The following is a 57671-nucleotide window of genomic DNA, read 5'->3' as shown; positions in this document are numbered from 1 at the left end:
TCCACGCCGCGCGTGTAGCTCTCGAGCGATTCCTCGAGCTCCATGTCACCCGATTCGAGGTTGCGGATGATGAGCTCGAGCTCGGTCGACGCCTCTTTGTAGGTGAGGTCCTCGACGGGTTTGCGATCGGCCATGGCATTCTCCTTACCGTAGAGCATCTTGACTGACGAATGTCGAAACGAAGGTCCTAGGAATCATCGACCGCGACGCCCGTGACCTCGGCGCTCACCGTGCCGTCGGCGAAACGCACGCGCACGTCGTCACCGACGGCAAAGCGCGCGGCGCTCGTCTCCACGCCGTCTGCGCCATAGGCGATGGAATAGCCGCGCGAGAGCACCTTGAGGGGCGACAGGGCGTCGAGCGACGCCGCGCGCGCGGCGAGCTCGCCCTTCCTGCTTGCCACGAGCGCTCTCCCCTGCTGGGAGATGCGCGCGCCGGCCATCTCGAGCCGATGGCGCTTCGCGGCGAACCCGGAGGTGCTCGCGGCGAGGCGCTCTGCCGTCTGCTCGAGGTCCGCCATCCTGCGCTCGACCATCCATGAGGGGTCGGCCAGGCAGGGGCGGGCCGCGGCGGCGGCAAGCGAGAGCTCGAACCGCTCGATCAGCGTGCGCCATGCCCGCGCCGAGCGCTCCTGCGCGCCGTCCAGCGCATCGACGCGGGAACGCAGCGAACCGGACAGCGCGGTGGCCATACGGCGCTCGCGCGCGTCGAGCACATCCACAAGATCGCCCATGGCGGGCGCCACGGACTCGGCGGCGGCGGTCGGCGTCGAGCAGCGCCGATCGCTCACCATGTCGCAGATCGAGTTGTCGGGCTCGTGTCCGATACCCGTGACGACCGGCACGGGACAGGCCGCGACAGCGCGGGCGAGCGCCTCGTCGTTGAAGGTCATGAGGTCCTCGAACGACCCGCCGCCGCGCACGAGCAGGATGCAGTCGGGCGCGGGATCGAGCGCGGCGGCGCGCTCGAGGCCCTCGATCAGCTCGGCGGGAGCGCCCTCGCCTTGCACCTTCGAACCGACGCAGACGATCTCGACGAGCGGGTTGCGACGGCGCAGGGTGCGCTTGACGTCATCGATCACCGCGCCCGACAGGGAGGTGACCACCGCCACGCGCGTGCAGAACACCGGGATGTGCCGCTTTCGGGACGCATCCATGAGCCCTTCGCGCCTGAGCTTCTCGGCAAGCGCGGCGACCTGCTGGCGCAGCAGGCCCTCGCCCGCAAGCGAGAAGGAGCGGGCGACGAAGCTCATGCGCCCGGTAGCCTTGTACAAGTTGAAGCTGCCCGTCAGGTGCACCTGCATCCCGTCGCGCAGATCGAAGGAGCGCTTGGCGTAACTCCCCCGCCAGATGATGCAGTCGACCGCGCAGGAATCGTCCTTAATCTGGAAGTAGCAGTGGCCGCTGCGGGCGTTGGGCCCGCGGAAACCCGTCACCTCGCCGAGGACCACGAGCTGCGGCAGGGCCTCGAGCGCGCCGGCCGCGAGCTCGACGGCCTGCGACACCGACAGCGCATCGTCAGCGCCCGCGACGCGGGCGGCACCGTCCGCCCGACCCGTCAGATTCCAACCGGACACGCAGGCCTCCTTACCCTCTCGACGACAACGTGACCACTGTAGCGCACCGCGCGGACACGCGGTGCGCACGCAACCCTACTCGTCTCGGCCCGTGCGCCCCAGCAGGTACACGAGCTGCAGAATCGAGGTGAGCGCGGCGGCGACGTAGGTGAGCGCGGCGGCGGTCAGCACCTTGCGGGCGCCGCGGACGTTGACCTCGCTCATGCCGGACGCCTGGATGTAGGCGACTGCACGACGGCTCGCATCGATCTCGACGGGCAGCGTCACCACCTGGAACAGAACGGAGAACGCGAACAGGATGATCGCCAGGGTCGTGAGACCGGCGATGTTCATCGCAACGCCGAGGATGAACACGATCATCCACAGGCTCTGGGAGAGGTTGACGACGGGCACGAGCGCGGTACGGACGCGCATCATGGCGTATCCCTGCTCGCGCTGGGCGGCATGGCCCGCTTCGTGACAGGCCACCGCCACGCTCGCGACCGAGCCTCCGACAAGATTGTCGCGGGACAGATAGAGGTTGTTGTCGCGAGGATCATAGTGATCGGTCAGATGACCCGCGACGCTTTTTATCCCGACGCGGGAGCAACCGTTGGCATCGAGCATCCGGCGCGCGACATCGGCGCCGGAAGCACCGTCGGAGGGCACTTTGGACCACGTGCGGTACGTGGAGTTGATATAGCTTTGCGTGGCCAGACCGAGCACGAGCGACACGACGACCAGCAGCAGGTAGGACGGATCGAGCGCATATCCGAAACCGTAGTAGGGAAACATGTTCACTCCTTTATCGACGGCGCCCCGTCAGCGCCGATACGACATCTTGTACCCACCTTGCACCGGCGCGTCGGGCGCCGTGTGCGCCATCAGAGGATCTCGACGGAACCGTCTTTGACCGTCAGCCCCATGTTGCCCGACAAAAGATCGTCGAGCAGCGAGCCCACGAGCTCGAACCGCCACCCCTCCCGCAGCGGGCTGCGTTCCGGATGGTCGATGTAATCGTAGAGCTCGTCCCTGCCGGCGATGACCGTCGTGGCGACGCCCGAGCGCTCCGAGACGATGCGGAGCAGGGCGTACATAAGGTCGCAAACGCTCTCCGACTCGGGGGTCGGCGTGCGGTGGGCGCGCCCGATACTGGGCAGACGGTCGGTCGGGCAGCTGCGCCCACGGTCGATGGCGAGCAGCGCGGCCTCGGCGTCGCGCTCGGACAGCTGCTCGGTGCCGCGAATGCGCCGCAGGTCGCCCACATCGCGCGGAATCCGCTTGACGAGCGCAAGCAGAACCTCGTCGGACATCACCCACTTGCGGGGAACGTCCTGGCGCTCGGCGCGGCGTTCGCGCCATGCTGCGAGCTCGCGGGCGACGGCCAGTTGACGCCGCGTGCAGGAGCTGATGCGCTTGACGCGGCGATATGCCTGGCGGGAATCGGGCTCGTAATGGGAGCGATCGGTCAGCGGCCCCATCTCGTCGACAACCCACGACAGACGGCCCTGCTCCACGAGGCGCACACGGATGACCGCGTAGGCGTCGATGAGGTAGCGCACGTCGTCGACGGCATACTCGAGCTGGCTTTCGGTGAGCGGGCGGCGCGACCAGTCGGTCAGCGACTCGCTTTTAGGCAGGGTGACGCCGCAGAACGCGTGGACGAGCCCGTTGTACGAGATCTGCGTGCGCTCCCCCAAAAACGCGGCGGCGACCTGGGTGTCGAATATGGGGGCGGGCAGCACGCCCAAGCTGTTGAGCAGGACCTCCATATCCTGCGAGCAGGCATGGAACACCTTGAGCACGCTCGCGTCGGCCATGAGCTCGGCGAGCGGCGAGAGGTCCTCGATGGCGAGCGGGTCGACGACCGCGCACTCATCGGGGGTCGCCACCTGGACGAGGCACAGGCGGGGATGATAGGTGCGCTCGCGCAAGAACTCGGTATCGATCGCCACCGCGTCGTGGGTCGACGCGCGCTCGCAGAGTGCCCTCAGGTCCGAAGTTGTGGAGATGTACATACTCACCCGTGCGTTTTGGTTCATCCCTCGGCGTGAGGGTAGGATTACGACATCGTAACTATACTCGGCTTTGCTCGAACGGGAAACACATGCGCCACCTCATCGTCCATAACACCGCATCTGGACCGCAATCGGACGAGATCTTCGCATTCGCCCGCGCCCTGGCGCGCACGGGCGACGAGATCTGCATGCGCTTCATCGGCCCGGGCATGGAGGCGCGCGAGGCGGTGGCAGACGCGCGCGATTTCGACCGCGTCGTGGTGTCCGGTGGAGACGGCACGGTGTCCAACGTCCTCGACTGCCTGCGCGACACGCACGTTCCCGTGCTGATCTTCCCGTCGGGAACCGCGAACCTGTTCTTCAACAACATCGGCAACGCGCCGGAGGCGGCAGCGCTCGCCTCCGCCTGCCGGCGCGGACGCACCGCCAGCGTCGATATGGGCGAGCTGTTCTGGAAAGACGAGGCGGGCAGGATTCAACGGCACGGCTTCATCATCATCGCGGGCTCCGGCTTCGACGCCGCCATTATGGAGAAGGCGGCGCCGAGCAAAGGCGAGATCGGCGAGATCGCCTATGCGCTCGCCGCCCTCGCGACCCCCGAACCCCCTGTGGCGCACTTCACCATCGAGCACGACGGGTGCATCGACGAGTTCGACGGCATCGGCTGCATGGTGGGCAACACCGCCGTCATCCAAAACGACATCAACCTGTTCCCCGACTGCCGCATGGACGACGGCCTCATCGACATCACCGTCATCGAGCCGGCGAAGACCGTGGAGCTGCTGCCGACGCTGCTTGCCGGCGTGCTCGATCCCGCCGGCAAGGGCCTGGGACGCCCCCAGTTCAAGATGCTCCAGGCCAAGGAGGCGCGCATCACGTGCACCCCGTCGCTCGGCATGCAGTTCGACGGCGAGCTGATCCCCAACAATTCGGGCGTCTTCGGCGCACGGGTGCTGCCGGGCTGCCTCGACGTCATCGTCGACGACTTCTCCAAGCTGAACCCCCGCTGAGGCGATTGGGCGACAGGAATCTGACGGCCGGGGGCACCCTTCGTCGGGTCTGCCTTCCCCGCCAAACCTCCTGCCGTCAGGCCGGATCGATGAAACGCATGCGAAACAATCATGGGGAGCGCCTTTCCTGCGTGCGCTCCACTATGGTATAGTGCCCTCAACGCACGATGCGTGCGAACCGCGACCACTCGAAAGGAGCCACCGGGATGAAGAAGTCCATCGCTTCCCTCAACAACTGGTGGTGGCGTGATGCGAATCCGTTCGGTCGACGGTGAGTCCATCGCGCCTATAGATTCAGCGCGCGAAAGGCCTCCGGTTTGACCGGGGGCCTTTTTTCGTCGGCCCCCTCGTATCACGCAGCCCCCCTTCCCTTTTCACCTCGCCATTTCCCGAAAGGAACGCACCATGTCCCAGAACAGCACCGACACCTCCCGCGCCCGCACCGTCACCTCCGCAGACCGCGGCAAGCTCGATATCAAGGCGCTCGTCCTGCTCGCCATCCTGCTGGCGGCAGGCTTCATCCTCAACATGACCGTCGGCAAGCCCATCTCGAGCATCTCCGGCGGCACCATCGCCCCCGAGTTCATCATCTCGGCGTTCTGCATCACCATCCTCGTCGTGCGTCCGAACATCGGCCAGGCGCTCATCATCGGCCTCGTCTCGGCAGCGGTCATCCAGCTCACCACGAGCCTGCCCGGCGCGGACTTCGTCGCCGAGGGCATCGCCGCCATGCTCATGGCCGCGATCGTCAACGCCGGCATGAAGACCGGCGCTCGCGCCGTCATCCCCACCCTCGGCACCTTCGTGACGACGTTCGTCTCCGGCTTCATCTTCATGCTCATCCGCATGGCGCTCATGCAGTTCGACATGTCCATCGCCGCGGCCATGCTGCCCGTCGTCGCGCTCACCGCCGTCTTCAACGCCGTGCTCGTCGGCGCGCTGTACGTGCCCATCAAGAAGGCCCTGAAGCTCAACGACTAGCACCCTTGAGGCCCGAGGCCGCACCCGCCTCCTCAAGGGCCGCGCAGGCCCGCGATCCAACCTCCATACCCGACGCTGCCGCACCGTCATCCCGACGGGCCCATCCCTCATACCGAAAGGACGCCTCCCATGCGCTCGAACGACACCGTCGCCCGCACCGTGACCGCCCCGACCTCCCACGCCGGCACGACCGGTATCTCCTCGCTCATCCTGCTCGCCGTGCTGCTTGCCGCCGGCCTCATCCTCAACATGACGCTCGGCAACGCGCTGGCCATGACTGGCATCAAGCCGCAGTTCATCATCGCGGCCTACGCGCTCGCCATCCTGATCACGCGCAGCTCGTTTGCTCAGGCAGCCGTGTTCGGCCTCGTGTCCGCCGCCGTCATCCAGATTAGCACGTCCATCCCCGGGCTCAACTTTGCCACCGAGGTCGCCGGCGCGCTTGCCATGGCCGCCCTCATCCGCCTCGACGTGCGCATCGCCGGCCGCAGCGTGACGCCGCTCGTCGCCGCCTTCGTCGCTACACTCGTCTCCGGCGCGCTGTTCGCCGTCGCCGGTACGGTCATCTCGGGCTTTGCCCTCGAGGCCACCCTCGTCAAAGTCCCGCTCGTGCTCGGCACGGCGGTGTTCAACGCGTTCGTGGTGCAGGCGCTCTATCTGCCGCTTCGCGCCGCGCTGAAGCGCTAGAACTCGGGTATCATGGGATGCTGCCGCACTCAAGCGACATCCCCCACCCCATCCGCGCATCGCGCGCAGACGACGGGTGCATCCAGCGATTGACATCGGAAAGGTTCCCATGGCAGCGATCATCGAGATGGAGAGCGTCTCGTTCTCATACGGATCGGAGGCCGAGCACGCGCTCGACGACATCTCCCTGCGCGTAGAGGCGGGCGATTTCGTGGGCGTCATCGGCCCGTCGGGCGCAGGCAAGTCCACGCTCGCCGCGTGCCTGTCAGGCGCCATCCCCCACCATTTCACCGGCGAGCTGTTCGGCGCGACGCGCATCGACGGCACCGATACCTGCGAGGTGACGCTCACCGACATTGCGCGCATCGTGGGCAGCGTCAACCAGGACATCGACGCCCAGATGGTCGCCTCAATCGTCGAGGACGAGCTGCTGTTCGGCCTGGAGAACTTTGGCGTCGACCACGCTGATATCGAGCGCGTCATGAGCGAGGCGCTCGACGCCGTCGGCATCGCCGATTTGCGCCACCGCGAGATCGCCACGCTGTCCGGCGGGCAGAAGCAAAAGGTCGCAATCGCCGCCATCCTGGCGCTCGCCCCGCGCGTGCTGGTGCTCGACGAGCCCACCGCCGCGCTCGATCCCGTGAGCTCGCGCATGGTCTTCGACATCCTGCGCGAGCTCAACCGCACCAAGAAGATCACCGTCATCGTGATCGAGCAGAAGGTCGCGCTGCTGTCCGAGTACTGCAGCCGCATGCTGGTGATGAACGCCGGCAGACTCGAGCTCGAGGGGACGCCGCACGAGGTGTTCGCCCACGGCGATCGCCTGCGCGCCATCGGCGTCGACAGCCCGCGCACGGTCCGCATCTCCAACAGCCTGGCGCGCGACGGCCTCGCTGTGCCCACGGAACCCTGCCTAAACGTCGAGGAGGCCTACCGGCTCATCCGTGACACGCTCTCGACGGTGCCCGGCATCGGCGAGCGCGCCGCGGACGAACCCGAGCCGTCCCCCCATGTGCCCGCGCGCCCGCACGCCGAGGGCGCCGAGCCCGTGCTCACCCTGCGCGACGTGGGCTTCACCTACCCCAACGGCGGCGCGAGCGTGCAAGACCTGTCCATGACCGTCTATCCGGGCGAGCTCGTGGGCATCGTGGGTCAGAACGGCGCAGGCAAAACCACCCTCACCAAGCTGCTGAACGGCCTGCTGCGCCCCTCGCAGGGCGCGGTGCGCATCGCCGGGCTCGATACGCGCGACACGCCCGTGTCGACCATCGCCGCCCATGTGGCGACGCTGTTCCAAAACCCCGACCGGCAGATCTGCAAGAACACCGTGCTCGATGAGGTCGCCTTCGGCCTCGAGCTCACCGGCGTCGATCCGTCCGCGGCGCGCGAGCGCGCACGGCGCGTCATCAAGCGGTTCGGCCTGCCCGCCACCGAAGCGCCCTTCTCGCTGTCGCGCGGGCAGCGCCAGATGGTCGCGCTCGCCGGCGTCGTCGTCATGGAGCCCGATATCGTCGTGCTCGACGAGCCCACGAGCGGTCTCGACTACCGCGAGTGCATGACGGTCATGGAGACCGTGCGCGATATGGCCGAGCACGGCAGCGCCGTCGTGATGGTCTGCCACGACATGGAGGTCGTGAGCGACTTCGCCGAGCGCATCGTCGTCATGGCGGACGGGCGCATCCTGGGCCGCGGACCGGCGAGCGACCTGTTCGCCGACCGCGACCTCATGGCGCGCTCGAGCGTCACGCCCCCGCAGGTCATCGACCTCGCACAGCGCCTGGCGCACGACGTCTCCCCCGCGTTCTCCCACATCACCGAGGTCAGCGATATCGTCCGGACCGTGAAGGAGCTGATGGGCCGTGCTTAACGTGATCGACTACGTACCCGGCGACACCCTGCTGCATCGCCTGAACCCCGTCACCAAGCTGGCGCTCGCCGCGGCGATCATCATCGCCACCTTCCTGTCCGACACCTATGCCGCGCTTGTCGGCCTGCTCGCCTTCACGCTGCTGCTCGCCGTCTACGCCGGCGTGTTCGGCCGCCTCGCCCGCCTGCTCAAGCTGCTCGTGCCCGTCGCGCTCATCATGCTGGTCCTGCAGCTCATCTTCGTCCGCAGCGGCGAGACGCTGTTCGCCTTCGTGACCGATGCGGGCCTTGTCACCGGCGGCAAGGCCTGCCTGCGCCTGCTCGGAGTGGCGCTCCCGCTCGTGCTCATGCTCATGGTCACCAAGCTCAACGATCTGGCCAACGCGTGCGTCGAGCAGCTGCATCTCCCCTACAAGTACGCTTTCACCTTCACGACCGCCCTGCGTTTCGTGCCGGTGTTCTCGCAGGAGATGAACGCCATCATCGAGGCGCAGACCGCCCGCGGCGTGGCCTACGACACGAACAACCCCTTCAAGAAGATGAAGCTCATGCTGCCGCTGTGCGTACCGCTGCTCATCTCGAGCGTGAGCAAGACCGACGCCACGGCGCTCGCCGCCGAGCAGCGCGGCTTCTACCTGCGCACCCGCGCGAGCTCCTACAAGCGCTACCCCATCGTCGGTCGCGACGTCGTCACGCTCGTCGTCTGCGTGGCCCTCATCGCGCTCGGCTTCGTGCTGTAGCGCCGCGAGCGGCGCTCAGACCACGACGCCTGGCCCATCTTGCCTTATAGGTCGCGAAGTGAGTGCTTCGATTCGGAATGCCCATGTGGACATGCGCGTCCGACACGCAAAGCCGCTGGTACAGAAATTGCTGCCGACGCGGTATACAAAACGGTTCCGAAATGAAGCACTCACTTCATGGAGCAGGAGGGCATAACAGCACGGTTGCCCGCCCGCTTGGCCCTCATAGGCGCGATAGGCAAAGCGCTGTGCTCCCCCGTTTTGCACCGTCGGTGGAAATCGAGGACAATGGGAGGCCGAACAACCTTTTTGCAACCGGGAGCACACCATGGCTGACCAGACAGAACCGCGCACCCTGCCGGCGTTTATCATCGAGCGCGTCGAGGCGTCCTATAACGCCACCGACGCCGCACGCATCCTCGACGGCCTGCGCGCGGCGGCCGATCGACCCGTGACCCTGCGCGCCAACACGCTCAAAAGCGATGCTGAGGCCGTCGCGCGCGCTCTGGACGACGCCGGCATCGCATACGCGCGCACCCCGTGGTACCCGGACGCCTTCGTGTTGGCGGGTGCGCGCGAGCGCGATGTCTGGGACCTCGATATCTACCGCAACGGCGAGGTCTATCTGCAGAGCCTCTCATCCATGCTGCCGCCGCTCGCCCTCGCTCCGCGCGCAGGCGCCGACATCCTCGACATGTGCGCCGCGCCCGGCGGCAAGACCAGCCAGATGGCGGCGCTCGCAGGCGGCGCGGCACGCATCACGGCCTGCGAGCTCAACGGGCCGCGCGCCGAGAGGCTCGAATACAACTTGGCCAAGCTCGGCGCGAGAAACATTCAGGTCATGCGCTGCGATGCACGCAAGCTCGATACGTTCTTCTCGTTCGATCAGATTCTGCTCGATGCCCCCTGCACCGGATCGGGCACCGTGCACGGCGGCGACGAGAAGGCGGCGCGCCGCGTCACCCAGCAGCTTCTCGACAAGGTGACGCGTTCCCAGCGGGCGCTCATCGACCGCGCGCTCACCGTCCTCAAGCCGGGCGGTACGCTTGTGTACTCCACATGCTCGGTTCTACCCGCCGAAAACGAGGAGATCGTCGCCGCGGCGCTCAAGCGCCATCGCGACTGCGTCATCGAGCCCATCGCGATCGAGGGCGGCGCCGAGGGCGATCTGGCCATCCCCCGCATGGCGACACGGCTTGAGGGCACGCTCGCCGTGTGCCCCACCCGCGAGTTCGAGGGCTTCTACATGGCGCACATCAAGCGCCGTACGCGCAAAACGCGTTAGCTATCGCCTGTCGGCATCGTCGCGTGCGCGGCCCTTCCCGCCGGCGCGCTGCTCGCGCCACGCCTCCTGTTCGCGTTTGGTCGCCCTGCGGCTCTTCACGGCCACGACGATGCAGTAGACGATCGCGGCGGCGACGATGGCGGCGATGCAGATCCCCACGGGGACGATGATGTCCAGGATGTCTCCCATGTCCTCACAGCCTTATCAAGAAAACCCGGTACCCGGGTGGTGATATCTGGTTCCAGATTACCAAAGGCGCACGCCGTCTAGGCGACGTGACGCAAAAGAACAGGGGCCCACCACGAGCGCAAGACGCGCGGCATCGGGACCGTACAAGAAACGCCGCCTGTGACCAACCGATCTCGATGGTCGCAGGCGGCGCCAGGTATCTCGCCGAATCTATGGCGTATCAGATGCGGGCGATCAGTCCACGCGCTTGTCGCCCATGAAGAACAGCGCGACCGTGCCCGGGCCGGTATGGGCGCCGATGACGCCGCCGATATCGCTGATCTCGATCTTGCCGTCGAGCGCCGGGATTTTCTCGCCGATGAGGCGCGCGACCTCGAGCGCGTCGTCCAGGCAGTCGGAATGCGAGATCGTGCAGCGCCCGTTGTAGTTCGCACCGTTTTGGACGTGGTCCATCATGGCGTCCACCAGGCGCACGATCGCCTTCTTCTTGGTGCGGATCTTCTCGCGCGGGATGAGCTTGCCCTCGAAGTTGACGTTCATGAGCGGGCAGATCTTGAGCGCGGTGGCGATCAGCGCGCTCGTGGCGGACACGCGGCCGCCGCGCTTCAGGCAATCGAGGTCGGAGACGAAGAACCACTGGTTGACATACATCTTGTTGGTCTCGGCCCACTCGACCAGCTCGTCGAAGCCCATGCCCTCGTCGCGCTTGTCGGCCATGAGCTCGACCAGCAGGCCGAAACCGGCGGACGCCGACAGCGAGTCGATCACGCGGATCTTGCGCTCGGGATACTTCGGGGCCAGCGTCTCGGCGGCAAGGCAGGCGGAGTTGTAGGTTCCCGAGATGCCCGTGGACAGCGAGACGTGCAGGATGTCGATGCCCTGCTTGAGGTACGGCTCCCAGAAATCGACGTAATCGCCGGTGCTGACCTGCGAGGTCTTAGCCTGCGCGCCGGCCTTGAGCTTGCCGAAGAACTCCTGCGGCGTCGTGGACTGATAGATATCGTCCACATAGGTCTCGCCGTTCATCTCATAGTGGAAGCAAACGTAGCCGACCTTGCGCTCTCGATAGAACTCCAGCGGCATATCCGCCGTCGACTCGCAGGAAATCAGGTAATCGCCCATGTGCTCTCCTTCGTGATGTCTCATCAAATCCCGCCCGCGTGCGAGCGGAACCTTCCCTGCCGTCACAGGATTATCGCACCGAGCGCGTCAATATCCTAGCTAGACTTCGATACTAGCTAGATCGACGTCCAGTTTGAGCTCGGGCACGCGCGCGAGCTCGGCAAGCGTGACGCCGTCGACGTACTCGTCGATGGCGGCCTCGAGCCCTTGCCAGAACTTCACCGTCGAGCACAGGTCGGAACGCACGCAGGAGCCCTCGAGCCCCTCGCAGGCGACGGGCGCCGTCGCGCCCTCCGCGGCGCGCAGGATATCGCCGGCGCTGACCTCCTCGGCCGGTCGGGCGAGCATGTAGCCGCCGCCCTTGCCGCGCACGCTCTTCAGAAGCCCCGCCTGCATGAGGGGACGCACGAGCTGCTCGAGATACTTGAGCGAGATACTCTCGCGCTCCGCGACCTCGCGCAGGGCGATCTTGCCCTCCTCGTCACCGAAGGCGGCGATATAGATCATGAGGCGCAGCGCATAGCGGCCTTTAGAGGAAATGAGCATCGATGTGCCTCCCGAAGTCGAGCGGACAGGGCTGTGCGAACACGTCGGACCGAAGGCTTCTCGCGCGCCGCGACCCCGGTAACGAAGAATCGCAACCCTAATCTTAGTGAATTGCTCGGAATAACCTTGACTCTTTTCCGCTACATCTTATCCTTATCCCGAGAGAATTCCTAGGGTTTACCCGAACAGCTGGAGGAAGGACACCCTATGTCAACAGAAGCGCTGCTCAGCGTCAGCAACCTCACCGCCTCGGTCGACGAGAAGACCATCTTGCACGGCGTCGACCTGAGCGTCCGTGCCGGCGAGACCCACGTACTCATGGGCCCCAACGGTGCGGGCAAGTCGACCATGGGCCATGTCATCATGGGCGACCCCGTCTACACCGTCAACGAGGGCACCATCGCCTTCGACGGCGCCGACATCACCGAGCTGTCCTGCGACAAGCGCAGTCGCGCCGGCCTGTTCCTGTCGTTCCAGGCGCCGGTCGAGATCCCCGGCGTGCCGCTGTCGAGCTTCCTGCGCGCGAGCATCGCCGGCCGCCCCGGCCTCGAGATGCGCGGCAAGGAGTTCCGCCGTCGCGTGAAGGAGCTCGCCGCCCAGCTCGACATGGACACCGCCTACCTCAACCGCGAACTGGGCGTGGGCTTCTCCGGCGGCGAGAAGAAGAAGGTCGAGATGCTGCAGCTGCTGTTGCTCCAGCCCAAGCTCGCCATCCTCGACGAGACCGACTCCGGCCTGGACGTCGACGCGCTGTCCGTCGTCAGCCGCGGCATGGACGCCTATCGCGCCAGCTGCGACGGCTCGCTCATCATCATCACCCACAACACCCGCATCCTCGAGCACCTCTCCGTCGACCGCGTGCACGTCATGGTCGGTGGCCGCATCGTGCGCGAGGACGACGCGAGCCTCATCCCCTGGATCGACGAGCACGGCTTCGAGTCGTTCGAGCGCGAGGCGGCCGACGCCGCCGAGGCGCGCTAAGGAGGCCTGACGTGGCAAAGCAGCGCACCGAGGTCGCGGATATCGACCGCAGCCTCTACGATTTCCGCTATGGCGAGGAGGGCTTCGAGCGCCTTGACGCCGGCCTCACGCCCGAGATCGTGACCGAGATCTCCCAGCGCAAGGACGAACCGGAGTGGATGCTCGAGTTTCGCCTGAAGTCCCTCGAGATCTACAACCGCATGCCCAACCCCACCTGGGGCCCATCGATCGCCGGGCTGGACATGGACCACATCGTCACCTACGTGAAGCCCAACACCGACCAGAAGGCCGACTGGGACTCCGTGCCCGATGACATCAAGAACACCTTCGAGCGCCTCGGCATCCCCGAGGCCGAGCGCAGCTACCTGGCCGGCGTGGGCGCGCAGTACGACTCCGAACTCGTGTACCACAACATGCAGGACACCGCCTCCAAGATGGGCATCGTCTACTCCGGCATCGAGGAGGCGCTCCACGAGCCGAAGTGGGAGGCGATCATCCGCGAGAAGTTCATGACGCTCATCCCGCCCACCGACCACAAGTTCGCGGCCCTGCACGGCGCCGTGTGGTCGGGCGGCTCGTTTGTCTACGTGCCGAAAGGCGTGAAGCTCGACTTCCCCCTGCAGAGCTACTTCCGCCTGAACGCCGCCGGCGCGGGCCAGTTCGAGCACACGCTCATCATCGTCGAGGACGACGCCGACCTGCACTTCATCGAGGGCTGCTCGGCGCCCAAATACAACGTGGCCAACCTTCATGCCGGCGCCGTGGAGCTGTTCGTGGGCAAGCGCGCGCACCTGCGCTACTCCACGATCGAGAACTGGTCCAAGAACATGTACAACCTGAACACCAAGCGCGCCCGCTGCGACGAGGAGGGCGAGATCGAATGGATCTCGGGCTCCTTCGGCAGCCACGTGGGCTACCTCTACCCCATGAGCGTGCTCGCGGGCCGCAGGTCCAAGTCGAGCTTCACCGGCATCACGTTCGCCGGCGCGGGCCAGAACCTCGACACCGGCTGCAAGGTGGTGCTCGGCGCGCCGGAGACGACGGCGACCGTCGAGACGAAGGGCATCTCCAAAGGCGGCGGCATCCAGACGTTCCGCAGCTCCATCGTGGCGACGCCTGCCGCTGAGGGCTCGGCCGCCACGGTCTCCTGCCAGTCGCTCATGCTCGACGACGAGAGCCGTTCCGACACCATCCCCTCGATGGACATCCGCGCCAAGAACGTGGACATCGGGCACGAGGCCACCATCGGCCGCATCGGAGACGACAAGATCTTCTACCTCATGAGCCGCGGCATCTCCGAGGAGGAGGCCCGCACCATGATCGTGAACGGCTTTGCGAACCCGGTCTCCAAGGAGCTTCCGCTCGAGTACGCCGTCGAGATGAACAACCTGATCAAGCTCGAGATGGAAGGGGCGATCGGATAATGGATGCCCTGACGATACGCAACGCGAGCGCCATGCCCGCACCCACCTGGGGTTGGCTGCGCATGAACGACACGAAGATCGAGATTCCGGTCGAACTCGCCCGCGAGGGCTCGGTGACCGTCGAGGCCGGCGAGGACCTCACCGAGAACCACGCCAGCTTCGAGGGTGCCTTGACCGAGCTGCAGGAGCGCCTGGACGCCGCGCGCGGTGACGCCGAGGACACCCGTGCCTGCGTGCGCGCCGCCATGCGCGAGACGGAGAGCCTTGATGACCTCGACACCCCGGCGCTGTCGACCTATCAGCGCCGCGCCACGCTCGAGGAGATCGCGGGCGATGTGGCCGCGGCGTTCGAAACCGGCGTGCACATCGATGTCCGCTCCTACCTGAACTTCCTGGCGGGCAACACCGTCGTGCTCGCCACCGAGCAGGGCGAGGACGCCGCGGCGACCGTGCGCGTGTCGGGCGTCTCCGGCAGCGCCGCCGGCGCGAGCGTCGACGTGGTCGCCGCCCCCGATTCCAGCATCGATCTCACCATATCGCTCGACGGCAATGCGGCCGGCAGCGATGTCGCGGGCCTTATCGGCTCCGAGCTCCGCGTGTTCGCCGGCGCTCGCTCCCATGTGGACGTCACCGTCTACATGACCGCTGACGCCGCATTCACCGCCATCGACGACGCCGGCTACGTGCTCGACGAGGGCGCGCGCGTGAACGTGCGCCACATCGTCCTCGGCGGCGGCCGCACCTACACGGGCCTCGCCTCCGATCTGCGCGGCGACACCGCGCGCATGGATATCGACACCCGCTACCTCGCCTCGGGTGCCGAGCAGCGCGACTTCAACTACATCATCCGCCATCGCGGTCGCAAGACCATCTCCAACATGGACGCCAACGGCGTGCTCACCGGCACCTCCAAGAAGGTGCTGCGCGGCACGATCGACCTTGTCCACGGCTGCAAGGGCTCGGAAGGCTCCGAACGCGAGACCGTGCTTCTGGCCAATCAAGGCGTGGACAACAAGACCGTCCCGACCATTTTGTGCGACGAGGACGACGTGGCGGGCAACCACGGCGCCACCATCGGCCACGTGCGTCCCGAGCAGCTGTTCTACCTCGGCTGCCGCGGCCTTTCGCAGGAGGCTGCCGAGGCGCTGTTCGTGTCCGCCAAGCTGGAGGACGCCGCGCTTTCCGCCCCCGATAAGGATATCCGCGCCAACGTGGTGCGCCTGGGCTCGGCGCTCGTCGACGACTTCGCCGATTTCGAGGAGGAGATCGCATGATCGACATCGAGGCGAATCCCTATAAGGCAGACTTCCCTCTGCTCGCGGGCAAGCCCGAGATCGCGTTTCTGGACAGCGGCGCCACCGCACAGCGTCCCACCTGCGCGCTCGATGCGCAGCGCCACTTCTACGAGACGATGAACGCCAACCCGCTGCGCGGCCTGTACTCGCTGTCGGTCGAGGCGACCGAGGCCATCGCGCAGGTGCGCGCCCAGATCGCACGCTTGCTCGGTGCGGTGGACGAGCGCGGACGCGCGGAGGCGCGCGACATCGTGTTCACCCGCAACGCGAGCGAGTCGCTGAACCTGGTGGCGAAGTCCTTCGCCCCGTGCGTGCTCGAGCCGGGCGACGAGGTGGCCATCACCATCATGGAACATCACTCCAACCTCATCCCCTGGCAGCAGGCCTGCCGTGCTGCGGGCGCCACGCTCGTGTACCTCTACCCCGAGCAGGACGGCACGATCACCGACGACGAGATCGCCGCCAAGGTGGGACCGCGCACCAAGATCGTCGCCGCGGGTCACGTGTCCAACGTGATGGGCGTCGAAAACCCCATCGCCAAGCTGGCCGAGGCCGTGCACGCCCAGGGCGGCTACCTCGTGGTCGACGGCGCGCAGTCGGTGCCCCACATGGCGGTCGACGTACGCGCGCTCGGTGCGGACTTCTACGTCTTCTCCGCCCACAAGGCACTCGGCCCCATGGGCATCGGCGTGCTGTGGGGACGCCATGAGTTGCTCGAGCAGATGCCGCCCATGCTCACCGGCGGCGAGATGATCGACTCGGTGACCGAGACCGACGCCGTCTGGGCGCCGGTACCCGAAAAGTTCGAGGCAGGTACGCAGGACGCCGCCGGCATCTATGCCACCGGTGTGGCCCTCTCCTACCTCACCGAAACCGTCGGCTACGACGCCGTGGCAGCGCGCGAGGCGGCGCTCATCGCGTACGCGATGGAACGCATGGCCGAGCTGCCCTACGTCGACATCATCGGGCCCGCCGAGGCGGCACGCCACCACGGCGTCATCAGCTTCAACGTCCGCGGCATCCACCCGCACGACGTGGCGAGCATCCTCGACATGAGCGGCGTGTGCATCCGCGCCGGGCACCACTGCGCCCAGCCGCTGCTCACCTGGCTCGGCGTCGAGAACCTCGCCTGCTGCCGCGCGAGCCTGGCGTTCTACAACGACAAGAGCGACGTCGACCGCTTCGTCGACGGACTCGCCGCCGTCTGGTCCACCTTCAACGCGTAGCGCCACGCCGAGACGTCACCGCCCCACCACCCGCGATTTCCAAGGAGCACCCGCATGGGCAACCTTTACACCTCCACCACCTTCATGGAGCACAACTCGCACCCCGACTACAAGTACGAGATGGACTCCCCCACCCACGAGCACGACGGCATCAACCCGAGCTGCGGCGACGAGCTGACCCTGCAGCTGCGCGTGGAGGACGGCGTGATCGAGGAGGCGAGCTTCACCGGCCACGGCTGCGCCATCTCGCAGGCGTCGGCCGACATCATGGCCGAGCTCATCACCGGCGAGACCGTCGAGGAGGCGCGTCGGCTCTCGGGGCTGTTCTTGGCGATGATCCGCGGCGAGGAGCTCTCCGAGGATGACTACGAGGACCTGGACGAAGCGGCGCAGCTGAAGGACATCTCCCACATGCCCGCTCGCGTGAAGTGCGCCGAACTCGCCTGGCGCACGCTGGACGGCATGCTCGCCGAATAGCCAAGGCGCCAATAAACTGGGGTATTTTGCTCATATTGCATCCCACAGCGGAGCCGTCTCGGCCTTGTCGAGACGGCTCCGTTGGATTACAGGCGCAATCGTATGGCTTCACATCGCACGATTACGATCTCATGTATGGCAGGAATATCCCCGCCAGCGTCGCCATGACGGCACCCACCACGAGCGGAATGAAGAAGATGCCCAGATCGAGTGCGAGGAGCACCGCACCCAGCAGGCCGAAGGCCGCAAGAATCGCAACGCAGACCGCCACGGTACGCCGCTTCACCCATGCCTGCGCCAATCGCGGCACCTCGGGATTGGCCGCCACGAGCTCATGGGTATCGGGAAGGGAGGCATACGCCTCCGCCGCCTCGCGCTCCTCGAGTGATGCGGCGTTTCGCTCGTTATAGCGCGCAACGTTCAGGCGAGCCCGCATAAGCGCCGCCCAGACCGACGACCACACCGCAACGGCACCCCATGCGAACAGCGAGCACAGCCCGCCGCTCACATGGAACAGCGGACCCGCCTTGATGCCGCAGGCGACAAGCGCGATGGCACCTGACACGCCCGCTATAACTCGGGCGCGACGCACGAGCGCCAAAGTCGTCTAGCGCTGCTCGTCGGTATAGAAGTCCTCCACGTACGGATAGCGGCCGCGAAAACCCAGATGCTGGAAGACCGCCGCGGTGGCAAGCAACAGGCCCGTAAGCAACCCGATCACAAGCGCGGGCAATCCATAGGTGCAGCGTGACAGAAACGAGGGCACGGGTTCTCCCGCCTCAATGACGACAAGCGACGTCGGCGAGGTGCCGGAAAACACGGCGATCGACAGCAGGGGAACTCCGATCGCGCAGGCGACCAAAAGCGCGCGTGAGCGCATATGGCGGTCGTATCCGCACACGTCCGTCGGCAATGCGCCGCCGGGTATCACGAGGGCCGGCCTTGCCTCGATCTCCGTCATATCCCCGCGCACCAGATCGTTCAGATCGCATTCGAAGATGCCGCACAGACGTACCAGTTTGGTCATCTCGGGATACGCCCTCCCCGATTCCCACTTCGAAATCGCCTGCCTGCTCACCCCCATGAGCATCGCGAGCTGCTCCTGTGTCATGTTACGGCTCGAACGCAGATGGTAGAGGTTTTCGGAAAAGCCCATGATAGCTCCCTTCGCTTGACGCTTTCCTTATGCCCTCATCCTGCGGGTTGCGCCTCGGTAGCACCACCACCTTGCGGTTGCGTTTCGGTTGCAGAACACGTTTTTTGCCACAGTCATGAAAAAAGGGGCGGAACAGGCAGGCTGTTCCGTCCCATGGGTGAAAGAAGTCTGACGTCCTGTCACGTGACGTGCCATCACATGGAGGGTCGTTACAGCGCGACCGGCGTCACCACGTTGTCGTCAGCGTCGAACTCGAGCGGCGCCGGCTCGTCGAGTGCCTCGATACCGGGGTACTTGCCCGCCTTGACGTCCTCGTAGTACGCGGCAGACAGCATGATCTGGCCGATATGCAGGCTGTTGGCGATGCGCACCATGCGCACCGGCTTGCCCTCGATGCCGTTGCAGGTACGGATGCACAGCTGGATGGCCTCCTTGTCGGTGGCCACGACGCACGGGATGCAGGCGCTCTTGAGCACCGTGGAGGTCAGGCAGTTGGGATACATGGCCTCGATGTCCATGACGTCGAAGATCTTGGAGGTGATGGCGCTCGCCAGGCCGACGCCCAGCGCGTTGCCGTGGGAGATCTCGGACAGGTTCAGAAACGCGGTGCGCTGCACCTGGATGCCGCCGTGCGCGTACTCGGTCGAGAACGTGCCGGTGATGTTGGGGTCCACGCCCGTGCCGGAGTAGTTCTTGCCGATCTCGTCGACCACGAGCACGTCACCCTCGCCCACGATGAGCGACGGCATGTTGGCTTTGGCGACCTCGAGCAGCTCCGCCTCGCGCGCCAGGATGTTCTCGGGAAGGATCGCCTCGATCATGGCCGTCTCGTCGTAAGCGTTCTCGATGCAGGGAATCGCAAACAGGATCGGCGCCTTCTCGAGCACCACCTCGGCCATGGTGGGGATGTTCTGCCCGATCTTGCCCATGCCGTCGGAATGGACGGTCTGCGCGCCCACCTGCTTGCCCAGGCCCACGGTCATCATCTTGCAGGGGCCGGACTCGTGCGTACCGCGGAAGGCGTTATGCGGCTTGAGGCGGCAGGAGACGATGATGCCGTCGGACTCGTAGGCGTTGCGGTCGAGCACGACGCGCTTGCCGAGGCTCGAGTACCCGAGCTCGACGACCTCCATGGAGCTCTTGATGGGGCAGCCCATGGCCTCCTCGGTGATGCCGAAACCGGCGAGCATCTCCTTTTGGCCCTCGGCCGTGGCGCCACCGTGGCTGCCCATGGACGGCACGATGAACGGGTTGGCGCCGCGACGCTTGACGGCGTCGACGACAGCCTTCGTGATGATGTCGACATTGCGGATGCCGCGACTGCCCGCCGTGATGGCGATGCTCATACCGGGCTTGATCTTCTCGGAGAACTGAGGCTGGGCGATCTGCTCCTCGACGATTGCGGGAATCTGCTCGGCGGAGATGCTCTCGCGCGGGAAGGTCTGGCGCGCGTGGAACATCTCGGGAATCTCGACGCCGGCAAGCAGCTTGGATACGGTGCCGCCCTTGGTGACCTTCATGGAAAACCCCTTTCTCCAAGGATATCGAACCGATTTCATCCTATCCATGCGGCATGGTCCGCCCCATGGTACGCATGCCAGGGTTCCCGTGCCCTTTACGGTGGAAAACCCTTCCGCAGACCATGTGCGGAAGGGTTTTCACGCAGCCAGCTATTCCGTAGGCGATCAGGCGAGGTTGTTTCCGCGCACCTTGGAGCTTCGGCAGGTCCGCTACATCCGAACGCGGGCGATGACACCGGTGCCCAGCCCCGTCAGGCGCTCGACCTGCCTGATCGTGAGACCGTTTCCCCGCATCGAAGCCACAACGGCGTTGCGCTGCGAGATCGGCAGGCCCTTCACGACGGAGGCGTCCGTATATCCAAAGGCCCGCGCGATATCGTTCGCCATCTTGAGCGCCTCGTCGTCAGCCACCTTTATGGCCCCCTCGAAGCCCACGTCCTTCACCGATACGCCGTCACACAGCTCGACAAAGCCCTTCGGCCCATCGAGCAGGTCGAGCACGAGCCCGGTCGCGCACAGGCCGTCGCCGTCACCTGTCGCATACGCGCGGTAGCTGCTCCACCGATATTCGGGCGCTGGGCATATTCCGGCCTTCTCCGGATTGATATGAACGTAGCGGACGGATGCGAGCAGGTATTCATCGTCCTCGATCGGCTCGCTGAAAAACCGCTGCTGGAACACGCTGCCCACATGACCGGTCTTCCGGTTGAAATACTTCGCATACGCGCCCAGCAAGCTGCCGATAACGGGGGCGAAGCGCTGGGAGTCATCCTGCACCACGAGATGCACGTGGTTGTCCATGAGGCACCACGCGATGACGGTCAACTCGTTTTCCCTCACGGCGTGCTCCAGACGCTCGAGGAAGGCCTCCCTATCCCCATCGTCGGTAAAGATGAGCTGACGGCCGTTCCCACGCGCGACGACATGGTACAGCCCGGATTCTGAGATACGACGAGGTACGGTCGGCATGATCCCTCCCTATGTAAAAAAATCCCTAGGGTTATTTTACATAAAAACCGCCGCCCGGAACGGAACCGGACGGCGGTGCGCAGAGATGAATACCTCTGTCTTATTTCACGCGACTACTCGTTGAGCGCAGCGTTGACGGCGACGGCGCACGCGACGGTGCAGCCGACCATGGGGTTGTTGCCCATGCCGATGAGGCCCATCATGTCGACGTGCGCAGGCACCGAGGAGGAGCCGGCGAACTGGGCGCTGGAGTGCATGCGGCCCATGGTGTCGGTCATGCCGTAGGAGGCAGGGCCGGCGGCCATGTTGTCCGGGTGCAGGGTACGGCCGGTACCGCCGCCGGAAGCGACGGAGAAGTACTTCTTGCCGGCCAGCACGCGCTCCTTGAAGTAGGTGCCCGCGACGGGGTGCTGGAAGCGCGTGGGGTTGGTGGAGTTGCCGGTGATCGAGATGTCGACGTTCTCGTGCCACATGATGGCGACACCCTCGCGGACGTCGTCGGCGCCGTAGCAGTTGACCTCGGCGCGCGGACCATCGGAGTACGGAATCTTCTCGACGATCTTGAGCTCGCTGGTGAAGTAGTCGAACTGGGTCTTCACGTAGGTGAAGCCGTTGATGCGGGCGATGATCTGGGCGGCGTCCTTGCCAAGACCGTTCAGGATGACGCGCAGCGGCTTCTTGCGGGCCTTGTTGGCGTTCATCGCGATGCCGATAGCGCCCTCAGCGGCCGCGAAGGACTCGTGACCGGCCAGGAACGCGAAGCACTCGGTGTCGTCGCCGAGCAGCATGGCGCCCAGGTTGCCGTGGCCCAGACCGACCTTGCGGTCCTCGGCGACGGAGCCGGGCACGCAGAAGGCCTGCAGGCCCTCGCCGATGATAGCGGCGGCCTCAGAGGCGCTCTTGGCGCCCTTCTTGATGGCGAGCGCGCAGCCGAGGGTGTAGGCCCACTTGGCGTTCTCGAACGCGATGGACTGGACGTCCTCGGTGATCGCGCGCGGGTCGATGCCCTTGTCCTGGCAGATCTGCAGGGCCTCCTCGAGGGAGGAGATGCCGTTCTCGGCGAGGCACGCGTTGATCTTGTCGATGCGGCGCTCGTAACCTTCGAAGCTAACAGCCATTGTTCTTTCCCTCCCTTTCTACTCGTGAACCGGGAACACGGACTCGACGGTGTGGGTCTCCTCGTCGGTACGAGGATCGATGTACTTGGCAGCGGCCTCCCACTGACCATAGTGACCCATGGCGCCCGCGATGGCGTCCTCGGGGGTGGCGCCCTTCTTGAGGGCGTCGGTGAACTTACCGAGGTTCAGGAACTCGAACGCGATGATCTCGTTCTTGTCGTTCAGCGCCATGCGGGTGACGTAGCCCTGGGAGAGCTCGAGGTAACGAGCGCCCTTGGCCTTGGTGCCGAACATGGTGCCGACCTGGGAGCGCAGGCCCTTGCCGAGGTCGTCAAGGGAGGCGCCGACGGGCAGGCCGCCCTCGGAGAACGCGGTCTGGCTGCGACCGTACACGATCTGCAGGAAGATCTCGCGCATGGCAACGTTGATGGCGTCGCAGACGAGGTCGGTGTTCAGGGCCTCGAGGATGGTCTTACCGGGAAGGATCTCGGAAGCCATGGCGGCGGAGTGAGTCATGCCGGAGCAACCGAGGGTCTCGACGAGGCACTCCTCGATGATGCCGTTCTTGACGTTGAGCGTCAGCTTGGACGCACCCTGCTGGGGAGCGCACCAACCCACGCCGTGCGTAAGGCCGGAGATGTCGGAGATCTCCTTGGCCTGGATCCACTGACCCTCCTCGGGGATGGGCGCGGGGCCGTGGTATGCGCCCTTGGCGACGGGGCACATGTTCTCCACTTCTGCTGTGTACTGCATGCCTCTCCTCTCTTTCGTGATCAATCCCGAACGCGTACTGGCGAAGTACACATTTCGGACACTGACATGCGTGACCATTTTAGCGCGAAAGCGTCACGCATGATTCGGCGAACGGCAGCGAATTGCATGTAAAATCACCCTAGGGATTTTTTTACATGACGTGTGGGCCGAATCGGGCGATAGCAGCCCTGCTGAACGTCATGTAAAAAAATCCCTAGGGTAATTTTACATACGACCCATGCTGGCGAACGCTCACGCGTTCGTCGCAGCATGGGGCCCTTCGGGTTCGAATCCCCCGCAAGGTGAACAGATATGAAAAAAGCCCCTTGTCGGGGCTTCGTTGCGAATGGGTGGACCGTCAGGGATTCGAACCCTGGACCTTGGGATTAAGAGTCCCCTGCTCTAGCCAGCTGAGCTAACGGTCCGAGTGCCGTAGGGCGTGGTTGATGGTGGACCGTCAGGGATTCGAACCCTGGACCTTGGGATTAAGAGTCCCCTGCTCTAGCCAGCTGAGCTAACGGTCCATGCAACCGAAGCGCACAAGAGGGAATGGGGTGGGTAAAGGGACTCGAACCCTCGACCTACGGGACCACAACCCGTCGCTCTAGCCAACTGAGCTACACCCACCATGTGGCCTCTTGCAAAGCGCGTTGTATATTATGCACGCCGCATGCCGGTGGTGCAAGCATTTTCTTCGAAAAACTTTGCCCTGTGTAGAAAGCACGACAACCCGCAGAAAACGTCAGCCGCCGCCGCCGTCCGATGCTTTCCCGCGCCGAATGCCGAACCTGATCAGATGGCGTACAGCCACGCCCGTCGCGGCTCCGCAGCAGTCGAGCAGTACGTCGCTCACCTGGCCTGACCTCCCGCTCACGAACAGCTGGATCCCCTCATCGACCGACGGGACCAAGACGAGCAGGGCGGCGATGGTGAGCAGGCGGGCCTGCGGCGCCCGTCCGTCGTGATCAAGCGCCTGCGCGATCAGGATTCCCAAGATGGCGTATTCGGTGAAGTGAGCCGTCTTGCGCACAAGAAAATTGGTGACCCATGCACTCGGGATGCCGCACCCATCGAGCACGGCGCGCACGGCATCGACGACCGCCATGCTGACAGATGAGCTCCCCTCCCCCGGCACAAGCGAATTTCCCCATATCAGGGCAACCATCGCGACGGACGCGATCAGCCAGGGCACAGATATGCCCGAATGCGTACGGTTACATCTGAAGCTCAACGTGCGTTACGCCTCGACCGTCATGCGCGGGAGCGCCTGGGTTCCGCCCTGGATGACGCGCAGGTACTCGCGGCTCGTACGGCGGACGCTCTGAGAGGGAACGCGCTCGAACTCCTCTTCGAGGATCTCGTTGACGCGCGTATGCCTGCCGGTCTGCTGGGCGCCCTCGGCAAAGGCGCTCATACGGGTCGCGGCGAGCGGGTCGGTGTTGCCCAGGTTCGCCGTCGAAGCGAACGCGGTTGCACCCGCATCATCCGGCTCGGCGAGAATCGCCAGGGCCGCGGCCCACATATCCTCATGGCCGGAATAGTCCGCCATGGGGACCGACGCGACCGCAGGCTCCGCGACGGCCTCGGCTGCAGGCGCGACGGGAACCTCGGAGAAGTAGTCCACAGAGGGCTCGTCCAGGTCGAGATCGAAACCCGCCACCTGCGGCGAGGGAGCGGCAGCCTGGTAGCCCGCCGCGGCCATGTAGACGTTCGTGCTGTCCGCAGCCTGCGCTGCCTGCTGGAACCCCTGACCCGTGACGGCTCCGCTCGGCGTATAGGTCGACGCCGTGACGTCGGCGGGCGCCTGCGCGTAGATCTGCGAGGTGACATCGGCAGAAGCCTGAGATGCCCACACTCCGTAGGCATCATCGGGCTGAGGCGTGTAGGCGAAGGGGTCGACCACGGGCTCGGCGGCGGAAGCAGAATACCCGGCATGTGTCGACGAGGACGCCGCCGCACCGGCGGACATCTCCTCGAGGGCGATCTCGTAGATATCCTTGGAGCGCGCAGGGTCGCAGCTGACCGGGGAATCGCTTCTCAGCAGCTCATCGATATCCGCCCATGCCTCCTCCTCGCTCAGAGCGTCGGAGGCGCGGGCGATCACCGGCACGCCCTTGGGCGCTGCGGTGCGCTGGCGGGAGCGCCGGTAGGCTTCGGCGTCGGCGTTTGCCTTGCGGACCTTCGCCTGGTAGCCCTCATCGCGGTGAGCGGTTGCGATGTCGGCGATACCGAGACCGATGGCGAACAGCCCCACGCCCGCGACGGAGCCGACGGCAAAGGGAACGGCGGCGGACCCGATGACGCTGTGAACACGCTCGAAGGGCATGGTCGCCGCAAACGCCGCAGCGGAAATCGCCAACCCTGCACCCGCCGACAGACCCGCCGTGAGCGCACGATGCGTATGCATGGAAGCCTCCATTGCCGTCTCCTCCATCTCTTGATGCACAACAGCCGAGGTAAACGCGGCAGAAGCCGAGTTCACCCCCGGGGCGTTCGCGGGAAACGTCGATTGTGAAGCTTGGGCGATGTGGTACCAAGCAACGGATGTGGTTCGATTCATCTGCGTTTACCGTCGCGACCGTTAGCAGCTATTATGCGAGAACACCTGCACAAATGCAAGGTAGACTCAATTGCGTCTTGAACGGGTACGCCCACGGAAAACAGCGGCCCTGGCGCCAAATCGACCGCACGAGGCGTCGCGTTTTGGGGAACAAGACGTATTGTGTCGTCTGTCGTCGCATAAAGGAGCTCCCATGCCGTCCATCGCCATCGTCACCGGCGCCTCCTCGGGCCTCGGAAGGGAATTCGTCCGCCGCATCGACGCCGGAGAGGCCGGCCCCATCGATGAGATCTGGGTCGTTGCCCGCCGCGCCGAACGGCTCGACTCGCTCGTGCGGACCACGTCCGTCACCGTGCGCCCCTTCTGCATGGACCTAACCGATCCTGTGTCCTTCAGCATCCTGGAGTCCGCGCTGTCCGAGACGCCCGCAGCGAGCGTGTCGCTCCTTGTCAACAACGCCGGAGCCGGCGCGTTCGGCAGCTTCGCCCACATCGAGCGGTCTGCAGCCGACTCCATGCTCTCCCTTCTGGTCAAAGCCCCCGTCGAGCTCATCTACCGCACGCTCCCCTTCATGAGGCCCGGCTCGCGCATCGTCAACGTGGCGAGCGTCGCGGCATTCATACCCCAGCCGAAGCTCGCGGTCTACTCCGCGTGCAAGCGCTTCGTACTCGACCTGTCGCGTTCGCTCGACGCCGAGCTGGGCGATGCGGGGATCCACGTGACCGCCGTGTGCCCCAAGTTCATGAAGACGGAGTTCCTCGATGCGCCGGGCGATGCCGCCGCGGCGGCCAAGATGTGCGCGATCGGGTTCGAGCAGGCAGACGACGTGGCGCATGCCGCACTTCGCGCCGCGAACGCGGGGCGCAGCCTGTGCATCCCCTCATGCGACATGAAGGCGCTCTACCTCGCATCGCACGTGCTCCCCTACCGAGCGACCGTCGCGATCCAGCGCGCCCTCGGCATTCTGTAGCGCACTTCACGGCGCACCGTTCGCCGGTGCGCCGCTCGCCCATCAGACGAACAGGCCTCCGCAGGATTGCCTGCGGAGGCCTTTACGTGCCATGTGGACGCGCGGCTCGAGGCCTACAGCGCCTCGGGGTGTTCGGCGGCCTTCTTGGCGGTCCTGATGAGGAACTCGTCGTTGGAGTTGGTGCCCTTCAGGCCCTTGATGAACGAGGCGGCAGCGCGCTCGGTGTTGTTCATATTGGCCAGGATGCGCCGGATGCCCCACACGAACGGACGCATGTTCTCGTCGATGAGCAGGTCCTCGTTGCGCGTGCCGGACGCCACCGGATCGATAGCCGGGAAGATGCGGCGGTCGGCGAGGTCGCGGTCGAGCTTGAGCTCCATGTTGCCCGTACCCTTGAACTCCTCGAAGATCACCTCGTCCATCTTGGAGCCGGTGTCGATGAGCGCCGAGGCGAGAATGGTGAGCGAGCCGCCGTTCTCGATGTTGCGGGCGGCACCCAAAAAGCGCTTGGGCGGATAGAGGGCGGCGGAGTCGACGCCGCCGGACAGGATGCGGCCCGATGCGGGGGCTGTCAGGTTGTAGGCGCGCGCAAGACGGGTGATGGAGTCGAGCACGACGACCACGTCCCCGCCCATCTCGACGATGCGCTTGGCGCGCTCGATAACCAGCTCGGAGACACGCGTATGGTTGTCGGCCGGCATATCGAAGGTCGAGGCGACAACCTCGCCGCGAATGGAGCGCTCCATGTCGGTAACTTCCTCGGGGCGCTCGTCAACCAGCAGGCAGATGAGATGGACCTCGGGGTTATTGACCGCGATGGACTGGCAGATGTGCTTCAGGACCGTCGTCTTACCCGCCTTGGGGGGCGAGACGATCAGGCCGCGCTGGCCCTTGCCGATCGGCGAGACGATGTCGATCGCACGGCCGGTGATGGAATCGCGCCCGTGCTCCATCTTGAGCCGCTCATTCGGATAGACGGGCGTGAGCTCGGCGAACTTGGGGCGCATGCGAATCTGCTCGGGGTCGACGCCGTTGACCGAGGCGATCTTGGACAGACCCGGGAACTTGTCGTTGGCGCGCGACGGACGAAGCGTGCCGACGATATAGTCGCCGGTGCGCAGGCGCGCGGCGCGAATGAGGTTCGCGGGGACGAATGCGTCGTCACGGCTGGGCATATAGCCGTGCGCGCGGATGTAGCCGAAGCCCTCGTTGGTGATCTCGAGGATGCCCTCGATGTCGCGGAACCCTTCAGCGTGCGCCGCGGCGACATAGATCTCCTCGACAAGCTCCGCTTTCTTCTTGCCCGTGGTGTCCAGATCGAGCTCGTGGGCCTTCTCGCGCAGCTCGGCAACCTTATAGGACGCGAGCTCCTCGCGGGTCAGGCTCGGCTCGGTCGGAACGCTGTTGTAGCGGTTGGAGCGCTTGTTTCCCCGCCCGTTGCGCTCGGCCTTCGCGTTGCCGCGCCGATCGTTGCGATCTTGGTTGCGCGACGTGCGCTCCCCGTGGCGCGTGGCGTGGGTGCGGCGCTCGCGCGCGCCCTCCGCACGCTGCTCGCCGTCAGCGGACGTACGCTTGTCGTCGGCGGGTTTAGACGATGCCTGCTCGTCTTTGCCCTCGGATGCGTCAGCGGCCGCCTCGGTGGAGTCGGCCTTAGCCGAGGCGCGTTCGCGGCGCTTGCGCGCCTTGGGCTTCGCGTCATCGCGCTCAGCGGCATCAGGGGTGGGCGCATCTGCAGCGGAGGCCTCCGCATCGGCGTCGCGCTGGGCCGCCAGGGCGGCGGCCGCAGCGGCAGCGGCGCGCTCGGCTTCGACATAGGCCTTGGGCTTCCTGCCGCGACGATGCGGGCGCAACGCGGGATCGACAGTGGGAATCTCCGCCGTCGCGGACGGTGCGGCCTCGGCAGCCTTCACGTCCGCTGCGGGCGCCTCGTCGGTCGACTTCTTCTTGGCGCGCGGGCGCTTCGGCGCGGGCTCGGCGATGAGCTCGGCGGCCGCGTCGGCCTCCTGGCGCTGACGACGAACGACTTGTGCTTGGGAAATCTGGGCGAGGGCGCGTGCCTGGGCGACCTCGGATGACACGTCGGGGGCGTCCGCGGTCTTCTTGGCGGTCGTGCGCTTCGTGCGCGTGCGACGGGCCGGCTTGTCCTCAGAGGGGGCGGGGGCGGCATCGGCCGCCTCCGCCTTGGGCTTACGTCCCCGACGCCGCGGCGCGGAATCCTTCGCGGGAAGCGCCGCGTCAGCTTCGGGAGCGTCTACGGACTCGTTGGTAGGGAGCTCGTTTTTCTCTTCTGCCACTATGCCTGCTCAACTACTTTCTTCCAGTCGGCCTCGAACGAAGCGAGACCCTGATCGGTCAGAGGATGCTTGACGCACTTCTTGAGCGCACCGAACGGAACGGTCGCGATATCTGCGCCGAGCAGCGCCGCCTGGGTCACATGGTTGGGGGTACGCACCGATGCGGTGATGATCTCCACCTGGTCGTCGACATTCTTGCCCGTCCAGTCGTAGTTCTTGATGCACGCGATGACGTCGGCGAGCTGGGAGATGCCATCTTCGGCGATGTCGTCGAAGCGACCGACGAACGGCGAGATGTAGCGAGCGCCCGCGTTGGCGGCGAGCAGGGCCTGGGGAGCGGAGAAGACCAACGTCATGTTGATGCGGACGCCCTCGTCAGCAAGCGCGCGGCATGCGGCCAGACCGGCCTCGCACACGGGAAGCTTGACGACGATGTTGGGAGCCAGACCGGCAAGGCGACGGCCCTCTTCGATCATGCCCTCAGCGGTGGTCGCCGTCGACTCGGCGGAGACGGGAAGGCCCTCGCACAGCTCGGCGATCTTGAGCATATGCGGCTCGAAATCGGCGAGCTTGCCGCCGGTGCGAGCGTACAGCGAGGGGTTGGTGGTAACGCCGGCAAGGCAGCCCCAGCTCTTAGCCTCGGCAATCTCGTCAAGATCAGCAGTGTCGATGAAGAACTTCATTCCTATACCTCCTTATGGAAAGCCGCCCTATGCGGCCCATACCCAACTTTGGAGAGTAAACGCGAAAAACGCTTCGCATGCGATAGGCAAACACGCCGCCTGCAAACGTATCAAGGCGGACAACACGTGGATTGTACAAAGGATGCCCAGAAGGCAAGGCCACTATATCACAGTTTCGCCTCGCAACCGGCCGGAGGCGGTCAAAATGCGACGGACGGACGCCCCGCGCGCGGGGCGATCGGCATAAAAAGGGCCCCGCGTCATGCGCGGGGCCCTCACAGCGACATGTGGTATCGCGAGCGCTACATGCGCGTCGGCGCGGACACGCCGATCAGCGACAGGCACAGGGCGATCACCGAGCGAACGGCGTCGCACGCGGCCAGACGCGCGCGAACGAGCTCGGGGTCGACCGGATGGCCCTCGCTCGGCAGCACCTGGCAGGCGGCGTAGAAGCTGTGGAACGCGGAGGCAAGCTCCTCGACGTAGTGCGTGATGCGGAACGGAGCGCGGTCGCGGGCAGCGCCGGCGATGAGGTCCTGCAGCTCGGAGAGCTTACGGGCGAGCGCAAGCTCGGTGGGATCGGTGAGCAGCGCGTAGTCGACATCGCCGTAGATGGCCTTGACGGCGACGTTCTCCATGCCCATGAGGTCGGCCTGCTCGGGCGTGACGCCGGCGGCCTTGCGCAGGATGGAGCAGATGCGGGCATGCGCGTACTGCACGTAGTAGACGGGGTTGGACTGGCTCTTCTCCTTGACGGCATCGATATCGAAGTCGATGGTCTGGTTGGAGGAGCGAGAGACGAGCGTGTAGCGGGCGGCGTCGGCACCGACCTCGTCGATGAGCTCGCGGAACGTGATCATCGTGCCCTTGCGCTTGGACATACGGACCGGCTTGCCGGAGCGCAGCAGGTTCACGAACTGGCCCAGCGGCACCTCGAACTGTCCGGGGTAGCCCAAGGCGTCGCAGACGGCCTTGACGCGGGCGATGTAGCCGTGGTGGTCGGCGCCCCAGATGTCGAGAACGAGGTCGACGCGCTGGAACTTGTTCCAGTGGTAGGCGATGTCGGACGAGAAGTAGGTATAGTCGCCGTTGGTCTTCTGGATGACGCGGTCCTTGTCGTCGCCGAAGGCGGTGGACTTGAACCACAGCGCACCGTCGTCGGTGCGATAGAGGTAGCCCATCTCGTCCAGCTTGGCGTAGGCGCGCTCGACCGGCGAGGTGCCCGTCCAGTCCTTCTGGTACATGGTGCGCTCGCTCATCCACACGTCGAAGTCGCAGCGCACGTCGTGGCAGGTGTCCTTCATGTCCTTGAGCATCTTCTGATAGCCGCGCTCACGGAAGGAAAGCATACGCTCCTGCGGATCGGCGTTCACCCACTGGTCGCCGTCGCTCTTCCAGAAGGCAGCGGCCTCGTCGATGATGTAGGTGCCGCCGTAGGAATCCTTGCCCAGATCGGCGGTGAACTCATCCATGTAGGGGTGGCTATCGGGATGCTCGTCGGCCTCGTCCTGCACGTAGTTGTCGCGATCCTTGGCGAGGAAGTCGCGGGCGGCGTCGATGTCGCAGCCCTGCTTCTCCATGATGTCAGCAAGCTGCATGTAGCGCTTGGAGATGGAGTTGCCGAACGTGTTCATCTGGTTGCCGTAGTCGTTGATCCAGAACTCGCGCTCGATATCGTAGCCGGCGTGCTCCATCACGCGGCACATGGAGTCGCCCAGCGCGGCCCAGCGACCGTGGCCCACGTGCATGGGGCCGACGGGGTTGGCGGACACGAACTCGACCTGGGTCTTCACGCCGCCACCGACGTTGGAGCGGGCGAAGTCCATCCCCTGCTCGCGCGCCTCGGCGAACACGGCGTTCTTGGCGACGACGGACAGGTAAAAGTTGATGAAGCCGGGGCCGGCGATCTCGACGTGGTCGACGATCTCGCTTTCGGGCAGGTGGGCCACGACGGCCTCAGCGATCTTGCGCGGAGCGCAGTGGGCCAGCTTGGCGGACTTGAGCGCCATCGTGGAGGTCCACTCACCATGAGAAGTGTCCGCAGGTCGCTCGATGCCGCAGTCCTCCAACTCGAACGCGGGCACCTCGCCCGCCTCAACCGCTGCGGCGAGGGCAGCGCGCACCAGCTCTTCGATCTTCTCGGGCATGAATCCTCCTCGGTGAACGGTCCCGCTTCTTCCGCCGGCGGGATGTGAGTCCAGACATAAGCGGTACTTTATCACACCGAAGAGGGTCTTTCTCGATTTATACCGCGAGAACATGCGATTTTTGTGAGACTTCATGCAGAACGGACACCCGGGGCGCGGCGACGTATCGCATGGCGACGCGGCCGGCCCCGACATCGTGTCCGGGACCGGCCGCGCGAAGGGGACCCGCTGGGCCTATGCGGCACGCAGGCTATGCGGTGAAGTCGTCACCGAGCAGCTTGCTGTAGACGGCCGCGGTCAGGAAGCGGTACTCATCCTGCTGGTGCGCCTTGTTGGTCAAGGTGTTCGCAAACAGCGTCATGTTGTAGCCGTCCTGCTGGTAGTCGATGGCCTGGATGGTGCCCTTGTACTTGGCGATGTGATCGGAGCTCATGAAGCCCTCGATCGGATCGTCATCGGTGGTCTTCACGAGGACCTTGGCGCCCTCGGGAACACCGGTGATGAACGTTCCGCCGTAGCCGTACATGAGGTCGTCGCCCTCGCCGACATAGGTCGCCGTGACGATGCTCTCCTCCGGGAACTCGACGGTGGTGAGCGCGTCGTAGGACATCATGGCATCGGCGTTGTAGGTGAGGTCGACGCCGAGCGAGGCGACGGACTCGAGCGCGTTGGCGGTGTAGCCCACGTACGGCTTGCCCTCGGCAACGAGCTTGCCCTCCTCCTCGGTGAGCGCCTGGTTGCCCACGATGATATCGGCCTCATCGGCGGAATCGACGAGCGTGAAGCCCATCTGCTGGCCGAGCGAGAACATATCCATGTTGTAGGTCGTGTTGAGGCGGTTCTGGTAGTCCTTAAGACCGTACTCCGTGCCGTCCTCGGTCGTCATGAACTCGGGCACGGCGCCGGGCACGTAGACCTTGATCTCGGTCTTGATGACCTTGGCCTCGGGAGCCTCGGAGACCTTGTGGGCGTCGAGCACGTAATCGTCCTTGATCGCGTCGAAGTCGGAAGCGGCCACGACGTAGTCGCCCTCGGCGTCGCCGCCGGTCACGAGACCGACCTTCACGCCGTCGTTCAGCATGGCGTTGACGGCGCGGATGGCCTCGACGCCGCTGTTCTCGATGCGGACGATATCGCCCTCGCCGTCGACCTCGGTTGCGAGCTCGAGGGGCTCGGTCAGGTCGGCGAGCTGTGCGTCATCGAAGGCGCCCGGCGTGGTGATGATGTCCGTGTCGAAACCGCGCTGATCGGGGAAGTTGGTGACGGGCTCGGAGTACAGCGAGGTCCAGTCGTCGATGACCATGTTCTTGTACAGGGCGGCGTTGGCCATGTTGCGCTTGGCCTGGTGCATGTCGACCACGACCGTGCCGGCGGCATAGGTCGTATCGCCCACCTTGAAGTCCTCGGACAGCTGTGCGAGCCTGACATCGTTGCGCAGCAGGTACTCCACCATCTCGGCGGCAGCGGCACGATCCTGCTGGGAAGTAGCGTCGACGGGGATCACGTAGTACTCGGGGAAGAAGTTGTTGTTCTCCTCATAGCGCGGACGGAAAACGTCGGCCTCGGCGCCCGGCTCGTCGGACTGGCTCACGTAGTAGGGACGGATCTCGTCGGGATCGATGTTCTCGATGCCGCGCTCGTAGCGCTCGAGCTGGTTCAGGAACATCTCGTCTTTGTTCTCGGACACGAACTCGGCGTTGCCGACGAAGCCGTACTTCACCGCGACCACAGCGTCCTGGGAGCCGTAGGGCAGCTCGACGGTGTAGGCGTTCGTGCCGTGCAGCATCGCGTACTGCGGCGTGTAGCTCGAGGACATGTCATCGAACGGGACCCACTCGAGGCTGCCGTCATCGGCCACCTTGAGGTAGTCGCGCATGGGGATCTGCACGCTGTTGATCGAGTCGTTGTTCGAGATCGCGGCGGCGGCGAACGCCTCGCCCTGCTGCATGGCCGTGTCGATGAACAGGTCGTACTCGTTGTTGGGGTCGTGCGTCGGCGAGCAGGGCTCGACCTGGAACTGCGTGTAGTAGCCGTGGATCTCGTGCAGCGAGATCGGGTTCCACGTGGCGATGAGCTCGGTCATGGCCTGGGTCTCGGGCTGCGTCTGATACGTGTTGTCACGGTTGAGGTCCAGACCGTTGCCGCCCGTGCGCACGTTGTAGGTGCGGCCGTCGACGTTCTCGCTGGGAACCATGATGAAGAACACGTCGTCGAGAATCTCTTCGGGATCGAGGGTGCGGTCCTCGACGTTGTAGTAGGACTCGAACTGCTCCTCGGTCATGTCGACCGCGGCATCGGGGTTGGCCTCGGGGTCATCGGTGGGATTCATCTCGCCCTTGCCCTGGATATAGCCCACGCCCGTCACGTCATCGGCGATGAGCTCGGACCAAGCGGTGCCGTCGGACTTCATCTCCTGCTCGAGCGTGGCCTTGCCCTCGTCGGTCAGGCTCTCGACGGTGCTGTACTCGATCGGCTCGTTCTTCACGAGGGCGCGCAGGAACTCCATGACGCCGTCGGAGCCGATGATCTCGTCCGCGTGGATGTTGCTGTAGACGACGGGCACCTTGTACTCGAGCGTACCGGCCTCGACCTCTTCCTGCACGGCGGCAGGCTCGGTCTCCATGCGCTCGGTGAGCTCGAGGTACTCGTCGAGGTCGGCCTCTTCCTTGGCGACGAAGATGGCGTTGATGGGCCTGCCCTCAGCGGACTGGCCGATCTCGGTCACCTCGGCGTACAGGCCGTTCTCCTTGGCCTGCTCGGCCAGCTCGGGCAGCTCGGCGTCGAGCTCGGCCTGCGTGCGGTACTGATCGTAGGGGCGCACGTCGACCTCGGCGGTGCCGACGGTCTCGCCGTCGAGCGTGCAGGTGAGGTCATAGGTGCCGGTGTAATCGAGGATGGTGTCGCGCACCTGGGAGCGGTCGCGGTTGTCGATGCCGTCATAGCCGAACATCGTCGTGCTGTCGAAGGTCAGTTTGAGCGCGGCGGAGCCATCGACCTCGGCGGCCGTGGTCTGGATATTGGTGAAGAACTCCCCTTGCGGCTGCTCGGAGGTCCCGACCGTCTGCCACTCCTCGAGCGCGCCGCCCAGATACTGGTACGGGAACGCCTCGGCGTCCTGTGCGCCCTCTTCGCGGCTGAGCGACCAGCTCACCTTGCCCTCGTCGATGAGGGCCTGCAGGTCGTCGGTGCTCTTGCCGCTGACCGGAAGCGTCGCCTCAAAGCTGCGCGCCTCGGTCATCGAGATCACGTCGGCGGCTTCCTCGCCCGCCCCCTCGGTCACGTTTGCAAACGTGATGGTGCCCGAGCTGCCGCCAGAGCAGCCGGTCAGGGCGAGCGCGAACGCAAGGCCGGCAGTCGCGGCGATGGACGCTCTCATCTTCATGCTCATCTGATCTCCCTTCTGTTACCTGTACGACTGGTTAAGCGATTTATTCACTTTTACGCTTACCACCTCCCCCGTTCGAGACCTGCGCGACAATACGGTAAGATAACTAGTTAATCAGCAGATTGCCTGTTCTTTAGTTTAGTAAAGTCTATGCGGCCCCTGTTTCCGACACGTTCCAACTCTGTAAAATGCTCTACAACAGTATGCATTTTTAGATGAATACTATTCATCTACCCACAGCTTAAACAAGGACCGCTCACCCTTTTTCGACCTTCGCCAGACGGTCTTCGCATCGGGGCGAGTGGCAAACGGGTTCGCAGACGGTAGCCACAGACCGCCCAGCGGTAATGCGCGCGCAGACTCTTTCGATCAACCGGGCTCGTTGTCGGAGGTCCCTGTCGGTCGCCGTGCACCCCCCCCGGCGGCGAGCGCACGCGCGCAGTCGGACGGGCGCAAACGACCCCCAAATATGCCGCTTTTGTGGCTATATTAGGCAAACCTGCACGTAGAAGTGGTATTCTATCAACAGTTGAGAGCTCATCAGTTGGAGGAAGCATGTTTCGTATCGGAGAGCACGTCATCCATCCGGGCCAAGGCGTCTGCACCGTCGTGGGCTTCGAAGATGGCCCATCGCCCATGATCGTCCTGGAAGCCCGCTCCGGCCACGCCAAGACCCGCCTGCTATATCCCGTATCCCAAGCCGACCGTCTGCACGCCTGCATAGATAAAGAACAGGCAGAGGCCCTTATCGCTGGGTACGCCGCCCTCGAATGCGACCCGTACACCGAGCGCAACAGCTCGCTTGAGGAGAGCTATTTCAAAAAGCAGCTCAAACTCGGTGCACCCGAGACCCTGCGCGTCGTCAAGACCATGCGCCGGCGCATCCGCGATGCACAGGAGCGCGCCAAGAAGCCGAGCAGCTACTACACGCGCATCCTCAAAGAAGCGCGCAGGCGTTCCATCGAGGAGTTCGCCGTCGCGCTCGACGTGAGCGAAGAGGACGCTGACGACCGCCTGCACGCGGCCGCAGTCCAGGCAGGCGAAATCCCCGACAACTGACACCCAATGTAAAATCACCCTAGGGATTTTTTTACATGCGAACCATACGCCCCGAACGAGCGCACAGGGCGCGCGCCGGACGTTGACCGCCGGGCGTTCGCATGGTATACCATCATCAGTTTTCACCTCCCCCGACACCGGTTGGGGGAACCAAGGTGCCCGATTCTGACCGCAGGTACGGCGCGCAGCGCTATAAGGCAGGGTCGCGGCACCTTTTTGTTTATCGGACGCGGAGCATCCGCGGCGGAACAGGAGGGACCTCATGGCAACGAAGCTTTCGGCAGGCATGACGCGCGAGCAGGCGTTCGCGCTGCTCAACGAGCACAACAAGGACCCCTTCCATATCGAGCACGGCGAGACGGTCGAGCAGACCATGCGCTATTTCGCCCGTGAGTACGACCCCGAGAACGAGGAGTTCTGGGGCATCGTGGGACTGCTTCACGACCTGGATTGGGAGGAGCATGCCGACGATCCGGACAACCACACCATCTACGCCGCGAAGGATATCGAGGCAGCGGGCGGCACGCCCGAGCTCATCCGCGCCATCCAGAGCCACACGAGCGACTGGAACACGTCGCTGCCGGCGCCCGAGCACCAGATGGAGAAGATCCTCTTTGCGACCGAGGAGCTCACCGGCCTTATCGGCGCGGCTGTGGTGATGCGCCCCTCCAAGAGCGTCATGGACTTCAACGTGAAGTCGCTCAAGAAGAAATTCAAGGACAAGCGCTTCGCCGCCGGCGTCTCGCGCGACGTGATCCGCTCCGGCGCCGAGAAGCTCGGCTGGGAACTCGATGAGCTGTTCGCCCGTACCATCGAAGCCATGCAGTCCTTCGCCCCCGACCGCGACACCTTCGGCAAGGACAGCCAGGAGGCTTAAGTTCACCGCCTCATGTGAAACAGCGTCTGACGCGATTTCACGCACGAGCGCGCCCTCGGCCGGCATCGCAGCCGACCGGGGGCGCGCTGTGTCAGATGAGCCTCCTTCGAAGCAGCGTCGGGCTTACGCCTTGAGCAGCTCCATGACCGCCTCACGCGAAGGCATCGAGGGGATGCCGCCGCGACCGCGCACGCACAGCGACGCCACGGCGTTACCCATGCGTGCGAAGCCCGCGGCGTCGTCGATGCGAACCTTTTCAGGAGCAAGGCCGCTTTCGACGAACGCCGCAAGAAAACCTCCCCAGAAGGAGTCGCCGGCACCCGTGGTATCCACGACATCGGCGGGAAAGCCGGGGACCTCGCGCATGCCGTCGGCGCAGGCGACCAGGGCGCCGGACCCGCCGAGCGTCACCGCGACGATCTTCGGACCCTGCGCGAGGAGCGCCGACGCCGCCTCGGCGGGATCTGCATGGCCGGTCATGAGCTCGCATTCCTCGTCGGAGATCTTCATGAGGTCCATGTCGGTCACAATCGAGCGCATCTGGATAGACGCAGCCTCGGCCGATGGCCACAGGTTCGCACGGTAGTTGGGATCGTATGACAGCACGCAGCCCGCCTCGCGCGCGATCTTGATGGCACAAAGCGTCGCCGAGCGCGCCGGCTCATCGGTCAGCGACAGCGAGCCCACATGGAACACCCTAGAGGACTCGATCGTATCGCAGGCGAGGTCAGCAGGGGCAAGCTGCGTGTCGGCGCCCGGCTTGCGGGCGAAGGAGAACGCACGCTCGCCGGTGGGCGCGAGCGCCACGAAGGCGAGCGTGGTGAAAAACGCAGGGTCGCGTATCAGGCCCGAGCAGTCGATGCCCTCGGATTCGAGCACGTCGCGCAGGAAGTCGCCGTGCATATCGGCGCCCACCTTGCCCAGAAACGCCGTGGCGTGCCCCAGGTGCTCGAGCGCCACGAGCACATTTGCCGGCGCGCCGCCGGGATTTCGCTCGAACAGCGACATGCCGTTCTCCGAGGTCCCCGCCTCGGTGAAATCGATGAGAACCTCGCCCAGCGCCGTCACGTCAACCATGCTGCCCGCCTTTCGAAGCAATGTGATATCGATACCACCACATGATAGCCCCCCAACGCATATTCGAATATATGCAGATGCGACCTCTCGGCGAGCTGCCGGGAGGCCGCATGGGCAAGGCGATGTGGCTGACGCTACGGACGGACCTGTCCGTCGCCGCGAATCTCGTATTTATACGTGGTCAGCGCCTCGGCGGCAAACGGTCCGCGCGCGTGCAGCTTCTGCGTCGAGATGCCGATCTCGGCACCCAGGCCGAACTCGCCGCCGTCGGTGAAGCGGGTGCTCGCGTTCGCGTAGACCGAGCTCGCGTCCACTTCGCGCAAGAACCGTTCGCATGCCTGCCCGTCTTCGGCGATGATGGCCTCCGAGTGCATGGTGCCGTAGCGATTGATATGCGCGATCGCCTCGTCGAGGCCGCTCACGCACTTCACCGAGATCTCCATGGCCAGGTACTCGCGGCCCCAATCCTCCTGCATCGCGGGCACGAAGGCCTCGCCCTCGGCAAGGCCGAGCTCGCGGCAGACCTCGCAGGCCGTCTCGTCGCCATGGATGAGCACGCCCGCACACGAAAGCTCGCGAAGCATATCGGGCAGGAAGGCAGCGGCGACCGCGGCGTCCACAAGCAACGACTCGCAGGCGTTGCACACACCCACCCGCTGCGTCTTGGCGTTCATCACGATGGGGCGCGCCTTGGAGAAATCGGCGCTGGCGTGCACGTAGATATGGCAGTTGCCCGTACCCGTCTCGATGACCGGCACGAGCGACTCGCGCACGCACCGCTGGATGAGACCCGCGCCGCCGCGCGGAATGAGCACGTCCACCACGCCGCGCAGGCTCATGAGCGCTCCGGTCGCAGCGCGGTCGGTGGTCTCGATGATGGTCACGGCTTGGCGCGGGAAACCCGAGGCCTCGACGGCGTCGGCCAGCGCATGCGCAATGGCCACGCACGAGCGCTGGGCGAGCGACCCGCCGCGCAGGATGCAGGCGTTGCCGGTGCGGATGCAGATGCCCGCGGCATCGGCGGTGACGTTGGGGCGCGCCTCGTACACCATGGCCACCAGACCCAGCGGTACGCTCACTTTTTGCAGGTCGAGACCCTGATCGATCGTGCGGTGCTCGAGCACGCGCCCCACGGGGTCGGGCAGCTCGGCGAGCTTCTCCAGGCCTGCCGCCATCCCCTCGATGCGCTCGCCGGTGAGCAGCAGGCGGTCGAGCAACCCGTCGCTTGTCCCCACCTCGCGCGCGGCAGCCATGTCCTGGGCGTTGGCGTCCAGGATGTCGTCGACGTGCTCCCGAAGGGCAGCGGCCATGGCGCGGACAGCGGCCTGCCGCACCTCATCGCTTGCAAACCCAAGGGGGCGCGACGCCTCCTTGGCGGCAGCCGCCAGCTGCCCCACGTATGCCTTGACATCCTGCGCCATAGGGCACCTCCCTGCTCGCATGTGTTCGCTGCATCCATGCTACCCGATATCGCGTATACCCGCTCCGGAAAGGACCGGGCGACACACGTTGGAAGCATCGAGGCGAATCTGCCTCGCCGCCAAGCGACAAGTTTGTACCCGGCACCATCTTGTCGCTATTGCCGTCTTGCCGCTACCCTGTTTCATGACGAAGCACCACGAGCGTTGATTCCGAGGAGCCGCCATGACGAAGCTCGCCAGCTACCATGTACCCGGACTCTATGTCGAAGACCACGCCATCGACGTGCCCCTCGACTGGCGCGGGCTCGAGCCCGCCTTGCTTGCGATGGGAATGACGATGCGCGCGGGCGCCTTCCCTCCCCCGATACCCGGGGCGCCGGAGAGCATCAAATTGTTTTACCGGGTTGTCTGCGATCCGCAGCATGCCCACGACGACCTACCGCTGCTCGTGTACTTCCAGGGCGGTCCGGGCGGATCGTGCCCGCGCCCTCTGTCTCCCGCAGACGACGGCTGGATCGCCGAGGCCATCAAGCACTATCGCGTTATCCTCCCCGACCAGCGCGGCTGCGGCCGCAGCTCGCGTCTGAGCGGTCGCGGCATCGAGCAGCTGGGCCGGGCGGCCGCCGCATCCGGTGCCGACTCGGCGCGCGCCCAAGCTGACCTCCTCAAGCGCTACCTTGCGCCATCCATCGTGAAGGACTTCGAATACCTGCGCATCACGCAGTTCGGCGGGCGGCCGTGGACGACGCTCGGCCAAAGCTACGGCGGTTTTATCACCTTGAGCTACCTATCGACCTATCCGACCGGCATCGCGCAGGCCTTTATCTGCGGCGGCGTCCCGCATCTGCCCGCGAGCGCTGCCGAGGTGTACGCGCACACCTTTCCGCGCATGGCTGCCAAAACGCGCGCCTACTACGAGCGCTATCCGCAGGATATCGAGCGTGTCGCCGCCGTCGCGGATCTCGTGGGCGAACGCGAGATCATGCTCCCCGACGCAAGCCCGCTGACCGTCGAGCGCCTCCAGCTGCTGGGCAGCGACTTTGGCATGAAGCCGAGCTTCGAGCGCATGCACTGGCTGCTCGACACCGCCTTCGAGGACGGAGACGGCGCGTTGGACGGTACCTCCCCCGAGCTCACCGACGCGTTCCTCATGGGGGTTCTCGACCGTACGACCACGCGCGCCAATCCGCTGTACTGGACGTTGCAGGAGTTCATCTACGCAGATGGCACCTGTTCGCCCATCCGTTGGGCGGCGGCCGCCGAGAAGGCGCGCCGGCCCGAATTCGACCCTGCCGCACGGCCGCTTCTGTTTACCGGCGAAGCCTGTTTCCCCTGGATGTTCGAGCAGATGCCCGAGCTTGCACCTTTCGCCCATGCCATGGAGCTGCTCATGGAGGACATCGAGTTCGACCGGGCGTACGACCCCGCACGCCTTGCCGCAAACGAGGTGCCGCTGCATGCCGCCGTGTATTTCGACGATATGTACGTGGATTCGGGCCTCCAGCTCGACACGCTCTCGCACGTGGGCAACGCGCACCCGTGGGTCACCAACGAATTCGAACATGACGGGCTGCACGGCGATACCGTGTTCGGCCATCTCTACGAGGAGGCGCGCGCCGCCGGCCACGTGAGCTAAGCCCTGAAGGCGCTTGAGGGACGGGCGGCCCCGGTCGATGCACGTCGACCGGGGCCGCCCGCTATTTTCGGTATGCCTAGGCGAAGACAATCAGCTCGTCACGATGGATCGCCGGCTTGCCCGCCAACGCAGAGAGCAGGCGATTCGAGGCGATCTCGTCCTGATGGCGACCGGCGGCGAGCCTGAGCTCATCGGAACCCGCCTGCGCCAGGCCGCGCGCGATGGTGAACCCGTCGGGACCGTGCACATCGAGCGTATCCCCCGCCGTAAAGTCACCCTCCACAGCCGTGATGCCCACGGGCAGCAGCGACGAGCCGCGCTTGACCAGCGCCTCGGCAGCCCCCGCATCGACCGTGACCGATCCGTGCGACGAATCGCCGAGCGCGATCCAAAGCTTGCGAGGGGCGATATCGGACCTGGTCGCCGAAGGGGCGAACAGCGTGCCCACCGCCTCTCCGAGCGCCAGTCGCACAAGCGCATCCGCCTCCGCGCCCGAACAGATGACGCTCGCGATGCCCGCGGTCATGAGGATGCGGCTCGCACGGATCTTGGTGATCATGCCGCCGGTTCCCACCGAGGTGGACGAATCACCTGCCGAGGCGACGATCGCCTCATCGATCTTGTCCACGCGAGGAATGAAACGCGCCGTGGGGTCCTCCATGGGGTTGGCCGTGTACAGGCCGTCGATATCGGACAGGGTGACGCACAAATCGGCGGAGACCAGGCAGCTCACCAGCGCCGCAAGGGTGTCGTTGTCGCCGAAGCGAATCTCGTCGACGGTGACCGTGTCGTTTTCGTTGACGATGGGCACGACGCCGAGCTCGACCAGACGGGTCAGCGTATCGCGTGCATGAAGATAGGAGGTGCGACGCGCCGTGTCGTGGCGGGTGAGCAGCACGAGCGAGGTGAGCAGGTCACGCGCTCGGAACTCCTCGTCGTAGACGGCGGACAGGACGCACTGGCCCACCGAGGCACATGCCTGAAGGCTGGGCATATCGGCAGGACGGCGCGCGAAGCCGAGAACGGGCGCCCCGCACGCGATCGCGCCGGAACTCACCACGACAAGCGACCAGCCGATAGCGTCAAGCTCGGAGGCCTGACGTGCAAGATTGGCGATGAACTCGCGGCGAAGCTCGCCGTCGGGTCCCACGAGCGTCGAGGAACCGATCTTTACCACCATGGTCTTACGTGATTGCGTCATGACTATCCTTTCGGGCGCCGCTCCCGCATCGTCCCTCAGGACGACGGACGCTCGGCGTGACCGGATAAGACCCGCACGCGCGGGCGCGATGTGCCGTTATCGTCAGATGCGCTTCCAGGGAATGGCCGCGCTGCTTGTCGCCATGCGCTCGCGTACCAGCTCGTCGCGCACGCGGGCAAGACCGGTCTCCATGCCGACCATGTACGACTGGGGGTACAGGAAGCGCTTGTACACCGGATCGAGCGAGGCGAGCGCGGTGGCGCAGCGCTGGCGCGCGTCCTCGATGGACTCGCGAGGCGCGACCGCCGAACCGTCGCGCACGACGGGAACGAGCAGCTCGTGGAAGGACAGGCCCGCCACGCTCGCGACGAGCGCCGCGTCGTTGACGGCGACGAGCGTGGTGCCCCGCTCATCGCCCTCCCCCTGCAGATATGCCTCGTCGTAAATCATGTCGCACACCGGGCTGCCGGTCTCGTCGACGTAGCGGCGCACCTGCTGGATACCGGGGATCGTGCGCTTGTAGGGCTGCTCTGAAAGCTTGAGGACCGGCGTCCAGGGCTCCTCGGCAGAAGAGCGATGCGCCGCAAGCTTGTAGACGCATCCCAGCGCCGGCTGATCGAAGCACGTGGCGAGCTTGGTGCCCACGCCGAAGCTGTCGACCGGAGCGCCCTGGTTCAACAGGGACTGAATCGTGTACTCGTCGAGGTCGTTGGACACGACGATCTTGACGTAGTCGAGCCCCTCCTCGTCAAAGCGACCGCGCACGTAGGTGGAAAGCTTCGCAAGGTCGCCCGAATCGATGCGGATGCCCGCCAGGCGCTCGCCGCGCGCCTCCATCTCCTTCGCGACGGTGATCGCGTTCTCGACGCCCTCGCGCACATCATAGGTGTCGATGAGCAGGGTGCAGTTCTTGGGGCTCGAGCTCGCGAAGGCGCGGAAGGCCTCGAGCTCGGAATCGAAGGACATGACCCAGCTGTGAGCATGGGTGCCCGAAACCGGGATGCCGTACTTGCGGCCGGCGAGAACGTTGGAGGTCGAGGCGCAGCCTGCCACATAGCTCGCGCGCGCGACGGCCATGCCGCCGTCGGGGCCCTGGGCGCGACGCAGGCCGAACTCGGCGACGGGACGCCCCTTCGCCGCTGCGACCACGCGCGCCGTCTTGGTGGCGACAAGCGTCTGGAATCCGATGATGTTGAGCAAGGCGGTCTCGAGCAGCTGGCACTCGAGGATCGACCCGGTCACGCGCACCATGGGCTCGCGCGGGAAGACGAGTTCGCCCTCCGGCACCGCGTCGATATCCACATGGGGACGGAACTGACGCAGGTAGTCCAAGAAAGCGGGGCTGAACAGGCTTCCGCCCGCCGGCGCAGAGAGGCCGGCGAGGTAGGCGATGTCCTCGTCCGTGAAGCGCATGTTCTCGACGAGCTCGGCAAGCTCGGCGGTGCCGCACATGACCGCATACTCGCTGCCGAACGGATGGTCACGGTAGAACGCCGTGAAGCACGCCTGCTCGTCCTGCTTGTCGTTTTCCCAAAGGCCCTGGGCCATCGTCAGCTCATAGAGATCGGTGAGCATGGCGATATCGGTCGGTCGCGTGGCGTCTGTCAAAGCCATAGCTACTCCTTACCGAATGGACAGGACGCCGGCATACCGGCCGGCGTCCGTACTACCAATACTGTGCGGGTTATACCATCCCGGCGTTCGAAAGGGCGATCCAGATACCGCCTCCCACCGCAACCAGCAGCACGATGGCGATGATGATCTTCTGGGCGGGGGGCATGCCGGGAATATCGTCAGGGTCGTCCGTCTTGGGCGTCATGACCATGCGCTGCCCGAACGTGAGGTTATCCGGATCGACGACGGGCGGACGTTCGTCGGCGCGCGGAGCAGGCTTGGCCACGGGCGCGGACGCAGGCGCGGGCTGCTCTGCGGCCTTCGCCTCGGCGCGCAGGGCCTCGAGCTCGGCGCGCTCGCGGCGGGCGCGCTCGGCCTGCTCGCGGGCGGCCTTCTCGGCGCGCAGGGCCTCGAGCTCGGCGCGCTCCTCATCGGTCAAGGGAGCGGTTTGCTGGTCGGCCATAATTGGCCTCCGATCGATCTCATCCGGCGGGTGCCGGGGTTATGCATATCTGCAGAAGTATACCTGTTTGACGTGGGAAAATGGGGACAGTTCCCATTTTCCCAATGTCAGATCCTGTGGTGGAGACGAAGGGAAGTCCCCGGCCGCCCGGGGCGGCCGGGGCCGCTGCGGGGGCCTCCGGCCCCCTTGCGCGCTCCGCCGGGAAATGCTCGGCGCATTTCCTCGGCTCCGCGCCCTGCGGGTTCGATTCCCCGCGCGGGCAACAAAAAGGGCGCCCACCTCGGTGGACGCCCTATCAGATCCTGTGGTGGAGACGAAGGGAATCGAACCCTCGGCCTCTGCCATGCGACGGCAGCGCTCTCCCAGCTGAGCTACGTCCCCAGGACAAGTGATTATGATAGCAAGCTCTCGTTTGCTGTCAACAGGAATCTTGTCAAAAAAGGGCCGCCCCACGCTTCACGAAAATGAACCCACCTCAACAAGGTGGGTGCCCTCATCGTCCGTTCCAGCGTCCTTAACAACGAAGGATACCTGTAGTAGGCACGACTGTGTGGGCTCCCTAAATAAACGCGACGGTTCACCCAGTTGCTCCGCGTGGGGCGGGACACCTTTATATTAGAGCCTGCCGTTCGCATTACCAGTCTTGACTTGTGTCGATGTGTGATGGAAGATGGAAGCACACGCCTGTTTTTCAGCTCTTTAAGCGCCTGACCGGCGCTTTTTTCATATGGTAAGGATGCGGAACATGATCATTCGCCTCGCCGCGCAATACGAAGCGCCCTCCGTCGTCGCCCTGTATGAATGCGTCGTAAACGCCATGCGCGATACCCCCTTCGACGCGCGCTGGGATATGGCATTCCACCCCACCGCCGATGGACTGCGCGCAGCCATCGCCGCAGGCAATCTCTTCGTCGCCACAGACGGCGAGCCCTATACGTCCCCGAGGATCTACGGCGCCTTCGTCCTCGATGACGAGCAGGATGCGGGCTACACGCAAGCCTCTTGGTCCGTCGCAGCGTCGGATGACGAGGTCGCGGTCATCCACCTGCTTGCCGTCTCCCCCACCGTCCGCGGTCTGCATATCGGCGCCGCGCTCGTGAATGCCGCCGCCCGTATCGCACGCGTGCGCGGCAAGCGCGCCATTCGCCTTGATGTCGTCGCCAACAACGACCCCGCCGTCAATCTGTACCGCAGCTGCGGTTTCGTCGACCTCGGTATCTTCACCCTCGACTACGGCGGCGGCCTTGTCATGCCCGCCCACCTCATGGAGCTTGACCTCGTTTCGACCGAAACCGTATGCGGCGCCCGCACGCTTCTGACGCCGTCGTCACCCGCCTCCTGCGAGCTATGCCCCCGCCGCTGCCATGCCCGCCGCGCCTCGGGCGAGTCGGGCGTCTGCGGAGCAACCGCTTCGCTCAAACTCGCGCGTGCCGCCTTGCACCTGTGGGAAGAGCCGCCCATCTCCGGCGATACCGGTTCGGGCACGATCTTCTTCAGCGGCTGCCCCCTCAAGTGCGTCTACTGCCAAAACCATGAGATCTCAACCGGAAACTTCGGTATCGAAGTCGACGCTGACCGCCTTTCCGAGATCATGCTCGAGCTGCAATATCAAGGCGCCCTAAACATCAACCTCGTGACGGCGACCCACTACGCGCATCTGCTGCCTGCAGCCGTCGAAGCCGCCCGGGCGCGCGGGCTCTTCGTTCCCATCGTGTACAACACAGGCGGCTACGAGCGTGAACGTGCCGTTCGCGAGCTCGAGGGCATCGTGGACGTCTGGCTCACCGACTTCAAGTACGCCGACGCCGCGCTCGCGCGCGACCTCTCGCACGTCGCGGACTACCCCGATCGCGCCGCACGTGCCCTCGCCCGGATGGTCGCACAGGTCGATCGGCGCGGCGGCATCATGTACGACGGCGACGGCACCATGCAGCAGGGCATCATCGTGCGCCACCTCGTGCTGCCAGGCCATGCGGACGACTCGTGCCGCGTGCTCGACCTCATCTGGGATATCGCAGGCGACATACCGATTTCCGTCATGAATCAGTACACGCCCAACGACGCCATGCGCGCCGCGGGCGGCGAGCTCGCGCGCGCCGTCACGGATGAGGAATACGAGCAGGTGCTCGACCATGCAGACGAACTGGGATTCACGACGATGTTCTGGCAGGAGGGCGGCGCGGTGAGCGAGAGCTTCACCCCGGCGTTCGACACCACCGGCGTGCTCGCCGCAGCGGATGGTCCGATCCTCCCCCGTCAGTAGCGCGGAGTCGGGAATGGATGACGGGATCGGTTGCCCCGTGAAGGGGCAGGATTTCCGCCCGAAGACCGCTCGCGTGTCGGACCCCTAGATGGCACCCTCAGGCGCACCCGCCTCATCGCGCGACAAGGCCGCAATGCTCTTCAGAAACGGAATGTGCCGATTGCACAGGTTCACGATGCGCCCCACGAGGAGCGCGGACACCACGGTGCCTGCGCCGAGACCCCTGACCTCACCGAAGAACACAAAGGAGCACACGAGCGCGAGCAGGGCGAGCGACACGTCGAACGCCACCTTGCAGCTGCCGAACGGCCGGCGCGTAACCGACGAGATCGCACGCACCAGGCCCTCGCCCGGCACGGTGATCACGTTGGGCGCGACCTCAACGGCGATGCCGAAGGCGAGCACCGTGCAGCCGGCGAGCAACGCTGCGGCCTGGGAGACGACGCTCGTCAGATCCAGCATATCGAGCAGCGACATGCTGACGTCGATCAGGGCGCTGAACACCACGTTGACGACCAGTTGCAGCAGCTGGATGGGCTGGAAGTCGCGGCGCAGCAGCACAATCTGGGAGCCGATGAACACGAGGTTCATCACGAAGGTGAACTCGCCGAGCGTGGGCGGGAAGGCGAGATCGAACACGTAGGCAACGCTTGTGATGGGTGAGGTGCCGAGGGCCGCCTTGGTGATAAGTGCGATGCCGAACGAGTTGATTGCCACACCGAGCACGAAAAACAGGTAGCGCAGCGCAAGGCGCCGCTTGTGTCCCACGGAGTATCCCATCTACCGATTCCCCTCCGCGCGCTCGAAATTGCCGATAACCCGAGCGAGCAGCTCCTGGAGGCGCATCCGCTCCCCATCGGACAGCCCGGCAAGGGCGACCTCATCCACCTCGTCGCCAAACGCGCACACGCGCATCGCCGCCGCACGACCGCGCTCGGTGAGGACCACCGATATGCCGCGGCGGTCGCGCGGATCCGTGCGGCGCTCGATGAGCCCGCCCTCTTCCATGCGGGCCAGCACGCTCGTCACCGTCGACTTATCCATCACGCATGCACGCGCGATCGCGCGCTGGTTGCAGCCATCATGCTCCGCCAGATATTCAAGCACCTTGGGTTGGCCCGGCATAAGCCCCTCACCGCGCGTGTGACCGAGCATCGCACGGTTGGAATGACTGAATGCCACGAGCAGCTGATGGTGGATGGTATCCACGCGACTCTCCCCCGGCACCGCGCTTCCAGCGATCTCCTCCATGCATTCCTCCAATTAGTTTGTATTGCAACTGTTCGTATACAAACTAATTGTGCTGCACGACGTTGTCAAGCGACCCCATCGATCCCAGCAGAAGAAACGGCCCCCTCGTCCACAGAACGAAGGAGCCGTTTCAGACATCGTCTATGCGGAGGGGCTACCGCTCGATTCCCGACAGAGCGACCGAAACGGCCTCCTGGACATCGTCGGTGATGTGGACGAGCTTGGGATCGAGCTTTGAGATGTAGCCCGAATCGACCATCGTCCCACCGATCCAATCGAACAGGCCCTGCCAGTAATCGACGCCCATGAGCGCCACGGGCATGCGCTTGACCTTATGGGTCTGCACGAGCGTCAGCAGCTCGAACAGCTCGTCAAGCGTGCCAAAGCCTCCGGGAAAGACGATGGCGCCCGAGGAGTACTTCACAAACATGGTCTTGCGCACGAAGAAATAGCGAAACGTCATGCCAAGATTGACCCACGGGTTGATGCCCTGCTCATGGGGAAGCTCGATGCCGAGTCCAACCGACGTCCCTCCCCCGACGGCGGCCCCTCGATTCGCGGCCTCCATGATGCCGGGGCCTCCGCCGGTGATGACCGCCACGCCGGCATGGGCGATGAGCTTTCCCGCGCGACGAGCGGCTCGATACATGGGATCGGTCCTGTGGGTTCGAGCCGACCCGAATATCGCCACGGCGGGACCGAGCTCGGCTAATGCGCCGAAACCGTCGACGAACTCCGCCTGTATGCGCATGACGCGCCAGGGATCCATATGGAGCCAGTCCGTGGAGTCCTCGCTGGCCAGCAGGTTCTCGGTTGTGGTTTGAGCGGGAATGAGCGGACCGCGCAGGATAACAGGGCCCTTGTGATACGTCGACGCGTAGGCCGTCGTCTCGCGCTCGTCTCCCCCTTCGTCATGCCCGGTCTCGTCCACTATCTCATCAAGCGTATCTTCAGCCATAAACAACTCCTGATACCGAAAAAGGTCACGTCGCACGGTAGGCGCGACGTGACCATTATTCCCCTTCTCGCGCCATCTTCAGACAAGCGCTGCGTACGGAACGTGTAAGGCCGCTGGCGGCTACGCGCGCGGAATGCCGCAGCGCTCGGCCAGGGCGGCATCGACGGTCGCGAGGTCATCCACCGTGAAGCCGGAGATACGCGTATGCCCCGTCACACGGCAGAACATGCGAAGGTCGTCGAACGTGGCGCGGTAGAAGTTCTCGACGCGACGGGCACCGCGCTCGATATCCAACCGTTTGCGCAGTTCCGGGTCTTGCGTAGCGATGCCCATGGGACATTTTCCGCTGCCGCAGATTCGATACTGCTGGCACCCGAGCGCCATAAGCGACGAGCTCGCGAGCGCCACGGCGTCAGCGCCCAGCGCGACCGCCTTGATGATATCGGAGGCGACACGGAGCCCTCCCGTGATGATGAGGCTCGCGTCGGACCCCATGGCATCCAGGCAACGGCGCGCACGGACGAGCGCATAGATGGTCGGGATCGATGACGCATCGCGCAGCATGACCGGCGAGGCGCCGGTAGCTCCCCCGCGGCCGTCGATGGTGATGAAGTCGGCACCCGCCTCGACGGCGGCAGCCACGTCCCGCTCGATATGGCCGGCGGCGAGCTTGATGCCGATCGGCGCCCCCTCGCTCCGTTCGCGCAGCTCGTCGACGAGGGCGGCGAGATCGGCCGGCGTCTCGACACCCGGTATGGTCGAGGGCGAGATGATGTCCTCCCCCACGCGCCGTCCCCTGATGCGCGCGATCTCCTCGGTCACCTTCTCGCCGGGCAGATGGCCGCCCATGCCGGGCTTGGTACCCTGACCGATTTTGATCTCGACCGCTGACGCTGCACGGAGGTTCTCGTCGGTCACCGAATAGCGCAGCGGGGCGAACTCGAAGATGTAACCGGAACGCGCCGCGGCGAGCTCCTCGGGCAGCACGCCCCCCTCGCCCGAGCAGGTCGCCGTCCCCGCCGCCGCGGCACCGCGAGCAAGGGCGACCTTCGCCTCGCGGGAGAGCGCCCCGAACGACATGTGGGACACGAACGCAGGGCCTCCCAGCACAAGCGGTCGGTCTGCGGCAGGTCCGATCGTGCAGGAGATATCGACCTCGGAATCGTCGGCAAGCGGCATAGGATCGAGCTGGGCGCCGAGCACCAAGATATCATCCCAGCTTGGCAGCGGCAACGTGGTCGCCATGGCACCGTCGGGCAACGAACCGTGCTCGGCAAGACGGTGAACCGTGTCCATATGACGCACAGAGGGGTCGCTGCGACGCAGCTCGGCGGGGATCCCGAGGTCGTCGGATGCGGCAAGCGGCTCATCGGTCGTCGAAGCAGTCCCTGTGGGCTCTAAGGCCGCCTTCATGTCGACCGGCGTCACCCCGTCATCCGATACGAGGTAGAACTCGGCTGCCGGAACGCCGCACATGGGGCAGCGCTCCAAATCGGAGAACGGAGTCCCTTCCGCCTCCTCGTCGAAAACCCATCCGCACATGGGGCACCGGTACTTGGCCATGGCGCCTCCCTCCCTCGTCAGGTTGACGTTGGAGCCATCGTATCAAAGGGCGGGAGCACCCACGGACGCACGGCGGCAGACGGGGCAAACGAAGCGCCACATGGAAAACCGCCCTTCGCATGGTCCGTAGACGATGCGAAGGGCGGCACGTGCGCAATCGAGCGACAAAGACTACAGGCCCTTGAGGTACTTTTGGAACTCGGGCTTGAAGCCGATATGGTCGGGAGCCTGCGAGGGCATCTGCGGGAAGGCGTCGTGTCCGGGAAGGTTGTTGGCCTCGATGAACAGCGGTCCGTCCTCGGTGATGGCGACGTCCCAGCCGACGTACCCCATCTGGGGGATCTTCTTGGCGGCCTCGAGGCACAGCGCCATGACGCTGTCCCACAGGGGAATCTGGTAGCCGGTGAGCAGCGTGCCGGTCCTCGGATGGCGCTCGTAGACATGGTAGTTCTTGTCGCAGGCAGGACCGGCGATCTTGCCGGTCTCAAGATCGACCACCGAGTACATGCCGCCCGCGTTGATGTTGTCCACGGGACGGTCGGAGTTGCCCATGCGGATGCAGGCATAGATCACATGGGGCTCGCCGTCGGCCAGAATGGTGTAGACGCGGATCGTGTTGACGGACCCCGGATTGATGGCAGCCATGTCGGGATGCTGGATGACCACGTCCTCTACAAGGTCGATGCCCGCACGTTTCAGGTGGTCGTACATGTCGTCGAGCGAATCGAAATCGGCACGGGAGAGCTTTTCGACGCCCTGGCCGCACGACGCGTCACTCGGCTTCGCGATGATCTGGTCCCTGCCCTCCATGAAGCGGATGAAATCCTCCTTGGAGCTCTGGGAGAAGTGGAGCCACTCGCGATGCAGGTACTCGCCGAATACGGTATAGAACTCGTTTTTGTTGTCGACGATGTGGTAGTAGGACGGATCGTTGAGCATGCGCACGATCGTGTTGTTCACGCCGCGCGTGACGAAGGTGGCGCGGTGCGCATCGTCCATGTTGTAGAACTCGAGCAGGTCATAGTCCTTGTAGCCGGCACCGAACTTGAAGCCGCACTTGACCACGTCGAAGAAGAGCCACACGCGGTTCTTGCCGCTCTTCTCGTGAACGCGGCCGACGGTATCGAACAGCGCGCCGTAATCCATATGCGCAATGCAGCGGAAGATATATCCGAGACGGCCCATGGGTCTATGCCTCCATACGGTCGATTATCGCTAACTGGTTGAGTATACCGCAGGTAGGAAATGCCATCGGGCGCAAGAGCGCATTCGCGGCACCCCTCCACATCGACCTCAGCCGTCAACGTGCATGCGTGTGCCACAATAGGAACGACGCTACGAACCGTGAAGGAGACGCCGTGCCTAAACCCACCCCCGACCGCCGCCAGCGCGGAGGCGACCTTTCCCGTCGCGAGCGCGGACGCGCCGCCCGCAGCGCATGTCCGCGGTCGGCACATGGCAGCTGGACCGTCCGCGAGGGACGCGAGGAGGTCATCGCGCTGCTGGAAGAGCAGTCTCGCACGCGCGTCCAGGAACTGATCGGCCTTCGCTACGCGCGCATGGGAGTCTCGCCCTTCACCTTCTATCGCGGAAGCGCCCTCATCATGGCGCACGACCTTGCGGCCACGCCGTGCACGGGCATCGAGGTGCAATGCGTGGGAGATGCCCACATCGCCAACTTTGGCATCTTCTCGAGCCCTACCCGACACCTGGTCTTTGATATCAACGACTTCGACGAGACCGCGCCCGGCCCGTGGGAATGGGACATCAAGCGCCTCGTCGCGAGCGTCGAGATCTGCGGGCGCGACCGCGGCTTCAAGGCGAGCGCCCGGGAGCGCGCGGTGCGAGCATGCGCCAAGGCGTACCGCAAGAACATGAACCGATTCGCCCAGATGAGCGAGCTGGACATCTGGTATGCGCATCTCGACGTCGAGCAGACGATCGAGGGCTTCGAGGACGAACTCGACGGCAAGCAGAGCAAGACGCTCAGGCGCGCCGTCGAGAAAGCCCGCACGAAGGACAACGTACGCGCGGCGGACAAGCTCGCCTATCGCGACGCCGACGGCAGCGCGCGGTTTCGCTGCGTGCCACCCGAACTCGTGCCCTTGCGCGAGCTCGGGTCGTTTGAGGGAATCGAGGCCGACGAGCTGGGACGGCGCATCGGCGCGCTGTACGCGAGCTACATCGACAGCCTCTCGTACGACAAGCGCTGCCTGGTCAACCGCTACCACCCCGACGACATCGCGCGCAAGGTCGTGGGCGTGGGCAGCGTGGGCACGCGCGCTTGGGTGGCGCTCATGCACGGCAAGGACGAGGACGACCCGCTCGTGCTCCAGATGAAGGAGGCGAGCACCTCGGTCGTCGAGCGCGTCTATCGCGCGGCGCCCTTTGCAACCCAAGGCGAGCGCGTGGTGCAGGGCCAGCGGCTCATCCAATCGACAAGCGATATCCTGCTCGGCTGGACGAGCATCGAGCGGCCCGGCGGCGGCACGCGCGACTACTATGTCCGCCAGCTGTGGAACGGCAAGGGCTCGATCGATCTGGAGAACATCGGCGAGGAGGGTCTTGCCAGCACGGCAAGGCTGTGCGCCTGGGCGCTCGCCCACGCGCACGCGCGCACCGGAGACGGTGTGGCCATCGCGGCCTATCTGGGCGACAGCGATGCCTTCGACGACGCCCTGTGGGAGTTCGCGCAGGCGTACGCCGACCAGAACGAGGCAGACTACAAGCTGTTTTGCGCCAAGATCGAGCGCGGCGAGCTCCCCTGCTCGAAGCTCGCATAGCTGCGTACTCGGTACCTGCCCCAAACCCGCTAGCGGCAGACCGGCGCCCCTTTGTTGCAGATTTTTCCCGGTTGTGTACGGGTGATTTTGGAAGCCCCGCAAAACAGCACTCATTTGGAGCGTGGCGACTGGAGTAATAGCAGGTCACAAGCTGTCCGTTTGTGCCGTTTTGCTGCGCTCGAAATATCGCACGTACACAACACGGAAAAATCTGCAAAAGTCCGGTCGTCTTTTGACGCCGGCGCCTCTCTGTCCTAGATATGAGCGGAACCTGCCCGTTCGCACATCGATGAGCACGCAAATGGCCCCACGGGTGTCGAGATGGCTCGACACCCGTGGGGCCTCAGCATCGAAAGCGGCGGCGCCCGCCGATAGTGATTATGTGTTTAGTAGTCCTTCGCGGCGGGGCTGTCCATCCACGCACGTTGGAACTCGGCGTAGCGGCCTTCGATGATCGCTGTGCGCGCCTGACGCATAAGGTCGAGCAGGAAGTAGATGTTGTGCATGGACAGCAGGATGCCGCCGAGCATCTCCTTCTGCGTGACCATATGGCGGATGAGCGCACGGCTGTAGCCGCCCGTGCACACCGGACAGGTGCACTGCGGATCGATGGGGCCGGCGTCGCGGGCGAAGCGCGCGTTGCGGAAGTTCAGGCGCCCCTCGTGGGAAAACGCCGTACCCATGCGACCGGTGCGCGTGGGCAGCACGCAGTCGAACATGTCGACGCCGATGCCGACGGCGCGCACGAGCGTCGTGGGGTTGCCCACGCCCATGAGGTAGCGGGGCTTATGGCGCGGCATGTGCTCGGACACGAGCGGGGTCAGCGACTCGAACATCGTCTCGTGGTCCTCGCCCACCGAGTAGCCGCCGATGCCGTATCCCGGGAAGTCTCCGCACTCCTCCAGATGGCGCAGGCTGCGCAGACGCAAATCGAGGTGCATGCCGCCCTGCACGATGCCGAACAGCGCCTGGTCGGGGCGGGTGTGCGCCGCGTAGCAGCGCTCGGCCCACATGCTGGAGAGCTCGACCGCGCGCTCCACGTAGGCGCGCGTGGCCGGGTAACCCGGGCACTGATCGAGCTGCATGCAGATGTCGGAGCCCAGTTTCTGGGCGATGGCCATGTTGTCCTCAGGCGTCCAGAACACATGGCTGCCGTCGTAGTCGGTCGCGATGAAGCGGACACCCTCGTCGGTGAGCTTGACGGCGTCGTTGTGGGAGAAGACCTGGAAGCCGCCCGAATCGGTGAGAATCGGCCCATGCCAATTCATGAAGGTGTGGAGCCCGCCGAGCTCGTCGATGAGGTCGGCGCCCGGGCGCATGGCCAAGTGATACGTGTTGGCGAGTACGATCTGCGCGCCCAGGCCCTTCACGGTCTCGGTCGGGATGCCCTTCACGTTGGCCTTCGTGCCCACCGGCATGAAAATCGGCGTCTCGATGTCGCCATGCGGCGTGTGCAGGATGCCCGCACGGGCATGCGTGGCGGGGTCCTCGGCGACGATGTCGTAGGTGAAGAGCTTCTGGTCCATGGGCTCGCGTCCTTTGCGCTCAGGTCGTGTTCACGAGCACCCAGTATAACGGCGTACGGGATCGGTCGCGAGAAAAGCGTAAAAGCCCAGCGAAGTCGGCATGCATGGGGTGCTTTTGCACGTACGGGGAAACGTGCGTATAGAAAAACATAGCCGCCCCCGTCCGCGGGGGCCTTCGTCCCCGCGAGGGTATATCATGGGACCGTGAACGCAAGCGCGCGGTCGTGCACCGCGCGCATGAGAATAGGAGCCGCCATGAGCGACGAGCAGAACATCAAAGACCCTAAGATCGTGGACGAGAGCGACGTTGTGGAGCCCGAGGCGCAGGCGCCTGTTCCCACCGACATCGACCCCGCTTCCGACGAGGCCGGCATGGCTTCGGCGGACGAGGTCGAGCCGGACGGGCTGCAAGGCGAGGTCGAGCCGGACGCAACGGCAGAGAAAGCCCTCGACGAGCCCGGCGTCTCCGATAGCACCCCACAGGGGGCAGAAGACGCCGCGGCGACCGAAGCGTTCGGGACGATCCCGAGCTTTTTGACGCACGATGGGAGCGGCGATTTCGGTGACGACCCCGATCCGCTACCGGAGGGGTTCGAAGTCATCGACGGCGGGGCGTCCCCGTCCCCCGAGCCGATCGAGATCGCCGACGACCGCGACGTCCCCGAGACACAGCGCCTGGACGACATCAAGGCGGCCGGCGAGAACTTCTCGCACGCGGCGGCAGAAGCTGCGAGCAACGTGAGCGCATTCCTCACCCAGGGCGCCCGCGCGGTCCGCGAGATGAGCGCCGCCAAGCGCGCGCACGCCGAAGCGCGCGGACAGCTCGACGAGCTCGACCGGCGCATCGCCGACCAGGCGCGCGAACTCGAGCAGCGCATCGACATCACCTGCAGGTTCGACCAGATCGTCGCCGAGCAGAATGCGCGCAAGAGCAGCGCCCAGGCTTCCGTCAAGGCGGCCCGGGCACTCCAGAAGACCATCCAAGAGCAGATCGACGCCCTGAAGGCCCAACTCGAAAAGATGAAGGAGGCCGACGCCGCGACCGAAAAGCAGCTCAAGTCCGCCCTTGAGGCGGCCGAGGGCCGCGAGGAGGACGCCCGCGAGGCCGCGACGCGCCTGAAGCGCCGCCTGGCCGACGCCCAAAATGCCCTCGAGAAAGCGGAGGCCTCGTCGAAAGAGCGCATCGAGGCGGCCGAGCACGCGGTCGCAGACGCCGAAAGCAAGCTTGCCTCCCTGCGTGAGGAGTATGCCGAGATCCAGCGCAACCCCTCTGCCAACTCCGCCGCCTACAGCGTGCGCGACACCGAGCTTGCCGTCGAGATCTCAGACGTGACCGAGCAGCTGCGCCGCGCGAAAGACGAGCTTCCCCGCGTGACCGCCGACGCACAGGCGACGCTCGCCGCCGCCCAGACGGCGGTGCGCGAGACCGAGAAGCCCATCGCCGACGCCAAGGAATCCTTCCGCTCCATCACCGATGCGACCGCCGAGGCGCGCGACGCGCTCGACGCCGCCCGCAAAGACGCCGCCGCTCGCCAAAAGGAACTCAAGGGCAAAATCTCCGAGCAGGAGAAGGACCTGAAGGAGCAGCAGCGCGTCGAGGCGGAAGCGGCAAAGGACGCCGAGGACGCCGACCGCACGATCGCCGAGGCAACCGACATCCACGACCACCCCGAGATCACCGAGCGCATCGCCGCGGCATGCGAAGCCGATCGCGCCGAGCGCGAGGAGCAGGCCCAGCAGGTCCAGTCGCTCGCCGAAGTCGAGGCGAACGTGCGTGAGCGCACCCGCTCGTCGCGCCTGAAGTTCATCGCGGCAATCGTCGGCGTGTCCGTCGTCATCCTGCTCATCGTCATCCTCTGGTTCACGCTGTCCTAACCTCGCCTCCGGGCACAGGAGCTGATGCATGCGCTGGCTGGGCATCGACGGTGGGGGCACGAAGACCGCCTTCTCCGTCTACGACGAACATCTGAACCGCCTCGATCGGCTGGTGCTCCCCACCTGTCACTACGCGCAGGCAGGGATAGAGGGGGCCGCCGATATCCTGCGCCGCGGCGTCTCATGGGCGCGCGAGAACGGTCTTGCCGGGACTCAGTTCGGCATCGGCTTTTCCATCTGCGGATACGGCGAGAATCCCGAAGCCGACGAGGCGCTGGCGCGCTGTGCCGCCAGCTTGGCTGACGGATGCCCCTACGTCGTCGTCAACGATGTCGAGGCCGCATGGGCCGCGGGCCTTGCGATGGCCGACGGCATCGCCCTGATCTCGGGAACCGGCTCCATCGCGCTGGGCGTACGCGGCGAGCGGCAGCTGCGCTGCGGAGGATGGGATTACGAGATCGGCGACGAAGGCAGTGCCGGCTGGATGGGAAAAGAGCTCCTGCGCGCCTTCACGCGCCAATGCGACGGCCGCGATCCGCGCGGTCCGCTCTACGATATCGTCCGACGCGAGCTCGCCTTAAGCGACGACTACGAGATCATCCCCTTCGCACAGGCCTCCATGGGACAGCGGGGCACCATCGCCGCGCTCTGCCCCCTCGTCACGCAGGCGGCGCGCGCCGGCGATACGAGCGCACTCGACATCTTTGCCCGCGCCGCGCGGGAGGAGGCGGATATGGTGCGCGCCATCGCGGACGCCCTGTTCGCCGATGGTGTCCTCGACCCGATTCCCGTCACCTATGTCGGCGGGACCTTCAACGCCAAAGAGCTTATCCTGCGCCCCCTCGCGGCGGCGCTCCCCTCCTCCTGCCAACTGGTTGCACCCCGGCGCGAGCCGGATTTGGGACCCGTGCTCATCCTTCGCTCCCAGCTGGACCGCATGGCGTAGCACGCCGGTGGGTACGATGGTTCCGAGGCGCCACATGGCACCCGCATCGTCCCGTCAAGGCGCAAAAGGAGCGAACATGATCGTCACGACCACCCCCTCTGTCGACGGCTACCGTATCACCGGGTACTACGGCATCGTGTTCGGCGAGGTCATCACCGGCATCGACTTCATCAAGGACCTCGGTGCGAGCCTGCGCAACAT

50 protein-coding genes and 4 tRNA genes (2 of these 54 only partly in view) are annotated in these 57671 nt (G+C 65.2%); 20 read left to right on the top strand and 34 right to left on the bottom strand.

All coding sequences use genetic code 11. The annotated features are described in order from the left end of the window. The 4 genes from xseB to rnd all read right to left on the bottom strand — a co-directional run. Positions 1-134: the 5' portion of an exodeoxyribonuclease VII small subunit gene (gene xseB, locus QUW00_RS01965; protein ID WP_289612720.1), read on the bottom strand. Its footprint begins 133 nt before the window's first position; the window shows 134 of its 267 coding nt (coding positions 1-134); it begins with the start codon at positions 132-134; the stop codon falls past the left edge of the window. A gap of 53 nt (positions 135-187) precedes the next feature. After that, positions 188-1576 (bottom strand): exodeoxyribonuclease VII large subunit, encoded by a 1389-nt coding sequence (gene xseA, locus QUW00_RS01960; RefSeq protein ID WP_289612719.1) that lies wholly within the window; start codon positions 1574-1576, stop codon positions 188-190. Between the two features lie 75 nt (positions 1577-1651). Then, complete coding sequence (locus QUW00_RS01955; RefSeq protein ID WP_289612718.1) at positions 1652-2350, bottom strand: zinc metallopeptidase; 699 nt, start codon at positions 2348-2350, stop codon at positions 1652-1654. Between the two features lie 89 nt (positions 2351-2439). Beyond that, complete coding sequence (gene rnd, locus QUW00_RS01950; protein WP_289612717.1) at positions 2440-3573, bottom strand: ribonuclease D; 1134 nt, start codon at positions 3571-3573, stop codon at positions 2440-2442. Positions 3574-3662: 89 nt separating this feature from the next. Here rnd and QUW00_RS01945 point away from each other — a divergent pair, with 89 nt between their 5' ends. The 6 genes from QUW00_RS01945 (at position 3663) to QUW00_RS01920 (ending at position 10142) form a co-directional block, all read left to right on the top strand. Beyond that, entirely contained in the window at positions 3663-4583 is a 921-nt protein-coding gene (locus QUW00_RS01945; RefSeq protein WP_289612716.1) for a diacylglycerol/lipid kinase family protein, read from the top strand. A gap of 405 nt (positions 4584-4988) precedes the next feature. Further along, positions 4989-5564 carry a hypothetical protein gene (locus tag QUW00_RS01940; RefSeq protein WP_289612715.1) on the top strand — a complete coding sequence of 192 codons (576 nt, stop codon included), beginning with the start codon at positions 4989-4991 and terminating at the stop codon, positions 5562-5564. Positions 5565-5693: 129 nt separating this feature from the next. After that, positions 5694-6251 (top strand): hypothetical protein, encoded by a 558-nt coding sequence (locus QUW00_RS01935; RefSeq protein WP_289612714.1) that lies wholly within the window; start codon positions 5694-5696, stop codon positions 6249-6251. 109 nt (positions 6252-6360) lie between these two features. Continuing rightward, positions 6361-8118, top strand: coding sequence for an ABC transporter ATP-binding protein (locus QUW00_RS01930; protein WP_289612713.1), 1758 nt, complete (start codon positions 6361-6363; stop codon positions 8116-8118). Further along, a complete protein-coding gene (locus QUW00_RS01925; RefSeq protein ID WP_289612712.1) occupies positions 8111-8857 on the top strand; it encodes an energy-coupling factor transporter transmembrane component T family protein in 747 nt (248 codons plus the stop codon). The genes QUW00_RS01930 and QUW00_RS01925 overlap by 8 nt, the downstream gene beginning before the upstream one ends. Positions 8858-9185: 328 nt before the next feature. After that, the gene (locus QUW00_RS01920) at positions 9186-10142 is read left to right on the top strand and encodes an RsmB/NOP family class I SAM-dependent RNA methyltransferase (protein ID WP_289612711.1); all 957 of its coding nucleotides are present in this window, start codon (positions 9186-9188) and stop codon (positions 10140-10142) included. On the opposite strand, the gene QUW00_RS01915 is transcribed toward QUW00_RS01920, so the two are convergent. The 3 genes from QUW00_RS01915 to QUW00_RS01905 all read right to left on the bottom strand — a co-directional run bounded on the left by QUW00_RS01915 (position 10143) and on the right by QUW00_RS01905 (position 11999). After that, positions 10143-10331 (bottom strand): hypothetical protein, encoded by a 189-nt coding sequence (locus QUW00_RS01915; protein ID WP_289612710.1) that lies wholly within the window; start codon positions 10329-10331, stop codon positions 10143-10145. A 234-nt stretch (positions 10332-10565) separates the two neighbouring features. Next, positions 10566-11453, bottom strand: a complete 888-nt coding sequence (locus tag QUW00_RS01910) for a DegV family protein (protein ID WP_289612709.1) — start codon at positions 11451-11453, stop codon at positions 10566-10568. A gap of 99 nt (positions 11454-11552) precedes the next feature. Beyond that, positions 11553-11999 (bottom strand): RrF2 family transcriptional regulator, encoded by a 447-nt coding sequence (locus tag QUW00_RS01905; RefSeq protein ID WP_289612708.1) that lies wholly within the window; start codon positions 11997-11999, stop codon positions 11553-11555. A gap of 207 nt (positions 12000-12206) precedes the next feature. On the opposite strand from QUW00_RS01905, the gene sufC reads away from it, so the two are divergent. Genes sufC through sufU form a run of 5 tightly spaced genes read left to right on the top strand, consistent with a single transcriptional unit; the run spans position 12207 to position 17402 of the window. After that, positions 12207-12980: a Fe-S cluster assembly ATPase SufC gene (gene sufC, locus QUW00_RS01900; protein ID WP_289612707.1), complete on the top strand. Its 774-nt coding sequence runs from the start codon at positions 12207-12209 to the stop codon at positions 12978-12980. A gap of 11 nt (positions 12981-12991) precedes the next feature. Continuing rightward, a complete protein-coding gene (sufB, locus tag QUW00_RS01895; RefSeq protein ID WP_289612706.1) occupies positions 12992-14404 on the top strand; it encodes a Fe-S cluster assembly protein SufB in 1413 nt (470 codons plus the stop codon). Continuing rightward, positions 14404-15678 (top strand): SufB/SufD family protein, encoded by a 1275-nt coding sequence (locus QUW00_RS01890; RefSeq protein ID WP_289612705.1) that lies wholly within the window; start codon positions 14404-14406, stop codon positions 15676-15678. The genes sufB and QUW00_RS01890 overlap by 1 nt, the downstream gene beginning before the upstream one ends. Beyond that, the gene (locus QUW00_RS01885) at positions 15675-16925 is read left to right on the top strand and encodes an aminotransferase class V-fold PLP-dependent enzyme (protein ID WP_289612704.1); all 1251 of its coding nucleotides are present in this window, start codon (positions 15675-15677) and stop codon (positions 16923-16925) included. Before QUW00_RS01890 ends, QUW00_RS01885 begins: the two co-directional genes overlap by 4 nt. 54 nt (positions 16926-16979) lie before the next feature. Then, positions 16980-17402 carry a Fe-S cluster assembly sulfur transfer protein SufU gene (sufU, locus tag QUW00_RS01880; RefSeq protein WP_289612703.1) on the top strand — a complete coding sequence of 141 codons (423 nt, stop codon included), beginning with the start codon at positions 16980-16982 and terminating at the stop codon, positions 17400-17402. A 121-nt stretch (positions 17403-17523) separates the two neighbouring features. On the opposite strand, the gene QUW00_RS01875 is transcribed toward sufU, so the two are convergent. The 11 genes from QUW00_RS01875 to QUW00_RS01825 form a co-directional block, all read right to left on the bottom strand. Next, on the bottom strand, positions 17524-17967 hold the full coding sequence (locus tag QUW00_RS01875) for a hypothetical protein (protein WP_289612702.1): 444 nt from the start codon (positions 17965-17967) through the stop codon (positions 17524-17526). 42 nt (positions 17968-18009) lie between these two features. Further along, positions 18010-18558 (bottom strand): helix-turn-helix domain-containing protein, encoded by a 549-nt coding sequence (locus QUW00_RS01870; RefSeq protein WP_289612701.1) that lies wholly within the window; start codon positions 18556-18558, stop codon positions 18010-18012. Positions 18559-18767: 209 nt separating this feature from the next. Beyond that, positions 18768-20078 carry a lactate racemase domain-containing protein gene (locus QUW00_RS01865; RefSeq protein WP_289612700.1) on the bottom strand — a complete coding sequence of 437 codons (1311 nt, stop codon included), beginning with the start codon at positions 20076-20078 and terminating at the stop codon, positions 18768-18770. Between the two features lie 210 nt (positions 20079-20288). Beyond that, positions 20289-21047, bottom strand: coding sequence for a transposase (locus tag QUW00_RS01860; RefSeq protein ID WP_289612699.1), 759 nt, complete (start codon positions 21045-21047; stop codon positions 20289-20291). A gap of 113 nt (positions 21048-21160) precedes the next feature. After that, complete coding sequence (locus QUW00_RS01855; protein ID WP_235422423.1) at positions 21161-22165, bottom strand: GGGtGRT protein; 1005 nt, start codon at positions 22163-22165, stop codon at positions 21161-21163. A gap of 18 nt (positions 22166-22183) precedes the next feature. After that, positions 22184-22918: an iron-sulfur cluster assembly scaffold protein gene (locus tag QUW00_RS01850; protein ID WP_066831924.1), complete on the bottom strand. Its 735-nt coding sequence runs from the start codon at positions 22916-22918 to the stop codon at positions 22184-22186. 351 nt (positions 22919-23269) lie between these two features. Then, a tRNA-Lys gene (locus QUW00_RS01845) sits at positions 23270-23343 on the bottom strand. Between the two features lie 22 nt (positions 23344-23365). Continuing rightward, positions 23366-23442, bottom strand: a tRNA-Lys gene (locus QUW00_RS01840). Between the two features lie 26 nt (positions 23443-23468). Continuing rightward, positions 23469-23545 (bottom strand) — tRNA-His (locus QUW00_RS01835). Positions 23546-23660: 115 nt separating this feature from the next. Next, on the bottom strand, positions 23661-24110 hold the full coding sequence (locus QUW00_RS01830; RefSeq protein WP_289612698.1) for a VanZ family protein: 450 nt from the start codon (positions 24108-24110) through the stop codon (positions 23661-23663). A gap of 45 nt (positions 24111-24155) precedes the next feature. Beyond that, positions 24156-25337 (bottom strand): hypothetical protein, encoded by a 1182-nt coding sequence (locus QUW00_RS01825; protein ID WP_289612697.1) that lies wholly within the window; start codon positions 25335-25337, stop codon positions 24156-24158. A 334-nt stretch (positions 25338-25671) separates the two neighbouring features. On the opposite strand from QUW00_RS01825, the gene QUW00_RS01820 reads away from it, so the two are divergent. Further along, on the top strand, positions 25672-26448 hold the full coding sequence (locus QUW00_RS01820; RefSeq protein ID WP_289612696.1) for an SDR family NAD(P)-dependent oxidoreductase: 777 nt from the start codon (positions 25672-25674) through the stop codon (positions 26446-26448). Positions 26449-26561: 113 nt separating this feature from the next. Here the strand turns inward: QUW00_RS01820 and rho are convergent, their stop codons facing one another. The 4 genes from rho to QUW00_RS01800 all read right to left on the bottom strand — a co-directional run bounded on the left by rho (position 26562) and on the right by QUW00_RS01800 (position 34960). Beyond that, positions 26562-28742: a transcription termination factor Rho gene (rho, locus tag QUW00_RS01815; protein WP_289612695.1), complete on the bottom strand. Its 2181-nt coding sequence runs from the start codon at positions 28740-28742 to the stop codon at positions 26562-26564. Beyond that, positions 28742-29425, bottom strand: coding sequence for a transaldolase family protein (locus QUW00_RS01810; RefSeq protein WP_235422428.1), 684 nt, complete (start codon positions 29423-29425; stop codon positions 28742-28744). The genes rho and QUW00_RS01810 overlap by 1 nt, the downstream gene beginning before the upstream one ends. Positions 29426-29727: 302 nt before the next feature. After that, positions 29728-31572: an arginine--tRNA ligase gene (argS, locus tag QUW00_RS01805; RefSeq protein WP_289612694.1), complete on the bottom strand. Its 1845-nt coding sequence runs from the start codon at positions 31570-31572 to the stop codon at positions 29728-29730. A gap of 250 nt (positions 31573-31822) precedes the next feature. Then, entirely contained in the window at positions 31823-34960 is a 3138-nt protein-coding gene (locus QUW00_RS01800; RefSeq protein ID WP_289612693.1) for a M14 family metallopeptidase, read from the bottom strand. Positions 34961-35512: 552 nt separating this feature from the next. Between QUW00_RS01800 and QUW00_RS01795 the strand changes: the two genes are divergently transcribed. Further along, positions 35513-36016, top strand: coding sequence for a CarD family transcriptional regulator (locus tag QUW00_RS01795; protein WP_289612692.1), 504 nt, complete (start codon positions 35513-35515; stop codon positions 36014-36016). A 262-nt stretch (positions 36017-36278) separates the two neighbouring features. Next, a complete protein-coding gene (locus QUW00_RS01790; protein ID WP_289612691.1) occupies positions 36279-36893 on the top strand; it encodes an HD domain-containing protein in 615 nt (204 codons plus the stop codon). Positions 36894-37016: 123 nt separating this feature from the next. On the opposite strand, the gene QUW00_RS01785 is transcribed toward QUW00_RS01790, so the two are convergent. Together QUW00_RS01785 and QUW00_RS01780 are read right to left on the bottom strand one after the other, a co-directional pair. Then, complete coding sequence (locus tag QUW00_RS01785; RefSeq protein WP_289612690.1) at positions 37017-37970, bottom strand: carbohydrate kinase family protein; 954 nt, start codon at positions 37968-37970, stop codon at positions 37017-37019. Between the two features lie 134 nt (positions 37971-38104). After that, positions 38105-39391, bottom strand: coding sequence for a glutamate-5-semialdehyde dehydrogenase (locus QUW00_RS01780; protein WP_289612689.1), 1287 nt, complete (start codon positions 39389-39391; stop codon positions 38105-38107). 223 nt (positions 39392-39614) lie between these two features. Here QUW00_RS01780 and QUW00_RS01775 point away from each other — a divergent pair, with 223 nt between their 5' ends. Continuing rightward, positions 39615-41027, top strand: a complete 1413-nt coding sequence (locus tag QUW00_RS01775) for an alpha/beta fold hydrolase (RefSeq protein WP_289612688.1) — start codon at positions 39615-39617, stop codon at positions 41025-41027. Positions 41028-41103: 76 nt separating this feature from the next. On the opposite strand, the gene proB is transcribed toward QUW00_RS01775, so the two are convergent. The 4 genes from proB to QUW00_RS01755 form a co-directional block, all read right to left on the bottom strand. Further along, positions 41104-42228, bottom strand: a complete 1125-nt coding sequence (proB, locus tag QUW00_RS01770) for a glutamate 5-kinase (RefSeq protein ID WP_289612687.1) — start codon at positions 42226-42228, stop codon at positions 41104-41106. 102 nt (positions 42229-42330) lie between these two features. After that, positions 42331-43842 carry a nicotinate phosphoribosyltransferase gene (locus QUW00_RS01765; RefSeq protein WP_289612686.1) on the bottom strand — a complete coding sequence of 504 codons (1512 nt, stop codon included), beginning with the start codon at positions 43840-43842 and terminating at the stop codon, positions 42331-42333. A gap of 70 nt (positions 43843-43912) precedes the next feature. Further along, positions 43913-44305 carry a hypothetical protein gene (locus QUW00_RS01760; protein ID WP_289612685.1) on the bottom strand — a complete coding sequence of 131 codons (393 nt, stop codon included), beginning with the start codon at positions 44303-44305 and terminating at the stop codon, positions 43913-43915. A gap of 305 nt (positions 44306-44610) precedes the next feature. Beyond that, positions 44611-44686 (bottom strand) — tRNA-Ala (locus tag QUW00_RS01755). A 364-nt stretch (positions 44687-45050) separates the two neighbouring features. On the opposite strand from QUW00_RS01755, the gene QUW00_RS01745 reads away from it, so the two are divergent. Further along, entirely contained in the window at positions 45051-46568 is a 1518-nt protein-coding gene (locus tag QUW00_RS01745; protein WP_354003401.1) for a GNAT family N-acetyltransferase, read from the top strand. 84 nt (positions 46569-46652) lie between these two features. Here the strand turns inward: QUW00_RS01745 and QUW00_RS01740 are convergent, their stop codons facing one another. From QUW00_RS01740 to QUW00_RS01715, 5 genes are all read right to left on the bottom strand, one after another. Next, complete coding sequence (locus QUW00_RS01740; RefSeq protein ID WP_289612684.1) at positions 46653-47348, bottom strand: YczE/YyaS/YitT family protein; 696 nt, start codon at positions 47346-47348, stop codon at positions 46653-46655. Then, on the bottom strand, positions 47349-47819 hold the full coding sequence (locus QUW00_RS01735) for a MarR family winged helix-turn-helix transcriptional regulator (protein ID WP_289612683.1): 471 nt from the start codon (positions 47817-47819) through the stop codon (positions 47349-47351). A 154-nt stretch (positions 47820-47973) separates the two neighbouring features. Continuing rightward, entirely contained in the window at positions 47974-48777 is an 804-nt protein-coding gene (locus tag QUW00_RS01730; protein WP_289612682.1) for a TIGR00730 family Rossman fold protein, read from the bottom strand. A gap of 120 nt (positions 48778-48897) precedes the next feature. Next, positions 48898-50340, bottom strand: a complete 1443-nt coding sequence (locus QUW00_RS01725; RefSeq protein WP_354003400.1) for a glutamate synthase-related protein — start codon at positions 50338-50340, stop codon at positions 48898-48900. A gap of 171 nt (positions 50341-50511) precedes the next feature. Beyond that, positions 50512-51525 carry a sugar-transfer associated ATP-grasp domain-containing protein gene (locus tag QUW00_RS01715; RefSeq protein ID WP_289612681.1) on the bottom strand — a complete coding sequence of 338 codons (1014 nt, stop codon included), beginning with the start codon at positions 51523-51525 and terminating at the stop codon, positions 50512-50514. Between the two features lie 173 nt (positions 51526-51698). Here QUW00_RS01715 and QUW00_RS01710 point away from each other — a divergent pair, with 173 nt between their 5' ends. After that, a complete protein-coding gene (locus QUW00_RS01710; RefSeq protein WP_289612680.1) occupies positions 51699-53123 on the top strand; it encodes a DUF2252 domain-containing protein in 1425 nt (474 codons plus the stop codon). Positions 53124-53509: 386 nt separating this feature from the next. Here the strand turns inward: QUW00_RS01710 and tgt are convergent, their stop codons facing one another. After that, positions 53510-54649, bottom strand: a complete 1140-nt coding sequence (tgt, locus tag QUW00_RS01705) for a tRNA guanosine(34) transglycosylase Tgt (RefSeq protein WP_289612679.1) — start codon at positions 54647-54649, stop codon at positions 53510-53512. 255 nt (positions 54650-54904) lie between these two features. Here tgt and QUW00_RS01700 point away from each other — a divergent pair, with 255 nt between their 5' ends. The 3 genes from QUW00_RS01700 to QUW00_RS01690 all read left to right on the top strand — a co-directional run. Next, a complete protein-coding gene (locus QUW00_RS01700) occupies positions 54905-56524 on the top strand; it encodes a hypothetical protein (RefSeq protein WP_289612678.1) in 1620 nt (539 codons plus the stop codon). A 28-nt stretch (positions 56525-56552) separates the two neighbouring features. Beyond that, positions 56553-57470 carry a BadF/BadG/BcrA/BcrD ATPase family protein gene (locus tag QUW00_RS01695; RefSeq protein ID WP_289612677.1) on the top strand — a complete coding sequence of 306 codons (918 nt, stop codon included), beginning with the start codon at positions 56553-56555 and terminating at the stop codon, positions 57468-57470. A gap of 76 nt (positions 57471-57546) precedes the next feature. Continuing rightward, positions 57547-57671 carry the start of a heavy metal-binding domain-containing protein gene (locus QUW00_RS01690; RefSeq protein ID WP_289612676.1) on the top strand. 202 nt of this gene lie beyond the right edge of the window, so 125 of the gene's 327 nt are visible here — the first part of the coding sequence; its start codon is at positions 57547-57549; its stop codon lies off the right edge, out of view.

This window comes from Collinsella tanakaei (assembly GCF_030373545.1).
GTDB lineage: Bacteria > Actinomycetota > Coriobacteriia > Coriobacteriales > Coriobacteriaceae > Collinsella > Collinsella tanakaei_C.
Note: the sequence above shows the minus strand (reverse complement) of the source record. Positions and strands in the feature narration are given on the sequence as shown.

Coding starts and splice junctions, on each gene's coding strand:
- QUW00_RS01955 (WP_289612718.1), bottom strand. CDS start 2,350: ATGTTTCCCTACTACGGTTTCGGATATGCGCTCGATCCGTCCTACCTG.
- rnd (WP_289612717.1), bottom strand. CDS start 3,573: ATGTACATCTCCACAACTTCGGACCTGAGGGCACTCTGCGAGCGCGCG.
- QUW00_RS01945 (WP_289612716.1), top strand. CDS start 3,663: ATGCGCCACCTCATCGTCCATAACACCGCATCTGGACCGCAATCGGAC.
- QUW00_RS01940 (WP_289612715.1), top strand. CDS start 4,989: ATGTCCCAGAACAGCACCGACACCTCCCGCGCCCGCACCGTCACCTCC.
- QUW00_RS01935 (WP_289612714.1), top strand. CDS start 5,694: ATGCGCTCGAACGACACCGTCGCCCGCACCGTGACCGCCCCGACCTCC.
- QUW00_RS01930 (WP_289612713.1), top strand. CDS start 6,361: ATGGCAGCGATCATCGAGATGGAGAGCGTCTCGTTCTCATACGGATCG.
- QUW00_RS01920 (WP_289612711.1), top strand. CDS start 9,186: ATGGCTGACCAGACAGAACCGCGCACCCTGCCGGCGTTTATCATCGAG.
- QUW00_RS01915 (WP_289612710.1), bottom strand. CDS start 10,331: ATGGGAGACATCCTGGACATCATCGTCCCCGTGGGGATCTGCATCGCC.
- QUW00_RS01910 (WP_289612709.1), bottom strand. CDS start 11,453: ATGGGCGATTACCTGATTTCCTGCGAGTCGACGGCGGATATGCCGCTG.
- QUW00_RS01905 (WP_289612708.1), bottom strand. CDS start 11,999: ATGCTCATTTCCTCTAAAGGCCGCTATGCGCTGCGCCTCATGATCTAT.
- sufC (WP_289612707.1), top strand. CDS start 12,207: ATGTCAACAGAAGCGCTGCTCAGCGTCAGCAACCTCACCGCCTCGGTC.
- QUW00_RS01890 (WP_289612705.1), top strand. CDS start 14,404: ATGGATGCCCTGACGATACGCAACGCGAGCGCCATGCCCGCACCCACC.
- QUW00_RS01885 (WP_289612704.1), top strand. CDS start 15,675: ATGATCGACATCGAGGCGAATCCCTATAAGGCAGACTTCCCTCTGCTC.
- sufU (WP_289612703.1), top strand. CDS start 16,980: ATGGGCAACCTTTACACCTCCACCACCTTCATGGAGCACAACTCGCAC.
- QUW00_RS01870 (WP_289612701.1), bottom strand. CDS start 18,558: ATGGGCTTTTCCGAAAACCTCTACCATCTGCGTTCGAGCCGTAACATG.
- QUW00_RS01865 (WP_289612700.1), bottom strand. CDS start 20,078: ATGAAGGTCACCAAGGGCGGCACCGTATCCAAGCTGCTTGCCGGCGTC.
- QUW00_RS01860 (WP_289612699.1), bottom strand. CDS start 21,047: ATGCCGACCGTACCTCGTCGTATCTCAGAATCCGGGCTGTACCATGTC.
- QUW00_RS01855 (WP_235422423.1), bottom strand. CDS start 22,165: ATGGCTGTTAGCTTCGAAGGTTACGAGCGCCGCATCGACAAGATCAAC.
- QUW00_RS01850 (WP_066831924.1), bottom strand. CDS start 22,918: ATGCAGTACACAGCAGAAGTGGAGAACATGTGCCCCGTCGCCAAGGGC.
- QUW00_RS01825 (WP_289612697.1), bottom strand. CDS start 25,337: ATGGAGGCTTCCATGCATACGCATCGTGCGCTCACGGCGGGTCTGTCG.
- QUW00_RS01820 (WP_289612696.1), top strand. CDS start 25,672: ATGCCGTCCATCGCCATCGTCACCGGCGCCTCCTCGGGCCTCGGAAGG.
- QUW00_RS01810 (WP_235422428.1), bottom strand. CDS start 29,425: ATGAAGTTCTTCATCGACACTGCTGATCTTGACGAGATTGCCGAGGCT.
- argS (WP_289612694.1), bottom strand. CDS start 31,572: ATGCCCGAGAAGATCGAAGAGCTGGTGCGCGCTGCCCTCGCCGCAGCG.
- QUW00_RS01800 (WP_289612693.1), bottom strand. CDS start 34,960: ATGAGCATGAAGATGAGAGCGTCCATCGCCGCGACTGCCGGCCTTGCG.
- QUW00_RS01795 (WP_289612692.1), top strand. CDS start 35,513: ATGTTTCGTATCGGAGAGCACGTCATCCATCCGGGCCAAGGCGTCTGC.
- QUW00_RS01790 (WP_289612691.1), top strand. CDS start 36,279: ATGGCAACGAAGCTTTCGGCAGGCATGACGCGCGAGCAGGCGTTCGCG.
- QUW00_RS01785 (WP_289612690.1), bottom strand. CDS start 37,970: ATGGTTGACGTGACGGCGCTGGGCGAGGTTCTCATCGATTTCACCGAG.
- QUW00_RS01780 (WP_289612689.1), bottom strand. CDS start 39,391: ATGGCGCAGGATGTCAAGGCATACGTGGGGCAGCTGGCGGCTGCCGCC.
- QUW00_RS01775 (WP_289612688.1), top strand. CDS start 39,615: ATGACGAAGCTCGCCAGCTACCATGTACCCGGACTCTATGTCGAAGAC.
- proB (WP_289612687.1), bottom strand. CDS start 42,228: ATGACGCAATCACGTAAGACCATGGTGGTAAAGATCGGTTCCTCGACG.
- QUW00_RS01765 (WP_289612686.1), bottom strand. CDS start 43,842: ATGGCTTTGACAGACGCCACGCGACCGACCGATATCGCCATGCTCACC.
- QUW00_RS01760 (WP_289612685.1), bottom strand. CDS start 44,305: ATGGCCGACCAGCAAACCGCTCCCTTGACCGATGAGGAGCGCGCCGAG.
- QUW00_RS01745 (WP_354003401.1), top strand. CDS start 45,051: ATGATCATTCGCCTCGCCGCGCAATACGAAGCGCCCTCCGTCGTCGCC.
- QUW00_RS01740 (WP_289612684.1), bottom strand. CDS start 47,348: ATGGGATACTCCGTGGGACACAAGCGGCGCCTTGCGCTGCGCTACCTG.
- QUW00_RS01735 (WP_289612683.1), bottom strand. CDS start 47,819: ATGGAGGAGATCGCTGGAAGCGCGGTGCCGGGGGAGAGTCGCGTGGAT.
- QUW00_RS01730 (WP_289612682.1), bottom strand. CDS start 48,777: ATGGCTGAAGATACGCTTGATGAGATAGTGGACGAGACCGGGCATGAC.
- QUW00_RS01725 (WP_354003400.1), bottom strand. CDS start 50,340: ATGGCCAAGTACCGGTGCCCCATGTGCGGATGGGTTTTCGACGAGGAG.
- QUW00_RS01715 (WP_289612681.1), bottom strand. CDS start 51,525: ATGGGCCGTCTCGGATATATCTTCCGCTGCATTGCGCATATGGATTAC.
- tgt (WP_289612679.1), bottom strand. CDS start 54,649: ATGGACCAGAAGCTCTTCACCTACGACATCGTCGCCGAGGACCCCGCC.
- QUW00_RS01700 (WP_289612678.1), top strand. CDS start 54,905: ATGAGCGACGAGCAGAACATCAAAGACCCTAAGATCGTGGACGAGAGC.
- QUW00_RS01695 (WP_289612677.1), top strand. CDS start 56,553: ATGCGCTGGCTGGGCATCGACGGTGGGGGCACGAAGACCGCCTTCTCC.